45 protein-coding genes and 1 riboswitch (1 of these 46 running past the window's edge) are annotated in these 57,671 nt (G+C 72.2%); of the genes, 23 read left to right on the forward strand and 22 right to left on the reverse strand.

All coding sequences use genetic code 11. From position 1 onward, the window contains the following. Positions 1–40: 40 nt before the first annotated feature. Complete coding sequence (locus KUM03_RS29780; protein ID WP_217253371.1) at positions 41–865, reverse strand: (2Fe-2S)-binding protein; 825 nt, start codon at positions 863–865, stop codon at positions 41–43. Positions 866–1,093: 228 nt separating this feature from the next. Between KUM03_RS29780 and KUM03_RS29785 the strand changes: the two genes are divergently transcribed. Next, positions 1,094–2,242, forward strand: coding sequence for a DMT family transporter (locus KUM03_RS29785; RefSeq protein ID WP_217253373.1), 1,149 nt, complete (start codon positions 1,094–1,096; stop codon positions 2,240–2,242). Here the strand turns inward: KUM03_RS29785 and KUM03_RS29790 are convergent. After that, entirely contained in the window at positions 2,232–3,476 is a 1,245-nt protein-coding gene (locus tag KUM03_RS29790; protein WP_217253375.1) for a transglycosylase family protein, read from the reverse strand. The genes KUM03_RS29785 and KUM03_RS29790 overlap by 11 nt on opposite strands. A gap of 279 nt (positions 3,477–3,755) precedes the next feature. Here KUM03_RS29790 and KUM03_RS29795 point away from each other — a divergent pair, with 279 nt between their 5' ends. Together KUM03_RS29795 and gndA are read left to right on the forward strand one after the other, a co-directional pair. Continuing rightward, positions 3,756–5,876 carry a PQQ-dependent sugar dehydrogenase gene (locus tag KUM03_RS29795; protein WP_217253376.1) on the forward strand — a complete coding sequence of 707 codons (2,121 nt, stop codon included), beginning with the start codon at positions 3,756–3,758 and terminating at the stop codon, positions 5,874–5,876. 186 nt (positions 5,877–6,062) lie between these two features. Next, positions 6,063–7,517, forward strand: a complete 1,455-nt coding sequence (gene gndA / locus KUM03_RS29800; RefSeq protein WP_217253379.1) for an NADP-dependent phosphogluconate dehydrogenase — start codon at positions 6,063–6,065, stop codon at positions 7,515–7,517. 482 nt (positions 7,518–7,999) lie between these two features. Here gndA and KUM03_RS29805 read toward each other — a convergent pair whose 3' ends face one another. The 6 genes from KUM03_RS29805 to KUM03_RS29830 all read right to left on the reverse strand — a co-directional run bounded on the left by KUM03_RS29805 (position 8,000) and on the right by KUM03_RS29830 (position 16,095). Next, positions 8,000–8,638, reverse strand: coding sequence for an aspartate/glutamate racemase family protein (locus KUM03_RS29805; protein ID WP_217253381.1), 639 nt, complete (start codon positions 8,636–8,638; stop codon positions 8,000–8,002). Positions 8,639–8,683: 45 nt separating this feature from the next. Next, on the reverse strand, positions 8,684–9,028 hold the full coding sequence (locus KUM03_RS29810; protein ID WP_217253383.1) for a GNAT family N-acetyltransferase: 345 nt from the start codon (positions 9,026–9,028) through the stop codon (positions 8,684–8,686). A 33-nt stretch (positions 9,029–9,061) separates the two neighbouring features. Further along, positions 9,062–9,481, reverse strand: a complete 420-nt coding sequence (gene panD, locus KUM03_RS29815; RefSeq protein ID WP_217253386.1) for an aspartate 1-decarboxylase — start codon at positions 9,479–9,481, stop codon at positions 9,062–9,064. 134 nt (positions 9,482–9,615) lie between these two features. After that, positions 9,616–10,635 (reverse strand): hypothetical protein, encoded by a 1,020-nt coding sequence (locus tag KUM03_RS29820; RefSeq protein WP_217253388.1) that lies wholly within the window; start codon positions 10,633–10,635, stop codon positions 9,616–9,618. 38 nt (positions 10,636–10,673) lie between these two features. Then, positions 10,674–12,581 (reverse strand): DNA/RNA non-specific endonuclease, encoded by a 1,908-nt coding sequence (locus tag KUM03_RS29825; RefSeq protein ID WP_254400094.1) that lies wholly within the window; start codon positions 12,579–12,581, stop codon positions 10,674–10,676. A gap of 127 nt (positions 12,582–12,708) precedes the next feature. Then, a complete protein-coding gene (locus KUM03_RS29830) occupies positions 12,709–16,095 on the reverse strand; it encodes an ALF repeat-containing protein (protein ID WP_217253393.1) in 3,387 nt (1,128 codons plus the stop codon). Between the two features lie 525 nt (positions 16,096–16,620). On the opposite strand from KUM03_RS29830, the gene KUM03_RS29835 reads away from it, so the two are divergent. Continuing rightward, entirely contained in the window at positions 16,621–17,139 is a 519-nt protein-coding gene (locus KUM03_RS29835; RefSeq protein WP_254400095.1) for a hypothetical protein, read from the forward strand. A gap of 115 nt (positions 17,140–17,254) precedes the next feature. Here KUM03_RS29835 and KUM03_RS29840 read toward each other — a convergent pair whose 3' ends face one another. From KUM03_RS29840 to KUM03_RS29860, 5 genes are all read right to left on the reverse strand, one after another. Continuing rightward, positions 17,255–17,689 (reverse strand): VOC family protein, encoded by a 435-nt coding sequence (locus KUM03_RS29840; RefSeq protein WP_217253397.1) that lies wholly within the window; start codon positions 17,687–17,689, stop codon positions 17,255–17,257. A gap of 29 nt (positions 17,690–17,718) precedes the next feature. Beyond that, positions 17,719–18,747 carry an ABC transporter substrate-binding protein gene (locus KUM03_RS29845; protein WP_217253399.1) on the reverse strand — a complete coding sequence of 343 codons (1,029 nt, stop codon included), beginning with the start codon at positions 18,745–18,747 and terminating at the stop codon, positions 17,719–17,721. A gap of 27 nt (positions 18,748–18,774) precedes the next feature. Then, complete coding sequence (locus KUM03_RS29850; RefSeq protein WP_217253402.1) at positions 18,775–19,548, reverse strand: ABC transporter ATP-binding protein; 774 nt, start codon at positions 19,546–19,548, stop codon at positions 18,775–18,777. Beyond that, complete coding sequence (locus KUM03_RS29855; RefSeq protein ID WP_374225402.1) at positions 19,548–20,663, reverse strand: FecCD family ABC transporter permease; 1,116 nt, start codon at positions 20,661–20,663, stop codon at positions 19,548–19,550. Before KUM03_RS29855 ends, KUM03_RS29850 begins: the two co-directional genes overlap by 1 nt. A 122-nt stretch (positions 20,664–20,785) precedes the next feature. Then, positions 20,786–20,882, reverse strand: a riboswitch (cobalamin riboswitch). Positions 20,883–20,958: 76 nt separating this feature from the next. Further along, a complete protein-coding gene (locus KUM03_RS29860) occupies positions 20,959–21,933 on the reverse strand; it encodes a LysR family transcriptional regulator (RefSeq protein ID WP_217253404.1) in 975 nt (324 codons plus the stop codon). A 211-nt stretch (positions 21,934–22,144) separates the two neighbouring features. Here KUM03_RS29860 and KUM03_RS29865 point away from each other — a divergent pair, with 211 nt between their 5' ends. The 4 genes from KUM03_RS29865 to KUM03_RS29880 all read left to right on the forward strand — a co-directional run bounded on the left by KUM03_RS29865 (position 22,145) and on the right by KUM03_RS29880 (position 27,426). Continuing rightward, positions 22,145–22,660, forward strand: a complete 516-nt coding sequence (locus KUM03_RS29865; protein WP_217253406.1) for an ATP-binding protein — start codon at positions 22,145–22,147, stop codon at positions 22,658–22,660. A 25-nt stretch (positions 22,661–22,685) separates the two neighbouring features. Then, on the forward strand, positions 22,686–24,107 hold the full coding sequence (locus tag KUM03_RS29870) for an aminopeptidase P family protein (protein WP_217253408.1): 1,422 nt from the start codon (positions 22,686–22,688) through the stop codon (positions 24,105–24,107). A 103-nt stretch (positions 24,108–24,210) separates the two neighbouring features. Further along, positions 24,211–24,918: a GntR family transcriptional regulator gene (locus tag KUM03_RS29875; protein ID WP_217253410.1), complete on the forward strand. Its 708-nt coding sequence runs from the start codon at positions 24,211–24,213 to the stop codon at positions 24,916–24,918. A gap of 237 nt (positions 24,919–25,155) precedes the next feature. Beyond that, positions 25,156–27,426 carry a collagenase gene (locus KUM03_RS29880; RefSeq protein ID WP_374225403.1) on the forward strand — a complete coding sequence of 757 codons (2,271 nt, stop codon included), beginning with the start codon at positions 25,156–25,158 and terminating at the stop codon, positions 27,424–27,426. A gap of 51 nt (positions 27,427–27,477) precedes the next feature. On the opposite strand, the gene KUM03_RS29885 is transcribed toward KUM03_RS29880, so the two are convergent. The 5 genes from KUM03_RS29885 to KUM03_RS29905 are packed head-to-tail and all read right to left on the reverse strand — an operon-like array spanning position 27,478 to position 32,280. After that, entirely contained in the window at positions 27,478–28,479 is a 1,002-nt protein-coding gene (locus KUM03_RS29885) for a proline racemase family protein (RefSeq protein WP_217253412.1), read from the reverse strand. Positions 28,480–28,481: 2 nt separating this feature from the next. Next, a complete protein-coding gene (locus KUM03_RS29890; RefSeq protein WP_217253414.1) occupies positions 28,482–29,381 on the reverse strand; it encodes a dihydrodipicolinate synthase family protein in 900 nt (299 codons plus the stop codon). Beyond that, positions 29,374–30,864, reverse strand: coding sequence for an NAD(P)/FAD-dependent oxidoreductase (locus KUM03_RS29895; RefSeq protein WP_217253416.1), 1,491 nt, complete (start codon positions 30,862–30,864; stop codon positions 29,374–29,376). The genes KUM03_RS29890 and KUM03_RS29895 overlap by 8 nt, the downstream gene beginning before the upstream one ends. Continuing rightward, positions 30,857–31,117, reverse strand: coding sequence for a (2Fe-2S)-binding protein (locus tag KUM03_RS29900; RefSeq protein ID WP_217253419.1), 261 nt, complete (start codon positions 31,115–31,117; stop codon positions 30,857–30,859). The genes KUM03_RS29895 and KUM03_RS29900 overlap by 8 nt, the downstream gene beginning before the upstream one ends. Then, positions 31,114–32,280, reverse strand: coding sequence for an FAD-binding oxidoreductase (locus KUM03_RS29905; protein ID WP_217253421.1), 1,167 nt, complete (start codon positions 32,278–32,280; stop codon positions 31,114–31,116). The genes KUM03_RS29900 and KUM03_RS29905 overlap by 4 nt, the downstream gene beginning before the upstream one ends. 174 nt (positions 32,281–32,454) lie before the next feature. Here KUM03_RS29905 and dgoD point away from each other — a divergent pair, with 174 nt between their 5' ends. From dgoD to KUM03_RS29950, 9 genes are all read left to right on the forward strand, one after another. Continuing rightward, on the forward strand, positions 32,455–33,600 hold the full coding sequence (gene dgoD / locus KUM03_RS29910; protein WP_217253423.1) for a galactonate dehydratase: 1,146 nt from the start codon (positions 32,455–32,457) through the stop codon (positions 33,598–33,600). A gap of 71 nt (positions 33,601–33,671) precedes the next feature. After that, positions 33,672–34,313, forward strand: a complete 642-nt coding sequence (locus tag KUM03_RS29915) for a bifunctional 4-hydroxy-2-oxoglutarate aldolase/2-dehydro-3-deoxy-phosphogluconate aldolase (RefSeq protein ID WP_217253425.1) — start codon at positions 33,672–33,674, stop codon at positions 34,311–34,313. Next, complete coding sequence (locus KUM03_RS29920) at positions 34,310–35,263, forward strand: sugar kinase (protein ID WP_217253429.1); 954 nt, start codon at positions 34,310–34,312, stop codon at positions 35,261–35,263. The genes KUM03_RS29915 and KUM03_RS29920 overlap by 4 nt, the downstream gene beginning before the upstream one ends. Positions 35,264–35,330: 67 nt before the next feature. Beyond that, positions 35,331–36,044: a FadR/GntR family transcriptional regulator gene (locus tag KUM03_RS29925; RefSeq protein ID WP_217253431.1), complete on the forward strand. Its 714-nt coding sequence runs from the start codon at positions 35,331–35,333 to the stop codon at positions 36,042–36,044. A 59-nt stretch (positions 36,045–36,103) separates the two neighbouring features. Further along, positions 36,104–37,132, forward strand: coding sequence for an endonuclease/exonuclease/phosphatase family protein (locus KUM03_RS29930; protein ID WP_217253432.1), 1,029 nt, complete (start codon positions 36,104–36,106; stop codon positions 37,130–37,132). A gap of 115 nt (positions 37,133–37,247) precedes the next feature. After that, a complete protein-coding gene (locus KUM03_RS29935) occupies positions 37,248–38,258 on the forward strand; it encodes a LacI family DNA-binding transcriptional regulator (RefSeq protein ID WP_217253435.1) in 1,011 nt (336 codons plus the stop codon). Between the two features lie 241 nt (positions 38,259–38,499). Continuing rightward, positions 38,500–42,786 carry a discoidin domain-containing protein gene (locus tag KUM03_RS29940; RefSeq protein WP_217253437.1) on the forward strand — a complete coding sequence of 1,429 codons (4,287 nt, stop codon included), beginning with the start codon at positions 38,500–38,502 and terminating at the stop codon, positions 42,784–42,786. A 74-nt stretch (positions 42,787–42,860) separates the two neighbouring features. Beyond that, entirely contained in the window at positions 42,861–43,862 is a 1,002-nt protein-coding gene (locus tag KUM03_RS29945) for a LacI family DNA-binding transcriptional regulator (RefSeq protein WP_217253439.1), read from the forward strand. 138 nt (positions 43,863–44,000) lie between these two features. Then, positions 44,001–45,788 carry a SpoIIE family protein phosphatase gene (locus KUM03_RS29950; protein WP_217253442.1) on the forward strand — a complete coding sequence of 596 codons (1,788 nt, stop codon included), beginning with the start codon at positions 44,001–44,003 and terminating at the stop codon, positions 45,786–45,788. A 23-nt stretch (positions 45,789–45,811) separates the two neighbouring features. Here KUM03_RS29950 and KUM03_RS29955 read toward each other — a convergent pair whose 3' ends face one another. Further along, the gene (locus KUM03_RS29955; protein WP_217254066.1) at positions 45,812–47,686 is read right to left on the reverse strand and encodes an ABC transporter ATP-binding protein; all 1,875 of its coding nucleotides are present in this window, start codon (positions 47,684–47,686) and stop codon (positions 45,812–45,814) included. A gap of 237 nt (positions 47,687–47,923) precedes the next feature. On the opposite strand from KUM03_RS29955, the gene KUM03_RS29960 reads away from it, so the two are divergent. From KUM03_RS29960 to KUM03_RS29980, 5 genes are all read left to right on the forward strand, one after another. Then, complete coding sequence (locus tag KUM03_RS29960; RefSeq protein WP_217254067.1) at positions 47,924–48,823, forward strand: lysylphosphatidylglycerol synthase domain-containing protein; 900 nt, start codon at positions 47,924–47,926, stop codon at positions 48,821–48,823. A gap of 161 nt (positions 48,824–48,984) precedes the next feature. After that, positions 48,985–50,046: a mechanosensitive ion channel family protein gene (locus KUM03_RS29965; protein WP_254400125.1), complete on the forward strand. Its 1,062-nt coding sequence runs from the start codon at positions 48,985–48,987 to the stop codon at positions 50,044–50,046. 129 nt (positions 50,047–50,175) lie between these two features. Then, the gene (locus tag KUM03_RS29970; protein WP_217253447.1) at positions 50,176–52,395 is read left to right on the forward strand and encodes an NADP-dependent isocitrate dehydrogenase; all 2,220 of its coding nucleotides are present in this window, start codon (positions 50,176–50,178) and stop codon (positions 52,393–52,395) included. A 102-nt stretch (positions 52,396–52,497) separates the two neighbouring features. Then, complete coding sequence (locus tag KUM03_RS29975; protein ID WP_217253450.1) at positions 52,498–53,295, forward strand: N-formylglutamate amidohydrolase; 798 nt, start codon at positions 52,498–52,500, stop codon at positions 53,293–53,295. Positions 53,296–53,377: 82 nt separating this feature from the next. Beyond that, positions 53,378–54,604: a cytochrome P450 gene (locus KUM03_RS29980; RefSeq protein WP_217253452.1), complete on the forward strand. Its 1,227-nt coding sequence runs from the start codon at positions 53,378–53,380 to the stop codon at positions 54,602–54,604. Between the two features lie 11 nt (positions 54,605–54,615). Here KUM03_RS29980 and KUM03_RS29985 read toward each other — a convergent pair whose 3' ends face one another. Genes KUM03_RS29985 through KUM03_RS29995 form a run of 3 tightly spaced genes read right to left on the reverse strand, consistent with a single transcriptional unit; the run spans position 54,616 to position 57,166 of the window. Next, entirely contained in the window at positions 54,616–55,086 is a 471-nt protein-coding gene (locus KUM03_RS29985) for a hypothetical protein (protein WP_217253455.1), read from the reverse strand. Beyond that, positions 55,083–55,724 (reverse strand): RNA polymerase sigma factor, encoded by a 642-nt coding sequence (locus tag KUM03_RS29990; protein ID WP_198941395.1) that lies wholly within the window; start codon positions 55,722–55,724, stop codon positions 55,083–55,085. The genes KUM03_RS29985 and KUM03_RS29990 overlap by 4 nt, the downstream gene beginning before the upstream one ends. An 8-nt stretch (positions 55,725–55,732) precedes the next feature. Beyond that, the gene (locus KUM03_RS29995; protein ID WP_217253457.1) at positions 55,733–57,166 is read right to left on the reverse strand and encodes a S8/S53 family peptidase; all 1,434 of its coding nucleotides are present in this window, start codon (positions 57,164–57,166) and stop codon (positions 55,733–55,735) included. Between the two features lie 181 nt (positions 57,167–57,347). On the opposite strand from KUM03_RS29995, the gene KUM03_RS30000 reads away from it, so the two are divergent. Further along, positions 57,348–57,671 carry the beginning of a CHAT domain-containing protein gene (locus KUM03_RS30000; protein ID WP_254400127.1) on the forward strand. The gene runs 2,496 nt beyond the window's last position, so the window shows 324 of its 2,820 coding nt (coding positions 1–324); the start codon lies at positions 57,348–57,350; its stop codon lies off the right edge, out of view.

Below are 57,671 nucleotides of genomic sequence, written 5' to 3' on the forward strand. Positions count from 1 at the left end.
ACCCGGAACCTCCCGTGCTCGGCGGCTGGTTCCCTCATGGTCACCCGGACGGGGCGTCCGGGGAAGGGGGCGGGGGCGGCGGGGGCGGCGGCTGGGGCCGGGGAGGCTCGGGCGGCCGGGAGAAGCAGCAGTCGCCGCAAACGCCCGAACCCGGCACGCGGTAGTACAGGCAGCAGCTGCGGCGCCGGAAGGCGGTGCCGGTGAGGGTGCCGGCTTGGGCGAGCAGCGGGTGGGCGAGGAGCTCGGCGGTCAGGGCGCGAGCGCGGCCGGCGGTGTCCGTACGGCCGTTGCGGCGGGCCCAGCGGTCCAGTTCCCGGCCGGCACCCGCGAGCGCGGAGGCGGCGTTGCCCCACAGCAGCCCGGTGGCGACGCGGTACCGGGCGTGCACGGCCGCCGTCAGCGGGGCGAGGTGGGCGCGGAGCACGGTGTCGGCGATCGTGCCGGCGTCGCCCGGCAGGGGGCTCACCCCGGAGAGCCACAGGTCGTCGGGGGCGGCGGCGTCGGGGTCGTAGTGGAGCAGCCGCGGGTCGAGGTCCGGGACGCGGCCGTGGAGCGCGGCGCACCCCAGCGTCACCGACCACAGGCGGGCGGCGAGGCCTTGCTGGGCCACGGAGGCGGCGACCCTGGTCTCCGGGGCGCGGAGTGCGGCGGCGACCTTCCGGACGCGGAAGCCGAGCGGGTCCGTCGCGAGCGGTGGCCCGCTGGGGCCCGGACTCGGCGGTTCGCCACCGGGGGCGTAGGCGTCCGCGAGGGTGGGCAGCGGCCGGGACGGCAGCGGTCGCGACGCGTGGAGGAGGAAGAAGCCGCCGAGCGCGCGGAGCGCGGTCAGGCCGGGGTCGAGGTCGGGGGTCGGGTCCGGGTCCACAGGGAGCAGTAATACCAGGGCCCTTAGGGGGCCGGGTCAGGGGTCGGGGTCCTTCGGTCGCCCACCCAGGGGAGGACGGCGCCGCCCCCGTACTCCATCGGCAGTATGACCCAATGAGTGCTCAGGGACGACGACGGGAAGCTCCCGGCACGGCATCGTGTTGTTCATGGAAGACGACCGTTCGCCGCGCCGGGCCCAGCGCCCCCGCCTCACGCAGAGGAGCAGCCGATGAGCGCCCTCGCGTTGTCCGTGCTGCTGTCGCTCGTCTCCGCCGTGGCGTACGCGGGCGGAGCGATCGTGCAGGAGCAGGTGGCGGCGTCCTCCCCGGGTGCTCAGTACGCTCCGCTGCGCCGGCCCGGCTGGTGGGCGGCGGTCGCGCTCAACGGCCTCGGCGGCCTGCTGCACGTCGTGGCCCTCGCCCTCGGCCCGCTGAGCCTGGTGCAGCCGCTGGGCGCCCTCACCATCGTGTTCGCGCTGCCCATGGCCGCGCTGTTCGTGGGCCGCAAGGCGGGCAGGACGGCCTGGCGGGGCGCTCTCATGGCGACGGTCGGTCTCGCGGGTCTGCTGTCGTTGGTCGGCGCGTCCGACACCCAGTCGCTGGACACGGCACAGCGGGTCTTCACGGCCTCCGTCACCGGCGGGGTGATCGTCGCGCTGATGATCGCCGGTCGCGCGGCGCACCGGCACCCGGCGGTGCGCAGCATCCTGCTGGCCACCGCGTCCGGGATCGCCTTCGGCATGTCCTCGGTCTTCACCAAGACCGTCGCGGTCGACTGGGCGGGCGGCGTGTCGGTGGCCGACCTGCCGTCGCTGGCCGTGATCGGCGTGCTCGCCACGGCCGGCATGCTGCTCTCGCAGGCCTCCTACCGGGGCGCGGGTCTCGCCGCCCCACTGGCCACGCTGACGGTCGTGAACCCGGTGGTGGCGGCGGTGGTCGGCATCACGATGTTCGGCGAGACGTTCCGGTACGGCACGACCGGCACGGTGCTCGCCCTGAGCTGCGGTGTGGTGGCCGCGGGCGGGCTGATCCTGCTGACGACGGAGCGGATCGCGCGGGAGGCCGCGGAGGCGGGAGCCGTGCCGGCCGGGATCGCGCCGATCGGGACGGACGCGACGCCGCTCCCGGCAGCGGACGATCTCGCTGTGGACCGGCCCGGGCCGCGCGTCGCTCCGCTGCCCGAGAAGGTGTTCCTGCCCGCCCCGGTGGCCTCGCAGGGTCCGGAAACGGTCCCCGCCGAGGAGCCGTACGACGTCCCGGGACCGGCCCGGAGCATCCTCCCCGAGCTCGTCCCGCAACTCTCGTACGGCCCCGTCCACGGTGGCGCGTTCGTCCCGCCGCCCGTGCTCGACCGGCACCGGGTGCGGATCAGATCCTGACCCCGCCGGCCCGCAGATACGCCACCGGGTCGACGTCCGAGCCGAAGCCGGGCCCCGTCCGCACCTCGAAGTGCAGATGCGGGCCCGTGCTGTTGCCGGTGGAGCCCGAGCGGCCGATCCGCTGACCGGCGCCCACGGACTGGCCGTCCTTCACGGAGATCGCCGAGAGGTGGGCGTACTGCGAGAAGCGGCCGTCGTCGTGCCGGACGACCACCTGGTAGCCGTAGGACCCGCCCCATCCCGCGCTGACCACGCGGCCCGCCGCGACCGACTTGACCGAGGTGCCGGTGGGCACGGGGAAGTCGACGCCGGTGTGGTAGCCCTTCGACCAGGAGGAGCCCGCCTGCCGGTAGGGCGTGCCGGTGGAGGCGTCGACGGGGGCGACGACGGCTTGGCGGGTGGTGGTCCTGGCGGCCTTGGCGGGCTTGTCGGTGCCGCGGTCGGGGGACGACTTCTCCGGTTGCCGCTTCCGCTCTTGCTTCTGCTCTTGCTTCTGCTTCTGCTCTTGCTTCGGCTGTTGTTTCTGCTTCTGCTTCTGCTCGGGTTCGGCGCGGGGCGCCGTGGTGGTCTGTTCGCCGCGGAGCGCGAGGCGCTGGCCGGGCATGATCAGGTCGGGGTCCGCTCCTATCTCGGCGCGGTTGGCCTCGTACAGTCCGTGCCAGCCACCGCGCACCCGCTGGGCGTCGGCGATGCCGGACAGGGTGTCGCCGGTGACCACCGTGTACATCCGGCCCTTGCCCGCCCGGGACTGTGGCGTGGTCTGGGGCTTGACGTCCTTCACCGGGTCGGACTTCGCGGGCCCGGACTTCGCGGGCCCGGGCTTCCCGGAGGACGGACGGATGTCGGGCGCGGCACCGTCCCGGGTCAGTCCCGCCCGCTGGGAGCACACCGGCCAGGCGCCCGGGCCCTGCCCGTCCAGCACCTTCTCGGCGACGGCGATCTGCTGGTCCTTGGTGGCCAGGTCCGCGCGGGGCGCGTACTCGGTGCCGCCGAACGCCTCCCAGGTGGACTGGGTGAACTGCAACCCGCCGTAGTAGCCGTTGCCGGTGTTGATGTCCCAGTCGTTGGTGGACTCGCAGGCGGCGACCTTGTCCCAGGTCTCCACGTCGGCCGCGTGTGCCGTGCCGGTGCCGACGAGCGGGAGCGCCAGGCCCGCGCCGCCCGCGGTGACGGTCAGGGAGGCGCGGTTGATCCTGTTCGGCTGATACCGGCGGTGCCGGCCGCGTACGGCCATGGAGGTTCCCCCTCGACATTGCGTCAGGAGGGGCAAAAGTAAGCGCCGGTAACAGGCCATGACAAGACGGCAATCAGCCGGTTGGCCACATCAAGTGGCGCGGATGGCGCGGTCGTCGAGACGCCCGAGACCTTCGAGGCGTCGCACTTACACGAGAAACTTTCCTCAAGGAAGTTGAAACTTTGTCCTTGACGGGTCGAAAGTAGACGGCTTAGCGTCCAACCGACTTGTTCCGCACGGGCTTTCACCTGGTTTCATCCCAGACCGAAGGAGTTCTCGGTGCGTATCAGACGGTTCGCCACCTTCGTGGGGGCGGCAACGCTGGCAGGGGCCGTCGGGCTCCTTCCACTGTCCCCGGCCCAAGCCGCGAAATCAGACCCCGCGCCGCCGGACCCGGCGGCCTTCCAGAAGGTCACCCTCAACGACCGTCCGGGCGAGCCCATGGCCCTCGCCGTCCTGCCCGACTCGCGGGTGCTGCACACCGCACGCACGGGTGAGGTCCGGATCCACGATCCGAAGAGCGGCGTGAACTTCCTCGCCGCCGACATGAAGAAGAGCCCCGCAGGTCTCTACCAGCACGACGAGGAGGGCGTCCAGGGGATCGCCGTCGACCCCGACTTCCGCAAGAACCACTGGGTCTACCTCTACTACTCGCCCCGCCTCGACACTCCCATGGACGACCCGGACACCCCCGGCGTCAACGAGGGCGACGCGCCGGAGTACGGCACGGCCGCGGACTTCGCCGAGTACAAGGGCGTCACCCGGCTGTCGCGGTTCAAGCTGGAGGGCAACAAGCTCGCCTTCGACACCGAGCAGAAGATCCTCGACGTGCCGGCCGACCGCGGCATCTGCTGCCACGTGGGCGGCAAGATCGACTTCGACCGCAAGGGCAACCTGTTCCTTTCGACCGGTGACGACTCCAACCCGTTCGCCTCGGACGGCTACGCCCCGCTCGACGACAGCGCCGACCGCAACCCGGCCTTCGACTCGCGGCGCACCTCGGGCAACACCAACGACCTGCGCGGCAAGGTCCTGCGCATCAAGGTGAAGCGGGACGGCAGCTATGTGGTGCCCCGCGGCAACCTCTTCAGGCCGGGCACCCCGAAGACCCGCCCCGAGATCTACGCCATGGGACTGCGCAACCCCTTCCGCTTCGGGGTGGACGACAAGACCGGTGACGTCTACGTCGGCGACTACTCGCCCGACGCCAACGAGGCGAACCCCGACCGCGGCCCGGCCGGCCACGGCCGCTGGATGGTCATCGACCGACCCGCCAACTACGGCTGGCCGTTCTGCGTGACCCGGGACATGCCGTACCAGGACTACGACTTCGCCACCGAGAAGTCGAACGGCGCCTTCGACTGCGCGAAGCCGGTCAACGACTCGCGCCACAACACCGGTCTGAGCAAGCTGCCGCCGGTCACGGACGCGGAGATCGTCTACGGCTACGGCGCGTCCGAGGAGTTCCCGGAGCTCGGCACGGGCGGCATCGGCCCCATGGGCGGCCCCGTGTACGACTACGACAGGCGGAACAGGGCCCAGAACCGCTGGCCCGCCTACTTCGACGGCAAGCCGCTCTTCTACGAGTGGACCCGCGACCAGATGAAGGCCATCACCCTCGGCAAGAGGAACAAGGTCGAGAAGATCGAGGACGCCATCCCGACGATCAAGACGGACGGCCCGATCGACGCCGAGTTCGGCCCGGACGGCGCGCTGTACGTCCTGGAGTACGGCACCGGGTACTTCGCGGAGCTGCCCGAGGCCCAGCTGTCCCGCATCGACTACACGCGCGGCAACCGCACCCCGGAGCCCAAGGTCGCCGCGGACGTCGTCAACGGCACCAGCCCGCTGACGGTCCAGTTCTCCAGCGCCGGCACGAAGGACGCCGACGGTGACGCCCTCAGCTACGCCTGGGACTTCGACGCCGACGGCAAGGTGGACTCCAGGGAGGCGAACCCGGAGCACACGTTCACCGACAACGCCGTCTTCGACGCCACGCTGAAGGTCACCGACAGCACCGGCCGCTCGGCCTCCGCCTCGGTTCCGGTCGTCGTCGGCAACAAGGCGCCGGTCGTCTCGCTCACGACCGACCCGGCCCCGCACGGCGGCACGGAGTTCCACTGGGGTGACACGGTGACCTGGGAGGTCGCCGTCACCGACGACCAGCCGGTGGACTGCTCAAAGGTCAGTGTCTCGTTCATCCTCGGCCACGACACGCACGGACACCCGCTGTCCACGAGCACCGGCTGCTCCGGATCGTTCGAGACGTTCGTGGACGGCGGTCACGCCGGTGCGGACAACCTGCGGGCGGTCTTCAACGCCAGCTACAAGGACACTCCCCCGGACGGCCTGCCGGCCCTCTCGGGCAGCGACGAGGTCGCACTGGTCCCGGCCGACTGACCGGCTGGACGCACAGCCCGCCGGCCGGCGCGGCACGCACGGCGACGGGGCGCCACCCACGGGGGTGGCGCCCCGTCGCCGTTCCGGGGACGAATCACGACACCCCGGCATTCCCCGTCCCGGCCCCCCGTCCGCCGACTAGTCTCAACAGCCACGGTGCCCGACAACCGATCGAAAGAGGTCCGGATGAAGACCAGCCAAGCCGCCAACATCGGTGTCGTGGGGCTGGCGGTGATGGGATCGAACCTGGCGCGCAACCTCGCCTCCCGCGAGGGCAATGTCGTCGCCGTCCACAACCGCACCTACGCCCGCACCGAGAGCCTCGTCACCGAGCACCCGGAGGCGGGCTTCATCGCCGGCAAGTCGATCGACGACTTCGTCGCCTCGCTGGCCAAGCCCCGCACCGCCGTCATCATGGTGCAGGCGGGCGCGGGCACGGACGCCGTCATCGACCAGCTCGCGGAGCGGTTCGAGCCGGGCGACATCATCGTCGACGGCGGCAACGCCAATTTCCAGGACACCATCGCCCGGGAGAAGCGGATCGCCCCCACCGGCATCCACTTCGTCGGTGTCGGGATCTCCGGCGGTGAGGAAGGCGCGCTCAAGGGTCCGTCGATCATGCCGGGCGGCTCGGAGGAGGCCTACCGGACCCTCGGGCCCGTCCTCGCCTCGATCGCGGCGGTCGTCTCGGGCGAGCCCTGCGTCACGCACGTGGGCGCCGACGGCGCCGGTCACTTCGTCAAGATGATCCACAACGGCATCGAGTACGCCGACATGCAGCTGATCGGCGAGGCCTACGATCTGCTGCGCACGGTGGGCGGTCTCCGGCCGGACGCCATCGCCGACGTCTTCGCCGAGTGGAACCGAGGCCCGCTCGAGTCGTACCTCGTCGAGATCACCGCCGAGATCCTGCGCCATGTCGACGGGGCCACGGGTCAGCCGTTCGTGGACGTCGTGCTGGACCAGGCCGGTTCCAAGGGCACCGGCGTGTGGACCGTGCAGAACGCCCTCGACCTGGGCGTGCCGGTGGGCGGGATCGCGGAGGCCGTCTTCGCGCGGGCGGTTTCCGGGAAGGCCGGGCAGCGTGCCGCGGTACGGCGGCTGACCGCCGGCTCCCGGCCGCAGGTCCAGCAGGCCTCCCCCTCGTTCGCCCAGGACGTGGCCGCGGCTCTCTACGCCTCGAAGATCGTCGCGTACGCGCAGGGCTTCGACGCCATCACCGCGGGCGCGGACAAGTACGGCTGGGACATCCACAAGGACCGGATCGCCAAGATCTGGCGCGGCGGGTGCATCATCCGGGCACGGTTCCTCGACCGCATCGCCCAGGCGTACACCGAGCACCCGGACATCACCACGCTGCTCGAAGCGCCGTACTTCGCGCAGGCCGTCGCCGACGGCGAGGCCGCCTGGCGGCGTGTGGTCTCCACCGCCGCCCTGTCCGGCGTCCCCGTACCGGGCTTCGGTTCCGCGCTCAGCTACTACGACTCGCTCGCCGCCGAGCGCCTGCCCGCCGCGCTCGTCCAGGGACAGCGGGACTTCTTCGGCGCGCACACCTACCGGCGCACCGACAGGAGCGGCGTCTTCCACACGCTCTGGTCCCGCGACCGGGCCGAGACCGAGGCCGGCGGGGACGGTCACTAGCCTCCCCTGCGATCTCCCGCACGGTTCTCCCGTGTGACGGCCACCGGGTTCGCCGGTGGCCGTGGATGTGTGGTTCAGGTGAGCGGTGGCCCCGGTTCCGGGTTGGGCACCGGCTCCGGGCCCGGCGGGATCGGTGACGGGGAGGGCTCGGGCGGGCCCGGGTGCGGAGGCGGCGGGGTCGGCTGCGGGCCGGGGCCCGGGGGCTGGGGCGTGGGTTCCGGACCGGGGCCCGGCGGAGGGGGCGGGGTCGGCTCCGGGTTCGGAGCCGGAGGCCGGGCCGGGTCCGGGGGCGGCTGCGGGGGCTCCGGGTCGGGGCCCGGAGTGGGTCCGGGCGGGACGGGATCCGGATACGGGTTCGTCATGGCACTGTCCTCCGGCCAGTCGGTCGACGTCGGCTCTGGACTTGTCCCCCGCCTACCCGGGGCCCGCCTCCCCAGTCACTCCCCCGCGTGACGGGACAGACCCACGTGGCCCGGGCGGGCCTACGCGGTGCCCGCTGCCGCCGCCCCGGCCGCCAGTCCCGGCGCGGGACTGGCCAGCACCGGAACCGCCGTCCGCGTCGACTCCCGGGCCGGTGCCATGGAGGCCTGGGCCAGGACGATCACGTCGGCGCCGATGACGGCGTCGGCCGCCTCGGCCACGAGCCGCAGGTAGCCCACGGTGTCACCGGCCTCGAACCGCGGCCACGCACCATCGACGAGGCGGACCCGTACCTCGACGGAACGCCCGGCGCGCCGGGCCTCCTCCTCGATCAGCGCGGTCGTCGGCGCGAACGTGCTCTCCAGGGCGGCGAGAACGACGACACGCGGACCGGCGGCCACCGCGGCGGCGGCCATCGGCCGGTCGACCCGCAGCACCCGCACCCCGACCTCGGCCGCGGCCGCCTCGGCGACGCCGCCGATGGTCGAGCAGGTGCACACGACGGCCCGCGCCCCCTCCGCGACGGCCCGCCGCAGCACGTCCCGGACGGCGCCGGCCACCGCCTCCGGCCCCTCCTGCCGCGCCCGGTCCAGCAACCCGGCATCGACGTGATGCCGCAGCTCCAGACCCGGGTGCGCCTCGTCCCGCAGGGAGTCGAAGACGGGGACGTGCACGGGCGAGGTGTGCAGCAGCGCCAGCACGCGTGCTCCCCTCCCGTCCCCTGCCCCTCTCCGTATTCGTCCGTGTCAGAACCGCTCCGGATGCGCCACCAGCCACTCCTTCGCCGCGCGCAGCAGCTCGGGGCCGGCAGCGGGAGCCTGGTCCGGGTGCCGCTCGGCCCACTTCACGACGTACGGGCACAGCGGGGCCACGACGACGCCCTCGCGCCCGGCGACGGCGTACAGCTCGCGCGCCAGCGAACCCGCGATGCCCTGCCCCTCGTGGGCCGGCTCGACGACGGTGTGCACGGGGACGAGGGCGCGCTCGGGGGCGTCCAGGAGGAAGTACTCGACGCGGCCGACGACCTCACCGCCACCCATCGCCTCCAGGCGGCCGGCCGCCCGGTCGTCACGGATCTCGATCTCGCTCACGGTCACGCTCCTCGTCCGTGCGGATCGGGCACGTCAGGCCGACACGGCCTGGGGGCTGCGCTCCTGGTCCGACCCCGGTACCGGCTCGGACGCGTCGGCGCCCAGGGCGACGATACGGTTGTCCGCGTCCACGTGCACCACCCGCGGCCGCAAGGACCGCGCCTCGGCGTCGGTGACCTGGGCGTAGCTGATGAGGATCACCAGGTCGCCGGGGTGCACGAGGTGAGCCGCGGCCCCGTTGATCCCGATCACCCCGGACCCCCGCTCGCCCTCGATGACGTAGGTCTCCAGCCGGGCCCCGTTGGTGATGTCCACGATGTGCACGAGCTCGCCGGGCAGCAGGTCGGCGGCGTCCAGCAGGTCGGCGTCGATGGTCACCGAGCCGACGTAGTGCAGGTCGGCCTGGGTGACGGTGGCGCGGTGGATCTTGGACTTGAACATGGTGCGCAGCATGTCGAACTCCTGTAAGACGGCTCCCTGCCTGCTTTTTGCAGGTCAAGGGCGGTCTTCACTGTACACGCGGCACACTTCGGGCTTGCGGGCTGTGAGGAACGTCGCTTCGCTCGGGCAGGAAGGCGGCCTGCCGTTCACTGGACCAGTTCGATGTGGGGGTGGGAGGGGTCGGCCGGGCAGGCATGGAGCTGGAGGGTGGAACCGCCGGCGATCCCGATCAGGGTGAAGTTGGCTGGCGGGGTGCCGGGGACGAGCGGAGTCGGGTTCGTCCTCTCCTCCTCGGGCGCCCAGCTGTCGCTGCCGGCGTCCCATTCGAGGGTGGCGATGGTGAGGAGCGGGAGCGCCTCGGTGCCGCATTCCGGGCAGCAGCGGGCCACGGGGTCGGTCGTTCCCCAGCGCGACCAGCCACCGGTCTTCCAGCCGGGCGAGGTAGACAGGTCACGGTCGTAGAACTCCTGCGGGGCGGCGGGACAGGAGCCGTCCCACCGGCTCGGGTCGCCCAGCTCCTGCCGCAGCTTCTGATCCAGTTCCCCGAAGGCGGGGTACTCCGTGACCCGCTCCGGTGCCAGCACGGACGGCTCCGGGAGGTAGCCCTGAGACTTGATCGCGGGCGGTTCGGGCGGTGCGTCGAGGATGTCGGTGACGGTGCCTGCGGAGCGCCAGAAGACCGCGGTACGGGGGTGGGTGGGGTGGTCGAAGGGGCACCACAGGACCTGGAGGAGGTCGGCCCCGGGCGGGGTGAACGGGAGGGGGACGTCGCGGGTGTACAGCTGGGCGACGGGGAGGAGAGGGACCGGGTCCTCGGGCCAGGGGCGGCCCTGGAGGATCCGCTTCTCGGTTGCCAGTTCCTCGGGCGTGGGACGGGAGGCCGGGGGGCCGAGGTGCCGCCGGCTTGCCACCGCCGCTTGGATGCGGCGCAGGAGTCGGATGTCCTGCGGGGACAGGACTCTGCGCGTCGCACCCCTCGCGTGTGGTTCCGCGCAGTGCGGCCACGGCTCGTCGGCGGGCCACAGCAGCGGCCCGCCGACGGAACTGTCGTGCGCCGTCGGCGACCCCGGCCGCGGATGCAACCGGGTCGCCGTGCGCGCCAGCGGGGCCAGCTGAGGGAAGCGCGCGGTCACGTCGATCGACCGCGGCGGGGTGGTGAAGCTCATGCTGGCTCCCGAGGGCACGAACACGGTGTGGAGAGCGATCAGTTGCCGAGGTTGTGCGCTCCGCCGGTCTGAGTGTTCGCAACATAGATGTTATCGAACAGTGGTTCGACCGAGCCGTCCTCGCGCTGGATCGTGGCGCTCATCGTAACGCCAATCGGAATCGTGCTGTCGGCGGTCATGTAGCGGGGGGTCACCTCGTAGAAGATCGCGTCCTCGTCGCCGAACGAGGCCAACCGCACCTCGTCCCGGACCTGCTCCTCGTACTCCCACATGCTGCCTGCACCGGTGTTCATCCCGACCTGCCAGCACGGCACGAGGTTCTTCGAGATCCGCCCGCCGAGGATGTTGGCGACCAGGTGACAACGGGCCAGCTGCTCGCTGAGGTTGTTCCCGGTGGCGTAGTCGCCCGCGTCCAGCCAACCGGTGATCTCGCCGCCGGCCTCACTGCCGGGGCCGAGCGTCTTGCCCAGACAGGCCGTGGCCTTGGTCGCCCGGTATCCGGCTGCGCTGCTCTGGTCGTTCTTCTGCACGTGCGGGACCTGTTCGGTCGTGTTCAGGATCCAGCCGTTGCCGGCCGGACGCGCGCCCTCCGGCGAGATGCCGAGGCACTCCGCGTACGCGCCGTCGAGCGACGTCGTGATCCTCAGCGTGAACTGGTCGCCGTCGATGACCCGCTGGTCCGTGAAGCCGTCGGCGAGCTGGCTGTCCGCGAACTGCTTGTCGACGGCGGCGGCATGGGCGCGCACACATCGCCGGGTGGGGTCGAGGCTGGAGCCGCCGCCGAGCTCGAGGATGACCCATCCGTTGTTGCCGGGGTAGGGAATGAGCTCGGCGCACTCGGCACCGTCCCTTCCGCCTTCCTTCGTCTCCGCGAACGGGAACTGGGCACAGGTGTCGGTCGGTATGAGGTCGCTCGCGTCCGCGAACGGCTCCGACGACCCGCTTCCACAGGTGCTGCTCGTACGGGCGTCCACGCCGCTCGTCGACCGGGTCAGCGGGGTGTTGAGTCCCCAGCCGTCGTTGAGGTTCTTCTGGGCCCACATGTACGCCGCCACCGCGCCGCCCTGGTCCGAACCCTGCGTACTCATCGACAGCTCGGCCATGACGGACGGGACCGCGCAGCCCGCCACCGAAGTGCCGCCGACCGCGTCGTCGCACCTGATCTGGCTCGGGTTCCTCCACGACGCGTTCGGGTCGGTCGGCGCCGCGCCCGGGGACGTCACGTACATCACGTAGGACGTGTGGAAGGAGGCGGAGGAGCCCGTCGTCTGGGGCGACGAGTAGGCGACGTCGCCGGTGAGGGTCTTGCCGAGGGTGATGTCGCCGTTCCACCACGGGGCGATGTCGGTGGCCGTGCAGCCGGCGTCGCAGGACGCTCGGAACTTGACGTTCAGGGCGGTGACGTCGCCGGAGGCTCCCGTCATCCTGACGGTGACCTGCTCGCTCCAGGTCGTGGCGGTCGGGGACAGGTCGGCGCCGGTGGAGACCTCAAGGACGCCCCGCCCGATCTCCTTGCCCTTGCTGTCGCGCAGGATGTACGTGACGTTGATGCCGGTCACGCAGTACGAGAAGCGCTCGTAGCTGTAGCTTCCGGGGTTGGTGAGGTCGCAGCTGCCGACGGGAGCGGTCGCGGCGGCGGTGGAGGAGGGGGAGGCGGCGGGGCCGCTGCTCCGGGTCTTCGCCTTGGCGGGGGCGGGAGCGACCGTCACACAGGACTCGACGGCACCCGCACGGCGCTCCTTGGAGCCACGCGCGGTGGGGGTGCACTGCTCACCGGAACCGGCCACGATCGCGCTGATCTCCGTGGTGGCCATGGTCTGCGCGCCGGAGGCAGCGGACTCGGTCGTGGACGCGGCGTCGGCCGGCGCGGGCGGCTCGGCCGCCTGGCTCGTCGCGGCTGTGGTGAGGCCGAGGGTCAGGGCGGTGACGACGCCCAGGACGGTCAAGCGGGCGCGTCTCCTTGTGGCGCGCCCGCCACGTATTCCATGCACGAGGGCAGGACCTTTCCGTGAGAGGAGGAGGGGGGGAGGGGCGCCGCCTGCTCGCGGCGCCCCCGGAAGGCGAACGGCGGGATCAGGCCACCAGGTCGTAGAGGTCGCTGAGGCCCTTCGTGGCGCTGGCGACCAGGTCCTCACCGGTGTCGGTGATCTTGCTGACGACGGGCTTGACGATGCCGCCGCCGAGCGCCTTGTCGGCGGCGCCGACCCACTTGTAGGCGCCGAAGGAGACCAGGCTCAGGCCGGTGCCGACGGCGGACTCCCAGAAGGCGCCGCTGGTGAAGCCGTGCTCGATGCCCGTGAAGAGGCTGCTGAGGGCACCCGCGCCCGCGGAGACACCGGCGAAGAAGCCGGCCGCGGCGAGGGCCGGCGGGAAGACGATGGCGGCGAGGGCGCAACCGGCCGAAAGGAACGCGGCGCCGGTGCTGATCACGCCGGCGGCGTCCGCGTAGAACTGGGCGTCGTTCCACCACTCGTCGGCGTCGCCGTCCGCGGTGCCGTTCGGGTTGACCTGGTCGTTCTTTTCGTTGTCGGCCGGGTTCCGGTTGGCTTCGCGCTCCTCGTGGGCCTTGAGCGCGGCCGCCTTGGCCTTCGCGATCTCCTCGGCCCGCTTCTTGTCGGCGGCGATCTGCTTGGCCTCGGCGTACGCGCGGGCGGCGGCCTGCGCGTCGGCCGAGGCGGCGAGTTCGGCGGCGCGGGCCGAGGCGGCGGAGCGCTGGGCCTCGGCGGAGGAGGCGAGGGCAGCGCGCGCCGAGTCGACGGCCTTGTTGGCCGAGTAGTTGGCGGAGCGGGCGGCGCCGCGGGCGGTGGCGGCGGCGTTCTTCGCCGTGGCGGCGGAGGCCCGGGCGTCGGCGGCCGACTTGTCGGCGGCGTTGGCGTTGTCGCGGGCCTGCTGGGCGTAGTCGTCGGCCTTGGCGGCGGCGTCGAGCGCCTTCTGCGCCCACTGCTGGGCCTCGGTGGCGGCGTTGCGGGCGTCGGCGGCGGCCTTCGAGGCGAGTGCCGCGTCCTCCTGCGCCTTCTGCGCGACCTTCGCGGCGGCGGCGATGGCTCCGCGGACCGCGGCGACGTGGGTGGCGGTGTCGAAGTCGAGCTGGGCCGTGCGGTACTGGACCACGGTGATGAAGTTGCGCAGCATCCACTGCGGTCCTTCGAGCGCGACCTCCGCGTAGGACCTGGTGTAGGCGCCCCCGGTCCTGATCAGCTCGTTGGCCCGGACCTGGTCGTCCTCCTTGACGGCCAGCGGGTAGGTGTGGTCGAAGAAGTGGTTGAGGGATTCGGTGGTGTTCTTGTCGAGGGCGTCGTTGGCGGCCGCGGTGACGGCCCTGCCCGCGCCCTCGGCGATGATCCTGTTGATGGCGACGCGCAGGTCCTCGTCCGAGGCCCGCTTCATGCCGCCGGTGAGGAAGTCACCGACGGCCTTGGAGTCGGTGCTCTCCAGCGCGGCGGCGGCGGCCGCGGCCACCTTCGGTCCGCCGATCGTCGCCACGTGCAGGGTGGTCTCGCGGTCGTCCTGCGTCGCGGCGAGCGCCCGGTCGAGGTCGATCCAGGAGTAGACGTCGTCGTCGGAGCCGGCGAGGGCGTGCTGGGCGGCCTGCCGGGTGTGGGCGCCACGTGCGTCCATCAGGGCGACCGCGGCCTTCCGGCCCAGGGTCGCGGCGAGCGGCAGGTCGCCGGAGTAAAGGGCCTCTTCGGCCTTGGCGATGAGGTCCTTGGTCGCCTGGCTGGTGCGCTCCGCCATCAGCCGCTTCTCGCGGACGTCGGAGAGCTCGGCCTGCTCGATGGCGGCGAGCTGCTGGACCTCCTCGATGGCCTGCTGTTTGTCCTGCTCGATGGTCTGCGCCTCGGCGGCGCGGGCGTTCTTCTCCACCTCGATGGCGTCACTGACGGCCTTGGTGGCGACGTTGGCGGCCTTCACGGCCTCCGCGGCGTGGGCGGTCGACTTGTTGGCGTAGTCGACGGCCTGGCCCGCGTACTTCACGGCCTCCTCGGCGGCGTCGGCGGCCTTGTCGGCGTGGTTGGCGGCGGAGTTGGCGGCGTCGCGCGCGGTGCGGGCCGCCTTGGCGGCGGCGGTCGCCAGTGCCTGGGCGGCGGAGGCGGCGTTCGTGGCGCGGTTGGCGGCGCTGGTGGCGATGGCGGCCTGACGCTTGGCCTCGTTGGCCTCCGCCTGGGCGGCACCGGCGGACGCGGCGGCCTGGGCGGCGGCGCTCGCGGCGGCGGCCGAGTTGCGGGCGGCGGAGGCGGCGGCCAGGCCGGCGGCCGAGGAGGCGTCGCCGGCGAGGGCGGCCTTCTCGGCGGCCGCGGCGGCGCTGCGGGCCTTGTCGGCGGCGTTGCGGGCGGCGACCGCGGCGTTCTTGGCGCTCTCCGCCTTGCCGGCGTCCTTGGACGCGGCGATCGCGGCGTTGTAGGCGCGGGCGGCGGCGTTGCCCGCCTTCGCGGCGGCCTGGGCGGCACCGGCGGCCGCCCAGGAGGCGCGACGGGAGGCCGTCACGGCGGCGTTGGAAGCGTTGACGGCGTTTCGGGCGGCGTCGGCCGCGCCCTTCGCCGCGCTGGCCGCCTTGCGGGCGGCGGCCGCCGACTTCTGCACGTCGCTCTGCGCGGCGGCTGCTTCGGCGGCGGCCTTCTGGGCGGCCTCCTTGGCCTTGGTGGCGGCGGTCTCGGCGCGGGCCCCGGCCTCGATGGCCAGGTTCGTCTGGCGCTCGGCGCGCCTGCCCTCGCGCTGGACGACGGCCACCAGTTCCTCGATGGTCGCCGACTCCTGGTCGCGGGCGCGCGCGATGTGCTGGCCGGTCTCGATGAACCACTCGACGTCCTTCGCGGAGCCGTTGAGCGCGCGGTCCGCGTACTTCTGCACCTCCGGGCCGCCGTTCATCAGCATGGCGCTGACCTGGACCCGCGTGTCCTCCAGCCGCGCGTCGTACTGTGCGTCGCTGAGGAAGGTGACGAGGGACGACTCGGTGCCGGCGTCCAGCGCGGCGTTGGCCTCACGCACCACGGCCCTGTCGCCGCTGGACGCGACGATGCTGGTGGCGACCCGGAAGTCCTCCAGCATGGCGGGGGCGAAGCCCGACGAGAGGAAGCCGGCTATCGCCTCGTCGCCGTTGTCCAGGGCGGCGACGGCCTCGCGGCGCAGGCCCTTGCCCGCGCGGTCCAGGCTGCTGACGATCGCGACCCGGTTGTCCTGCACGGTCTGCTGCGGCAGCGTCTCGGCGAGGAAGGTCTGGATCTCGGTGTCGGTCCCGTAGAGGGCCGTGGTGGCGGCGGCCTTGACGCCCCTGCCGCCGGACAGCCACGCGCGGACAGCCGTGGCGCGATCGGTGTCCGGCAGCGGCACCGGGTCGGCGGCCCCTGCCGTCTCGGCGGCCGCCGCGGTGGCCGGCCGCAGGACCGAGGGGGTTGCGGCGACAGCGGTCGCGGCCGCGAGTGCGCCGAGGACGCGGCGTCTGCTCCAGAATGCCGTCTGCATAGGGGACTTGCCCTTCTACGAAAGATGCGGTGACGTGTCGGATTTCGCGCCGTACCGGACAGCGGATCCGTGGATCGAAGCCCGCCACAATTCCCGAACAGTAGCAACGACCTAATCATTCAGTGCGAGTTGTGGCTGCCAGTGAACCAACATTGCATGTTCTACGGAAGTTTGATGGCTCGTCACTTTTCTCCCGAAATCGTGACGTCGACCCGTGCCACCTGACCTCGGCGTGACGCAGGTCACGGAACACTTGCTTCCAATGTCCGGATACGGGCGGTTCAGGGCGCTGGACGTGGGTGCGTCACCATGCTGGGATGCCAGGGCCGACGACGATCATCGGCGTTCGACCAGTGCGTCGCGAAGGCGTGCCAGTGGCACGCAAGGGGGGTTTCCATTCCGCATGTGCGGGCTTCCTCTGTTCGCGACCGGTTTCACGACCGGTGGTTTTCAAATCCGGGCGGTGGCTTCGAGATTAGGGATACGATGAAGGAAACCAGCACCAACGTCGGAAAGTCGCGGAGAATGCGGCTCACGGTACGGGTACTCGGCACCGCCGCTGTCGGCGGCGCGCTGGCCTGGATCGCGGTGGCCGGCGGCGTGCCGGGCGGAGGCACCGGCGCCGACGAGACGGCCGACGCCCCCGCGCTGGTCGCGGAGGAGGCCCCCGGCTACGCCGTGGAGGACTTCAACTACCCCGGGGCCGACAAGATCCTGGCCGAGCAGAACATCGTTCTGAAGCGGGGCGACGGCCACATCACGCTCGCCGAATGCGCGCCGGGGACCGGGCAGTTGGAGCTCCTGGCCCGTGACAGGGGCGGCAAGATCTGCTTCAACACCGTCGGCAACGAGGGCTGGCTGACCCTGGAGATCCCCGCCGTCTTCTCGATCAAGGGAAATGACTACTCCACCACGGTCGACATGACCGTCGGCACCGAGGAGAAGTCCTACGAGATCGACAAGAACACCTGGACGCCGGTGGGCGAAAGCGCGGACCCGGAAGGCCGCGACCACATGCTCGTGGAGATCCGGGTCACCAAGTAACCACTTCGACGGGGACGGCACCTCCCGGGGCCGTGCGTGACGTCGTCGGCCTTCGAGACCCGGTCGTGGTCTTGAAGGCCGACGCGTCGTCCCGCGTGCCGAAGCGCCGGCGGGCTCAGTCGAGACAGAACTCGTTGCCCTCGATGTCCTGCATCACGATGCACGACTCGTTTTCCTCATCGGCGACCATCGTTCGCACGTGTACCGCGCCGAGCGCGACCAGTCGTGCGCATTCGGCCTCCAGTGTGGCGAGGCGCTCCTCCCCCACGAGTCCGATGCCGGCGCGCACGTCGAGATGCACCCGGTTCTTGACCACCTTGCCTTCGGGGACACGCTGGAAGAGCAGGCGCGGGCCCGCCCCGGAGGGGTCACTGCACGCGAAGTACTCGTCCTGGTCCTCGGGCGGCAGCGAGTGATGGTAGTCCTCCCAGGTGGCGAACCCCTCTGGCGGCGGCGGTACGACGTAGCCCAGCACCTGGCACCAGAAACCGGCGAGTCGCGCAGGTTCCGCGCAGTCGAAGGTGACTTGGATCTGCTTGATCGAAGACATCGGCGCACCATAGCAGGGTGCCCCGCGGTTCAGGAGGCGAGGCTCCTCAGGTCCGCCGCGAGTGAGGCGATGGCCGCGGGGTTGCGCGGGCTCTCGACGAGGTCGACGTAGTCGAGGACGACGATCCGGTCGTTCTTGACGGCGGAGACGTTCGCGAGGGGCTGGTAGGACTTGAGGAACCTCCGCTTCTGTTCGGCGGTGGTGTCCCCGTAGTCGTTGATCACGATGACCTCGGGGTCGCGGGCGACGACCGTCTCCCAGCCCACGGTGGTCCAGCTGTCCTGAAGGTCCTTCATGACGTGGTCGCCGCCGGCCTTGGTGATGATGTCGTGCGGCCCGGCGTAGGCACCCGACGTGAGCGGCTTGTCCTCGCCGCTGTCGTAGAGGAACACCCGCGGCCGGTCGGCGCCCTTCGGGGCCTTCGCCTGTGCTTCGGCCACCTGCGCGCGGAACGAGGTGATGAGCGTTTCGGCCCGGTCCTCGACGTCGAACACCTTCCCGAGGTTCCGCAGGTCCGTGTAGAGCGCGTCGAGCGGCGCCATCACGCCGCGCGCCTTGCCCTGTCCGTTGCGGCACGACTCGCTGAGCAGGTAGGAGTCGATGCCCACCTTGCGCAGCGCGTCGGGCGTGAAACCCTCGCCCTCGCTGAAGCCGTAGTTCCAGCCGGCGAAGACCAGGTCGGCGCGGGCGTCGAGGACGAGTTCCTTGTTGATCCGCTCCTTCGACAGCCACTTGGTCTTCCGGTAACCGTCCTTCCACGGCACGGCCGTGAGGTCGCCCTTGTCGTCGGGCATGACGTATCCGGCCATGTGGTCCGCCAGACCGAGGGCGAACATGATCTCGGTGATGCCCACGTCGTTGGTGACCACGCGCTGCGGAGCCCTGTCGAACGTTCGCTTTTCGCCGCAGTTCTCGACCGTGACCGGGTAGTGGCCGCCGGACGGCCTGGCATCGTCCTCCTTCCCCTGCTGCGACGAGATGTCCGCCCCGCAGCCGGTGACGGCGAAGGCCAGGACCAGGGCGAGGGCGAGGGCGGTGGGGCGTGCGGGATTCGGCATGAGCGTGGCGACTCCATGGAGGGCGGACTACGGGGTGGGGAGGCGGTCGAAGAGGAGTTGGACCGCGCCGGTTTCCGGATGGGGGACGCGGTGCGCCCGGACCCCGAAGACGTCGGCCAGCAGGGCGGGCGTGAGGACGTCGTGGGGGGCGCCGGAAGCGACGATCCGCCCGTCGTCGACGACGTGGATCCGGTCGCAGTGGCGCGCGGCGAGGTTGAGGTCGTGCAGTGCGGTGAGCACGGTCGGTCCGGCGGCCCGCACCAGGGACAGAACCTCCAACTGCTGGGCGATGTCCAGGTGGTTGGTGGGTTCGTCGAGCACCAGGACCTGCGGTTGCTGGGCGAGCGCGCGGGCGATCAGGACCCGTTGCTTCTCGCCGCCGGAGAGGGTGAGGAAGCCGCGGTCGGCCAGGTGTCCGGCGCCCACCCCGGCCAGTGCGGCGGCACAGGTGCGCCGGTCCTCGTCGGTCTCCCGGGTCATCGCCCCCTGGTGCGGGAGTCTGCCCATGGCCACGACCTCGGCCACGGTGAAGTCGAACTCCGCGGCCGATTCCTGCGGGAGGGCGGCGAGCCGGCGGGCGCTTTCGCGCGTGGTCATGGCCAGCAGGTCGTCGCCGCCGAGACGTACCGCACCGGCCGTGGGGCGCAGGGCCCGGTAGACGCATCGCAACAGGGTGGACTTGCCGCTGCCGTTGGGCCCGACGAGCCCCACGAACTGGCCGCCGCCCGCCCGCAGCGAGACGTCCTCGACCAGCCTCGCGCCGGCGATCTCCACGGTGACCGCGTCGATGTCGACCCGCATCACGCGCCTCCGAAGGTGTAGGTGCGGCGGCGCATGAGCAGGACGAAGCACGGCACGCCGATCGCCGCCGTCAGTACGCCCAGCGGCAGTTCGGCGGGGGCGAGCAGCACCCGCGACAGGATGTCGACCCAGATCAGCAGCACGGCACCGGCCAGGGGCGCGACGGCCAGCAGCCGGCGGTGGTCGGCGCCGACCAGCATCCGGGCGGCGTGCGGCACCATCAGGCCCACGAAGCCGATCGCCCCGCTGACCGCGACGACCGCTCCGGTGACGGCGGCGGTCGTCAGGAAGAGCTCCTTGCGCAGCCGTCCGGCGTCCACGCCCAGCGCCGCGGCGGTCTCGTCGCCCATCGCCAGGGCGTTCAGGCGCCGCGCCGACCAGCCGAGGTGGCCGAGGCCGGCGAGCACCGCGCCCGCGGCGATCGGTACGGAGGACCAGCTCGCGCCGCCCAGACTGCCGAGCAGCCACAACATCGCGGACCGGGCCGCATCACCGTGTTCGGCGGCGAACACCATGAACGTCGTCACGGCCGAGAAGCCGTAGTACATCGCGGTACCGGTCAGCACGAGCCGGAGCGGGGTCAGCCCGCGTGGGGTCCGGGCGACCAGGTAAACCAGTGTCATGGCCCCGAGCGCGGAGACGAAGGCCGCCGTGGACAGCGCCCAGATACCGAGTGCGCCGAAGGCGCCGAAGATGAGCACCGCGTTGGCTCCGATGCCCGCGCCGGAGGAGATCCCGAGGACGAAGGGGTCCGCGAGCGCGTTGCGGACCATGGCCTGGACGGCGACGCCCACGGCGGCCAGTCCCGCGCCGACGACCGCGGCCAGCACGGCGCGCGGGAAGCGCAGTTCCCACACGATGACGTACGAGGGGACCTCGTCCGGGGCTATGGAGGCACCGGTCAGACCCGCCCAGAGGAAGTGCAGCGTCTCGCTCCACGAGAGCCCCGACGCCCCGAAGCCCGCCCCGCAGGCCAGGGAGACGGGGAGCGCGACGCACAGGGCGGTCACGAGCAGGGGCAGGGAGACCCGGTGGGGTGGCGGGGGCCCGGTGCGCGTACCGCGGCGCGGTCGTGTTCGTGGTGGGGCGGATTCGGGGTCACGGAGCTTGGCCACCGGCGGATCACCTTCGCCTCGGGCCGTGCACCTACGTCGGCGAAGGAGCGGCTCCGGGCGCGGGGCGCCGTAGGCAGCACCCTCTCGCAGTCCACGGCGATTGACAGGAGCGTCACCACCGCGGGTGATCGGGCTTACGGGGTTCCGTACAGAACTCGGTTCTGCACAGGGCTCCGCCTACCGTTGCGGGTCAGCGCCGGACTTCGACCGGACTTCCCCCGCGGGGCGCTTGCAGCTTAGCGCCTGTGCCACGCCTCCCGTCGCGGCCGCCCCGTCCTGTCGCCCCCGGCCAGTCCTACCGCCGCTTGTCCGGCAGGCGTGCGGCCGTGTAGGCGCGGGCCACCCAGCTCTGCAGGTGCGGGGCGCGGGCCAGCAGGTTCCGGTAGACCCGGACGGCGTGGTGGTGCAGTGCCTCGGCCTCCGCCGGTTCGACGGCCTCCCGGCGCCAGACGAGGAGGTGGCGCTGCCAGAGCGGGTCGCCGACCAGCGGCTTGACCAGGACGCCGTCGACGGGGCGGATGGTGGGCTGCACGACCGCCACTCCCAGACCCATGGCGATCATCGCCTGCAGCTGTTCGAGGATGTGGAGCTCGTGCGTGCTCGCGGGGGTGAAGCCCGCGGCCTGGCACGCGTCGTAGAAGGCGCCGGGCCAGCCCACCCCGTCGTCGGAGGAGACGAACCAGGTGTCCTCGGACAGCTCCTGCAACGGCACCTCGACGCGGTGTGCGAGCGGATGGCCGGAGTGCATGGCGACGAAGACGGGGACGGTGTTGATGGCGCGGTGCGCCAGGTCGGCGGAGTGGCGCAGGGGCAGGCCGGGGTAGTCCATGCCGAGTGCCGCGTCGAGCTCGCCGGCCTCCAGGAGCCTGAGCAGTTCACCGGTGGCGTAGACGCTGCTGACGGAGACCGCGAGGTGGGGGCAGCCCTCACGCAGGTTGCTCAGCAGCTCCGGCAGCACGGGGGTGTTGGTGACTCCGAGCCGGAGGGTGCGGGTCGCCGCCGCGGGCGTGCCGTTGCCGTGGCGTCGGCCGAGGGCGTCGGCGCGGGCCAGTATGTCCCGGGCCTGGCTCACGACCTCCACACCGTACGCGGTCAGCTCCACGCCGGTGCTGCGGCGCACGAACAGCCCTTCGCCGAGCAGCCGCTCGATGCGGCGCAGCTGCGTACTGAGGGCGGGCTGGGTGAAGCCGAGCGCGGTGGCGGCCCGTCCCACGCTGCCGGAGTCCGCGATCGCGCACAGCACCCGCAGGTGACGCAGCTCAAGTTCCACAGCACACACCTCGCCGCTCGGGAAGCCGGACCATTGTGCGACAGCCCGGCGCGTGCGGGTCCGGTCGGGGCTCAGACGTTATGCCTCGTGCGCCGGTTCTCCTATGGCCGGGTCGGTTGTCGCCGTCGTCGCGGTCGTGGAAGCCTCCACCTGCGCGCCCCGTCCGGCGGGAGTGACCGCGCGCCCCCACCGCCTTGCGAGGAGACACAGCATGTCCGCCACCAGGGTCCGCTTCACCGTTGAGGCGACCGCGGCCGCGGTACGCGGCGCCCGCCGCCGTGTTTCGGCGACCGTGCGTTCGTGGGGCGTGTCCATGGCCGACGAGTCACTCCTTCCCGTGGAAGTGGTGGCGTCGGAACTCCTCACCAACGCGCTGGTGCACGCGGGCGGCGGTGCCATGACCGTCGAGGTGTCGCTCGATCAGGGGCTGGTGGTCATCACCGTCCTCGACGGCAGCACGGAGGTGCCGCGGGCCCGCGCGACGGACCCGGACCAGGAAGGAGGGCGGGGCCTCGTCCTGATCGACGGCCTCTGCCTCCTGCACGGCGTGGAGCGCACCGCGCACGGCAAGCGCTGCTGGGCGGTCGTTCCGGTGCCGGCGGTGGCCGGGCCGGCTCCCGGAGCGGACCGCGCGGGCGTCGAGGGCGGCGCCGGTCCGGAGTACGAGGGGGTCTGGTCGATCACCGACGGTGGCGCGGAACTGCTGAGCAGGTTGCTGACGACGTGAACCGACGCATGGAGGTCTACCGCTGATGGACCAGCACGACGGCGGGGGTACGGCCCCGCACCCCGATCCGTTCCGGGGAGGATGGGCGGACACGGAGCGGAGACTGCCGGCGCTGACCGGGGCGGCGTGGGCGGCCAAGCGGCGCTCGGCCCTGTCCGAGCGGTTCCCCGGTGAACGGATCGTCGTCCCGTCGGGCGGGCTGAAGGTCAGGAGCAACGACTTCGACCACACCTTCCGCCCGCACTCCGCGTTCGTCCACCTCACCGGTGAGCAGGGAACACACGCGGTCCCGGACAGTGTCCTGGTCCTCGAACCCACGGGGAGCGGGCACTCGGTGACGCTCTTCACCCGGCCGCGGTCGCCGCGTGACGGCGGGCCGGACGGCGCGGAGTTCCACAGCGACCGGCGGTACGGGGAGTTCTGGGTCGGGCGGCGCCGGACCTTGTCCGAGACCTCGGACGCCCTCGGCGTCGAGGCCGCCGCCCGTGACGGACTGCGGCGTGCCCTCGCACGCGAGGTCCCGACCCGCGTCGTACGCGGCGTGGACGCGCTCGTCGACACCCTGGTGCCGCCCGCTCACCGGGCCGAGGCGGAACTGGAGGGCTTCCTGGCCGAGTCACGGCTGGTCAAGGACGAATGGGAGCTGGACCAGCTCCGTGCGGCCGTGGGCAGCACGGTCGCCGGATTCCACGACGTCGTGGGCGAGCTGGACCGGGCCACCCGGTCGGCACGGGGTGAGCGCTGGATCGAGGGCACCTTCAACCGGCGGGCCCGGCTGGACGGTTACGGCCTGGGCTTCGAGACGATCGCGGCGGCGGGGGCGCACGCCTGCGTCCTGCACTGGATGAGCAACGACGGTCCGGTGCGCGACGGCGACCTGCTGCTGCTCGACGCCGGCGTCGAGGCCGACACCTTCTACACGGGGGACGTCACCCGGACCCTGCCGGTCGGCGGGCGGTTCACCGACGTCCAGCGGCGGGTCTACGACCTCGTGTTCGCCGCCCAGTCGGCCGGCATCGCCGCGCTGCGGCCCGGCGCGCGGTACGGCGACTTCCACGAGGCCGCGATGCGCGTCATCGCCGAAGGCCTCGACGGCTGGGGTCTGCGGCCGCCCGGCGCGACGGCGTCGACCCCGGTGTCCGGCCTGTACCGCCGGTACACGGTGTGCGGTTCGGGCCACATGCTCGGGCTGGACTGCCACGACTGCGCCGGAGCCCGCGACAAGACCTATCTGGGCGGGACGCTCGAGCCCGGCCATGTGCTCACCGTCGAGCCCGGCCTGTACTTCCAGCCCGACGACCTGACGGTTCCCGAGGAACTGCGCGGCATCGGCGTGCGGATCGAGGACGACTTCGTCATCACGGCCGACGGGGCGCTGTGCCTGTCGTCCGGGCTGCCGCGCGGCGCGGACGAGGTGGAGGGGTGGGTGGTGTCCCGGTCCCGGTGAGCCTGGTCGCGCGCCCGGTCCGCCGCCCTGTTCGTCCCCATTTCAGAGCAACGTGACATTGTATAGTGGGAGGTGATCGGACCGAGGGCTCGGAGGAGCGCACATGCCTCATCTCACATCGCAGGTGATCTCGGTCCAGACGCATCTGCGCGATCAGGTGGCCGACGCTCTCCGGGCCGCGCTCATCGCCGGTGAACTGCGCCCCGGCGTCGTCTACTCCGCCCCGACGCTCGCGGCGGAACTGGGCGTCTCCGCCACCCCGGTCCGCGAGGCGATGCTGGACCTGGCCCGGGAGGGCCTGGTGGAAGCGGTCCGCAACAAGGGGTTCCGCATCACCGAGATGACCGACCGGGACCTCGACGAGTTCACGGACATCCGTACCCTCATCGAGGTTCCCACCGTGGGCCGGGTCGCCCGGACGGTGCCGGCCGAGCGGTTGGAGGAGCTGCGCCCGCTCGCGCGGCAGATCGTGACGTCTGCTCAGGAGCACGACGTCCTCAAGTACCTGGAAGCCGACCACCGCTTCCACCTCGAACTGCTGTCGCTCGCCGGGAACCAGCGTCTGGTCGAGGTGGTGGCCGACCTGCGCAAGCGCTCGCGCCTGTACGGGCTGGGCGACCTCAACGAGTCGGGGCGCCTGGTGGCCTCGGCACGGGAGCACATCGAACTCCTCGACCTGATCGTGGCCGGCCGCGCGCAGGAGGCGGAGGAGTGCATGCGTCGCCACCTCTCGCACATCCGCACCCTGTGGGCCGACGGCGCGGACGGTGCGGAGGGCGGCGAGCAGACGCTTCGGGCCGGCGACCGGTAGCTCCGCCCACGGGTCACTCCCCCGGCCCACCAGGGAAACCCTGAGTTCCGTCCGATGCCTTCCCCAAGTCATGTCACCTGTGCAATGGTACATGTCACAGGTTAAGTCGTGGTCATGCCAAGCGATCCGCCGGCTCTTCTCTCAGCCGAGGCGCATGACCCGTTCCCTGACTCCCCGACCTGTTCCATCCCATCGGCCACGCCCGTCGCGTGGCCCCATCCCCTCATGGGAGGCTCAGTGAGAACCACGTTCGTGCGCCGAGGTCTGGGCGCGGTGCTGCCTCTGGCCCTGGCGTGGACCATGGGCGCCGGCCTGCTCGCACAACCGGCCGCCGCCCTGCCCGGTACGTCCGCACCGGCCGCGCGCACCGCGGCGCCCGGCGGGCAGGACACCGGTCCGGCGCCCACGCCACAGACCGCCACCGCCGACAGCGCACACGTCGGCAAGGGGCGGCAGGAGCCGTCCCGCATACCGCCGTTGGCGGCGAGCAAGGACGCGCTCCGGCAGGACGGCGGGACGCAGAGCTCGAAGAAGCCCGCCGATGTCGCCGCCGCCTGCGACGCCTCCGACTTCACCGGCCGCACCGGCAGCGCGCTGGTCCGGCAGATCAAGGCCTCCACGACCGACTGCGTCAACACCCTGTTCGAGCTGACCGGGAGCGACGCCCACGGCGCCTTCCGGGAAGCCCAGATGGCCTCCGTCGCGTACGCGGTCCGCGACGGTTCGGCCTCCTATCCCGGCGACTCCACCACCGGAATGCCGCAGCTCGTGCTCTATTTGCGGGCCGGCTACTACGTCCAGTACTACAACCCGGACGCCGTGGGCGCGTACGGCGACGCGCTGCGGACCGCGATCCGCTCGGGCCTGGACGCCTTCTTCGCCAGTCCTCGCTCCCGGGACGTCACCGACGCCAACGGCGAGACCCTCGCCGAGGCCGTCACCCTCATCGACAGCGCCGAGGAGAACGCCCGCTACATCCCTGTGCTGCGGCGGCTGCTGGCGGACTACGACGCGTCGTGGAACACGTCCCGGCCGATGCTCAACGCCGTCAACAACGTGTACACCGTGACGTTCCGCGGCCACCAGGTGCCCGAGTTCGTGACGGCCGTGCGGGCGGACCCCGGCCTGCTCGACTCGCTGTACCGCTTCGCCTCCGACCACCTCGCGCTCCTCGGGACCGGCCAGTCCTACCTCACGTCGAACGCCGGGCGTGAACTCGGCAGGTTCCTGCAGCACTCCGCGCTGCGCGCCGAGGTCCGCCCGCTGGCGTCCGGCCTGCTCGACGCGAGCTCGATCACGGGCGCCACGGCGCCGCTGTGGGTCGGCGTCGCCGAGATGACGGACTACTACGACAAGTCCAACTGCTCGTACTACGGCACGTGCGACCTCCAGGCGCGACTGGCGCGGGCCGTACTGCCGGTCACCCACGTCTGCGGCCCGACCATCACCATCAGGGCGCAGCAGATGACCTCGGGCGAGCTGTCCGCGAGCTGCACGAGCCTGCGCGAGCAGGACGCCCACTTCCACGAGGCCGTCAAGGACGACGGTCCCGTCGCCGGCGACCGCAACGACACCATCGAGGTCGTGGTCTTCGACTCCAGCACCGACTACCAGACCTACGCCGGTGCCATGTACGGCATCGACACCAACAACGGCGGCATGTACCTGGAGGGCGATCCGGGTGCCGTCGGCAACCAGGCCCGCTTCATCGCCTACGAGGCCGAGTGGCTGCGCCCGGACTTCCGGATCTGGAACCTCAACCACGAGTACACCCACTACCTCGACGGCCGGTTCGACATGTACGGCGACTTCGACGCCAACGTCGCCACCCCGACCATCTGGTGGATCGAGGGCTTCGCGGAGTACCTCTCCTACTCCTACCGCGGCGTCGTCTACGACGAGGCGATGGCGGAGGCCGGCAAAGGCACCTACGCCCTGAGCACCCTGTTCGACACCACCTACGGCCACGACACGACGCGCGTCTACCGCTGGGGCTACCTCGCCGTCCGGTACATGCTGGAGAGGCACCCCGCCGACATGGCGACGGTGCTCGGCCACTACCGCTCCGGCGACTGGAACGCGGCGCGCGACCACCTCACCCGCACCATCGGGACGCGGTACGACGCCGACTGGTACACCTGGCTCGCCGGCTGCGCCGCGGGCGACTGCGGCTCCGTGACCGAGTGCGCCGCGCCGGACACCCGGGCCCTCGACCGCGACTGCCGGCGCGGCAACCGGTCCGGCGCCGCGGGGGCCGACGACTACCTGTACCTGTACCTCCCGTCCGGCGTGCACCAGCTGGAGATCACCGTCTCCGGCGGCACGGGTGACGCCGACCTGTACTACAGCGACAGCGGCTGGGCCACCAGCACCAGCCACACCAGCAGCTCGACCGGTGCGGGCAACAGCCACACCCTGACCGTCACCGATCCCCCGGCCGGCTACCACTACGTCACCCTGCACGGGGCGGAGAGCTTCTCCGGCGTCACCGTGGCCACCCGGTACTGACCGCGGCTCCGCCTCCCGCGCACCGGTGCGCGGGAGGCGGAGCGAGGTCGCTCAAAGGGTGAAGCCCGCCGGGTAGGGGTCCGACGGGTCGAGCAGGTACTGGGCGGTTCCGGTGATCCAGGCGCGTCCGGTGACCGACGGGAGGACGGCCGGGCGGTCCCCGACCGTCGTCTCGCCGAGGACGCGGCCGACGAAGCGGGAGCCGATGAACGACTCGTTGACGAAGTCCCGGCCGGCCGGCAGCAGACCGCGGGCGTGTAGTTGCGCCATGCGCGCGCTGGTGCCCGTGCCGCAGGGCGAACGGTCGAACCACCCGGGATGGATCGCCATGGCGTGCCGGGAGTGCTCCGCGGTCGATCCGGGCGCTTCCAGGTAGACGTGGTGGCACACGTCGATCCCGGGGTTCTCCGGGTGGGCCACCGGGTTCTGCGTGTTGATCGCGTCCATGATGGCCAGCCCGGCGTCGAGCATGCGCTGTTTCTCCGCCCGTTCGAACGGGATCTTGAGGTCCTCCAGCCGGACGAAGGCGTAGAAGTTGCCGCCGTAGGCGATGTCGTAGCGCACCGGCCCGTACCCGTCGACGTCGACGACCTGGTCGAGGGCGTGGCAGTACGAGGCGACGTTCTCCAGGGTCACCGATTCGGCGTGGCCGTCGCGCACCCGGACCCGGGCCGTGACCAGTCCGGCGGGTGTGTCGAGTCGTACGACTGTCTCCGGTTCGACGGCCTCGACCATGCCCGTCTCGACGAGGACGGTGGCGACGCCGATCGTGCCGTGTCCGCACATCGGCAGGCAGCCGGAGACCTCGATGTAGAGGACGCCGAAGTCGGCGTCCGGGCGGGTCGGGGGCTGGAGGATCGCGCCGGACATCGAGGCGTGGCCGCGCGGTTCGCACATGAGCAGGGTGCGCAGGTGGTCGCGTTCCGCGACGAAACGCTGCCGTCGCTCGAACATCGTCGCCCCGGGGAGTACACCGACACCGCCCGTGATCACGCGGGTCGGCATGCCCTCGGTGTGGGAGTCGACGGCGTGGTAGCAGACCTTCGAACGCATCGTCAGTTGACCCCGGCGTCGATGAGGGCCTGGGTGGTGGCGCGCACGGCGGCCTCCGTCTGCGGGGTGAGCGGCTGCCTCGGCGGCCGGCACGTGCCGCCGCGCCGGCCGGTCATGTCCTGGCCGAGCTTGATGGCCTGGACGAACTCCGTCCTGCTGTCCCAGCGCAGGACCGGGTGCAGTTGCCGGTAGAGCGGCAGGGCGGTGTCCAGGTCACCGGCGAGCGAGGCCTCGTACAGTGCGAGGCAGGCGCGGGGGAAGACCTGCGGGTATCCGGCGACCCAGCCCTTGGCGCCGGCGATGCCGACCTCCAGGACCGTGTCGTCGGTGCCGATCATGAGGTCGAGGCCGGGGGCCAGTTCGGAGATCTCGTAGCAGCGCCGGACGTCGCCGGAGAACTCCTTGACGCCGACGATGAACCCCTCGGCGTGCAGTTTGGCGAGCAGTTCGGGGCGCAGGTCGACCTTGGTGTCGATGGGGTTGTTGTACGCGGTGACGGGGAGGCCGGCCGAGGCGACCAGCTCGAAGTGTTCGAGGACCGCGCGGTCGTCGGCGCGGTAGGAGTTGGGCGGCAGGCACATGACCGCCTGGCAGCCCGCGTCCTTGGCGAACTCGGCGTGCCGCCTGGCCTCCGCACCGCCGTAGGCGCCGACGCCCGGCATGACGGTGAATCCTTCGGGGGCGGCGGCGAGGGCCGTCTCGACGACGCGGTCGCGCTCGTCGTACGTCAGTGTCTGGTACTCGCCGAGCGAGCCGTTCGGCGCGACTCCGTGCAGTCCCTCCTCGGCGAGCCGGGCGACACTCTGCGCGTAGGCGCCGTAGTCGACCGTGAGATCGGCGTTGAAGGGCAGGCTCGTGGCGACGATGACGCCGTGCCAGGGCTTGCGGTGCTGCTCACTCATGTGCTGCTCCTTCTGTTCCGTCTGTTGCTTCTGTGTTCTCACCGGCGTGGTCCAGGTCGGCGAGGGCGCCGAGGGTGACGGGGGTCGCGATGAGCCGTTCGGTGGGTGTGTAGGCCTGGTGCGGCGCCACGAGGCAGTGCACCGCGGGCCCGCAGATCCGGCCCTGGCACCACCCCATGCCGGCCCGGGTCAGTTGTTTGACCTGCCGGTGGTCGTGGGCCCCGCCGTCGGCGCGGGCGGCGCGGACCGCGCCCGCGGTCACCTCCTCGCACCGGCACACGACGGTGTCGTCGGTCAGCCACCGGGACCAGGCCGGCGGGATCGGGTGGGCCCGGCCCATGGCCCGGGCGAAGGCTCGCTGCCCGGTCACCGTGGCGCGCACCGCGGCCAGGCGCTTCCTCCCCAGGACGGGGGCGGCTCCCCCGTCGGTGAGGACCGACTCGGCGGCGAGGCGGCCCTCGGCGAGCGACAGGCGCGCTCCGCCCACCCCGCACACCTCGCCCGCCGCGTAGAGCCCGGGCACGGTGGTGCGCTGCCCGGCGTCGACGGCGACGACCGCGTTGCCGTCGCCGGAGTCGGTGAGGTCGCAGCCGAGCGGGACGAGCGGGACGAGCAGGTCGAGCTGGGGTGCGAAGCCCCACCCGACGCCCACGGCGTCGACCTCGACGCGTCGTTCCGTGCCCGGGCGGGGGCTGCCGTCCGGTGCCAGGGAGGCGATCCGGACCGAGGAGACGCGGTCGGTGCCCTCGGCGGCGACGATCGCCGTGCGCGGGCGGATCCGGACGCGGTGGCGGGCGAGCGCGGCGCCGTACCGTGCCCCTTCGGCCCACTTGGCGGGGTTGCGCAGCAGCGGACCGGGCGACCGCAGCCAGGCCCGCGGGTCGGCGGCCTCGCACACGGCGACCACTTCGGCGCCGCGGGCCGCGAGTGCGGCGGCCACCGGCAGCAGGAACGGGCCGGTGCCGCCCAGGGCCACGCGGCTGCCCGCCACCACTCCGCCGCCCTTGAGCAGCGCCTGCAGGCCGCCGACGGTGAGCACACCGGGCAGGTCCCAGCCGGGGAAGGGCAGTTGACGGTCGTAGGCCCCGGTCGCCACCAGCAGGCGTGGCGCGCGCAGGACCACGGCGGTCTCCTGGGGCGCTCGGCGCCGGTCGACGGCGTGCACCGTGAAGCCGTCGCCGTCGCCGTCGCCGTCGCGGGTCACGGACCAGACGTGGTGGGCCAGGCGCAGGTCGAGCCGGCCTCGCGCACCGGCCGCCGACAACGCCCGGCGCAGGGCGCGGTACTCGCGCAGCCCGTGGTGGAGGCCGGCGGTCGGGATCGCCTGTCGTGCGTGATCCGGCGGGTGCCGCCAGTACTGGCCGCCCACGGCGCCGCCCGAGTCGACGAGGGTGACGTGCAGGCCCCCGGTCAGGGCAGTGGCCGCCGCGGCCAGGCCGGCCGGCCCCGCTCCCACCACGACGAGGTCCGCCGTCTCACTCATCGCCGTTCTCCTGTGTCTGTGTCGTGACGGTCATGCCCGCGCGGGCCGGTATCAGGCAGGCCCGCTGCCCGCCCACTCCGTCGACGGTCACCAGGCAGTCGAAGCAGACGCCGATCCCGCAGAAGACGCCGCGGGGACGGCGTCCGACGCGGGTGGTGCGCCAGGCGAGGCGGCCCGCGGCCACGAGGGCCGCGGCGACGGTCTGTCCCTCGACGAACCCCAGCGGTTCGCCGTCGACGCTGATCCGGCTCACTGGGCAGCACCTTTCGGGGTGAGGAAGCGGTCGGGCAGCAGTCCGGTGTGCGCTGCCGGGTCGGCTCCCCGCCAGGGGCGGCCGAGCAGATGGGCCGTCACCAGGGCACCGGTCGCGGGTGCCAGTCCGATGCCGGCGCCCTCGTGACCGCAGGCGTGGACGACGCCCGGGACGCGCGGGTCCGGGCCGACGACCGGCAGGTGGTCCGGGCAGTACGGCCTGAATCCCCGGTAGGTCCGGATCAGGTGGGTGTCCCGCAGGAAGGGGAAGAGCGCGCACGCCTGTGCGGCGAGGCGGGTGACGACGGCGGGGTTCAGCGTCGTGTCGAAGCCGACGCGTTCGCGACTGGCGCCGATGAGGACGGTGCCGCCGCGGGTTCCCTCGACGACGCACGAGGTCTCCAGGCCGGCGTCCGAGGAGGCGACGTTCGCGACGTAGTCGGCGGAGTACACCTTGTGCCGGACCATCGGCGGCAGCGGTTCGGTCACGAGGACGAAGCCCCGGCGCGGCAGCACCTCCACGGGCGCGCCGAGCCGGCGGCCGACCTCGCCGCCCCAGGTGCCGGCGGCGTTGACGACGGCGTCGGCGGGCAGCAGGTCACCGGCCGCCGTCCGGACACCGGTGACCTCGCCGTCGCGGCCGGTGACCGCGGTGGCGACCTCGGCCGTCCGGGTGCGGGCTCCGCGCTCCACGGCCGCGCGCAGCAGGGCCGCCGCCGCCAGCACGGGCTGCACCTGGGCGTCCTGCGGGTAGTGGACGCCGCCGGGGATGCCCGGGGCGAGGTGGGGTTCGAGTTCGCGGACGCGGTCGACCGGCTCGACGCGCACCCCTGCCGCCGCCTGCCGGGCGGCGAACTCGCCGAGCGCCGCGAGCCCTTCGGCCGTACTCGCGACGACCAGGCCTCCCTTGGGCTCCAGTTCGAAGGAGTCCGCCCCGAGTTCGTTCCCGGCCTCGTCCCACAGCGTGCGGCTCAGGCGGGCCAGGTCGAGTTCGGGTCCCGGTTCCTTGTCGGAGAGCAGGACGTTGCCCTCGCCGCGGCTCGTGGTCCCGGCACCGACGGGCCCGCGGTCGACGACCGTGACGTCCAGGCCCGCCGAAGCGGCGTGGAAGGCGCATGCGGCACCGATCACGCCCCCGCCCACGACGACGACCTTCAGGGCCATCGACCCCTCCTCAGTAAAATGTCACATGCCATCGCTCGTCGCTCAGGCTATACATCCGGCCTCCTGGAACACAACGGCTCGTCAGCGTCCGGGAGTGACCGGAGAGCCTTGCATGATTCATAAATTCATATTTAATTTGGACGCTGGTCCGTGAGCCGAGCCGGGAGGCCCCCCTTGAAGATCACCCGCATCGAGACCTTCGCCGTGCCGCCCCGATGGCTGCTGTGCCGGGTGGAGACCGACGAGGGCGTCGTCGGCTGGGGCGAGCCCGTCGTCGAGGGGCGGGCGGCGACCGTACGCACCGCGGTGCACGAACTGGCCGAACTGCTCATCGGCCAGGACCCGTCGCGCATCGAGGACCACTGGCAGGTGATGACGAAGGGCTCCTTCTACCGGGGCGGCCCGGTGCTCTCCAGCGCCGTCGCGGGACTCGACCAGGCCTTGTGGGACATCGCGGGCAAGAGGTTCGGCGTCCCCGTCCACGTACTGCTCGGCGGCCCGGTGCGCGACCGCGTGCGCGCCTACAGCTGGGTGGGCGGCGACGAGCCCGCCGAGGTGGCGGACGCCGTCGCCGCACAGGTGGAGGCCGGCTTCACGGCGGTCAAGATGAACGCGTGCGGCAGGATGAACCGGCTGGCGACGACCCGCGACATCGACGACCTGGTGGGGCGCGCCGCCGCGGCACGGGAAGTACTGGGACCCGACCGGGACTTCGCGGTCGACTTCCACGGGCGTTTCACGGTGGCCAACGCACGCAAGGTGCTGCCGCGGCTGGCGCCCTTCAACCCGCTCTTCGCCGAGGAGACGACGCTGCCGGAGTACACCCACCTGCTGGGTGACCTGGTGACCGCCTCACCGGTGCCCCTCGCCACGGGCGAGCGCCTGTACTCCCGCACCGACGTGCTGCCCGCCCTCCAGGCCGGGATCGCCGTCCTGCAACCCGATCTCTCCCACGCGGGCGGGATCTCCGAGGTGCGCCGCATCGCCGCGCTCGCGGAGACCTTCGACGTCCCGGTCGCACCGCACTGCCCCCTCGGCCCGGTCTCCCTGGCGTCCAGCCTGCAGATCGCCTTCAGCACCCCCAACTTCCTCATCCAGGAGCAGAGCATCGGCATCCACTACAACCGGGGTGCCGAGGTCCTCGACTACGTCGTCGACCCGGAGGTGTTCCGCTTCCACGACGGGTGCTTCCTGCGGCCCACCGCGCCGGGCCTCGGCATCGAGGTCGACGAGCGTGCCGTACGGGCGGCCGACGGCAGCGTCCCGGCCTGGCGGGGGCCCGTGTGGCGGCATCCGGACGGCTCGTTCGCCGAGTGGTGAGCAACCCCGCCGGACGTCGTACCGCCCCAGTGACCGTGCCCGCAGCCGACAACTCGCACCGGAGCCCCTCCATGGAACTCACCGACTTCACCACCCGGCTGGGCCGCGACCGGCTCGCCGCCATCGTGCGCGGACGCTCGGCGGACGCCGCCCTGCGCACCGTGCTCGCACTCGTCGAGGAAGGCGTCGGCCTCGTCGAGGTCTCCCTCAACACCGAGGACGCCTGCGGCGTGATCGCCAGGGCCGTCCGCGAGGTCGGCGCGGACGCGTTCGTCGGCGCCGGCACGGTCGTCACGCCCGGCGATCTGCGACGGGCCCTGGACGCCGGCGCCACGTGGGTGGTCACCCCGTCCGGCGGTGACGTGGTCGCCGCCGCGGCGCGGCAGGGCGTGCCCGTGGTGGCGGGCGCCCTGACCCCCACGGAGGCGGTCGCCGTCATGGCCGCGGGCGCCACCGCGGTCAAGCTCTTCCCCGCCTCGCTGGGCGGACCGGCCTATCTCCGGGCCCTCAAGGACCCGTTCCCCGACATGCCGTTGGTGCCGGTCGGCGGGGTGGACGCGGACCTCGTGCCGGAGTACTTCGCGGCGGGTGCCCTCGCGGTCGGTGTCGGGTCGCCCCTGGTCGGCGACGCCGCGCACGGTGGTGACCTGGACGGGCTGCGCGAGCGGGCCCGCCGGTTCCGTTCGGTGTGCCGGGCGGAGGGCGCCGCATGACGGCCGACGTCCTGACCTTCGGCGAGACGATGCTGTCCCTGCAGACCGAAGGCCCGCTGAGCACCGGGGCACCGGCCCGCACCACGGTGGCCGGCGCCGAGTCGAACGTCGCCGTCGGACTGGCCCGCCTCGGCCACCGCGTCGCCTGGGCGGGCCGCCTGGGCGCGGACGAACCGGCCCGTCTGGCCCTGCGGACCCTGCGCGGCGAGGGCGTCGACGTACGGCACGCCACCACCGACCCCGAGGCACCGACAGGTGCCCTGATGCGGGAACGCCTCGTCGGCGACGTGGCCCGCGTGCACTACTGGCGCACCGGGTCCGCCGCCTCCCGGCAGCGGCCCGAGCACCTGACCCCCGCCCTGGCCGAGGGCGCCCGCGTCCTGCACGTCACCGGCATCACCTGTGCGCTGGGACCCGGCCCGCTCGCGACGGTGACCGAGGCGGTCGCCCACGCACGCGCGCACGGCTGGACGGTGGTGCTGGACGTCAATCACCGGGCCCGGCTGTGGAGCGCCGAGGAAGCGGCGGCCGTCCTGCGCCGGCTGCGCGGCGGCATCGACGTCGTGATCGCCTCCGACGACGAACTGCCCCTGATCGCCGGGGACGACGACACCGACGAAGCCGGGCGGGTGGCCCAGGCACTGGCCGCCGGAGTGCGCGAAGTGGTCGTCAAACGGGGCGGCGACGGTGCCGGACTGTACCGCGCCGACGGGCACCGTCTGGAGCAGCCCGCGCCGCGCGTGCCGGTGGTGGACACGGTCGGCGCCGGGGACGCCTTCTGCGCCGGTTACCTCTCGGGTCTGCTGGACGGGCTCGCACCGGCCGACCGCCTGGGTCGTGCGGTCACCACCGGCGCCTTCGCGGTCGCCGCCCGGGGCGACTGGGAGGGCCTGCCGCACCGCGACGAACTGGCCGTGCTCAACGCCCCGCCGGGCGGCGCCATACGCTGAGCGCACCGAGTCCCGGCGAGCGACCCCGTGAGCCGCTCCACCGACGAGTCACCCTCAGGAGAACCACATGGCGTCCTACTCGGGCCGCGGCGTGCACGGACAGGTGGTGCACCGGCTGGGCGCACGCATCGTGGGCGGCGAGATCGCCGAGGGCGAGATCCTCGACATCGGCGCGCTCGGGGCGGAGCTGGACGTGAGTCTGACGGTGATGCGGGAGGCGCTGAAAGTGCTCGCGGGCAAGGGACTGACCGACGCCCGGCAGAAGCGCGGCACCTTCGTCCGGGAGCGCGCCCACTGGAACCTCCTCGACGCCGACGTGATCCGCTGGCGGATGGAGACCGGCGACGCCGGTCCGCTGCTGCGCGACCTCGCCGACGTACGATCCGTCGTCGAGCCCGCCGCCGCGCGCCGGGCCGCCCTGCACCGTACGGACGCCGACCTGGCGGCCCTGGAGAGCGCCCTCGACGCCATGGGGCGGACCGGCCTGGGCCCCGCCGCCGCCGCCGAGGCGGACGCCGCCTTCCACCGGGCCCTGCTCGCCGCCACCGGCAACGAGCTGCTGCGCAGGATGGACCTGCTCCTGGAACCGGGGCTCAGGGAACGCGACCGGCTGGTCCACGCCCACGAGGACGCCGACGACCCGGTCCCGAGCCACCGCGCGGTCCTGGACGCCGTGCGGGACCGGGACCCGGCGCGGGCCGAGTCCGCGATGCTGGCCCTGCTCGCCAAGGCCGCGGCGGACCACGACCACCTCACGCGCGGCCCGCGGCACGACACCTGACGGGAACTGATCCACTGGGTGACTCGTCCTGACGGGCAGAGGACGACTGGACGGAAGACATGGTGGAGCAGGCGGAGGCACGGCCGCGACCGGGACCGGTGGCGCGGGCACGGGCCCTGACGGCACGGGTGCGGAGACGGGCGTCCCGGGTAGGGGGCCGGCCGGCCCGGTCGCGGGGCCGGGTGATCGCGGCGGCCGCCGCGCTGACGGCGGTCCTGCTCGTGTTCCACGGCGCGGTCCCCAACGCGGCGCTCGGGCTGGGCAGTCTGCTGGAGACGTTCCTGCCGTGGCTCGGTGCGGTGGTCGTGGTGCTGCTCGTCCTGGCGCTGATACGCCGGTCGGTGCTCGCGCTGGTGGCCCTCCTGCTGCCGGTCGCGGCCTGGACGTACCTCTTCGGGCCACTGCTGCTGCCCGCGCCGGAGCCCGGCGCCGACGACCTGGTCGTGGTCCAGCACAACGTCAGCGACGAGAACGACGACCCCGCGGGCACCGCCCGTGCCCTGGCCGGCGCGGAACCCGACCTCATCGCCCTCCAGGAGCTGGTGCCCCCGACCCTCGACGTGTACGCGCGGACCCTGGCCCCCGACTACCCGTACCGGACGGTCCAGGGCACGGTCGGACTCTGGTCGAAGCACCCGCTCACCGATGCCCGGCCACTCGACATCAAACCGCCCGGCATCACGGAGGAGTGGAACCGGGGTCTGCGGACGGTGGCCCGCACACCGCACGGCGAGATCGCGGTGTACGTCGCGCACCTGCCCTCGGTCCGCGTCGGCGCGGGCGGCCTGGCATCGGCCTGGCGGGACGAGAGCGCCGGGCTGCTGGGCGATGCCGTCGCGGCCGAGGAGCTGCGCCGGGTGGTGCTGCTGGGCGACCTCAACGGCACGGTCGACGACCGCGCCCTCGACCCGCTGACCACGCGACTGGACGTCGCCGAGCGGGGCGTCGCGTTCAGCTTCCCCGCCGCTTTCCCGGTGGCCCGGATCGACCAGGTCATGGCCCGCTCCGCGACCGTCGGCCACATCCGCACCCTGCCCGCCACCGGCAGCGACCACCTCCCGGTCGCCGCGCGGATCACGCTGGACTGAAGCGCATCACGCTGAACTGAAGGCACATACGCCCACACGTTTCACCTGCCGGGCGCAACGGCCGCAATCCGGCACGAGGGCAAGCCGCTTGCGGGGCTTGCGTTAGCCTTTCGTTGTGACGCGACGACTTGCTCAGGTGGCGAAGAAGGTTGGGGTCAGCGAGGCCACGGTCAGCCGGGTCCTCAACGGCAAGCCCGGGGTTTCCGAGGCGACCCGGCAGTCCGTGCTGAGCGCGTTGGACGTGCTCGGATACGAGCGGCCGACCCAGCTGCGGGGCGAGCGGGCGCGTCTGGTGGGGCTGGTCCTGCCCGAGCTGCAGAACCCGATCTTCCCGGCGTTCGCCGAGGTCATCGGCGGCGCGCTGGCCCAGCAGGGACTGACGCCGGTGCTCTGCACCCAGACCAAGGGCGGCGTCTCCGAGGCGGACTACGTCGAGTTGCTGCTCCAGCAGCAGGTGTCCGGCGTCGTCTTCGCCGGCGGGCTGTTCGCACAGGCCGACGCCCCGCACGACCACTACCGGCTGCTCGCCGAGCGCAACATCCCGGTGGTGTTGATCAACGCGTCGATCGACAACCTCGACTTCCCCTGCATCGCCTGCGACGACGCCGTGGCCGTCGAGCAGTCCTGGCGGCACCTGGTCTCCCTCGGGCACGAACGCATCGGCCTGGTCCTCGGCCCCTCGGACCACATCCCCTCGCGCCGGAAGCTGGCCGCCGCTCAGGAGGCGGCCGACGCCATGAACGCCGAGCTGCCCGAGGAGTTCGTGGAGCGGTCGATGTTCTCGCTGGAGGGCGGCCAGGCAGCCGCCTCCCGCCTCATCGACCGCGGCGTCACCGGCATCATCTGCGCCAGCGACCCCCTCGCCCTCGGCGCCGTACGCGCCGCCCGCCGCCGCGGACTGGCCGTCCCCCACGACATCTCCGTCGTCGGCTACGACGACTCCGCCTTCATGACCTGCACCGAACCCCCGCTCACCACCGTCCGCCAGCCCATCGAGGCCATGGGACGCGCCGCCGTCGACCTCCTCTGCGCCCAGATCCAGGGCACCGAGGTGCCGCACGGAGAGCTGCTCTTCGAACCGGAACTCGTCGTCCGCGGCTCCACCGCACAGGCCTCCGCCGAGTAGCGGCACAACTATCTCCGCAAGTTCTTGCGGTAGCTGACAGCGGCTTGCGGCTGTCCGACGTAGCCCGTGAAAACCCCTGATCCGGGGCTTGCTCCGGCTTCCTCTGCTGCCCCGCGGGGCTCACCACGGTTACACGCGTGCCAATTTCCACTGCTCCAGCCGTGGACGACTCAACAATTCTCTGCAACTCTCTGAGCGCTCAACGTAAATGACAGAGAACCGAGGCGGAGATCGGGGACAGATGAGAATCCGGAACTGGAGATCACGTGCCCTGTGCACGGTGGTCGCGACCAGTCTCCTGGCGTTGGGAGGTCCGCTGCTGTCGGCCACGGCAGCCGGTGGCCCCAACATCGCCGTGGGGGACCCCACGGCGGCGAGCAGCTCGCACGGCGAGTACGGCGCCGCCAACATCACCGACGGGAACCAGGGTTCGTACTGGCAGAGCGGCGGCGGCAGCCTGCCCCAGTGGGTGCAGACCGACCTCGGTGCCACCGAGCGGATCGACGAGGTCGTCCTGCGGCTGCCCGCCGGCTGGGAGAGCCGCGACCAGACGCTCTCCGTGCAGGGCAGCGCGGACGGCACCAGCTTCAGCACGCTGAAGAGCTCGGCCAAGTACACCTTCAGCCCGGGGTCGGGCAACACGGTCGCCGTGAGCTTCCCCGCCACCCGGACGCGCTACGTGCGGATCGACGTCACCGCGAACAGCGGGTGGCAGGCGGCCCAGCTCTCCGAGCTGGAGGTGCACGCGGCCGGGGAGTCGTCCGCGAACCTCGCCGCCGGACGCACGCTGACGGCGAGCAGCTCCACCGGGCAGTACACCCCCGGCAACGGCAACGACGCCAACAAGGCCACCTACTGGGAGAGCGCCAACAACGCCCTGCCGCAGTGGCTCCAGGCCGACCTCGGCTCCTCCCGCCGCGTCGACCGCGTCGTGCTGCGGCTGCCGGACGGCTGGCCGAACCGCAGCCAGACCCTGAAGGTCCAGGCGAGCGACAACGGCAAGGACTTCACCGACCTGACCGCCGCCGAGGCCCACGCCTTCGACGCGGCGGGCGGTCAGTCCGCCACCATCACCTTCGACGCCGCCACCACGCGCTACGTGCGCGTCCTGGTGACGGCCAACACCGGCCACCCGGCGGCCCAGGTCTCCGAGCTGGAGGTCTACGGCCCGGCGACCGGTGACACCCGGGCCCCGAGCGCACCGGCGAACCTCGCCCTCACCGAGCCAGCCACCGGTCAGATCAGGCTGACCTGGGACGCGGCCACCGACGACACGGCCGTCACCGGCTACGACATCTACGCCGACGGCGACCTGCTGACATCGGTCGCGGGCGACGTCACCACGTACACCGACACCCGGCCGGCCGGCACGACCGTCACCTACTTCGTGCGGGCCAAGGACGCGGCCGGCAACCAGTCGGCCGACAGCAACTCCGTGACCCGCCGCGCGGACACCGGCGACACCCAGGCGCCCACCGCGCCCGCGAACCTCGCCCTCACCGAGCCGTCCGCCGGACAGATCAAGCTGACCTGGGACGCCTCGACCGACAACGAGGGCGTCACCGGCTACGACGTCTACGCCAACAACCAACTTCGCAAGAGCGTCGCCGGTGATGTGACCACCTACACCGACACCCAGCCCGCGTCCGCGAACGTGACCTACTTCGTGCGGGCGAAGGACGCGGCCGGCAACCAGTCGGGCGACAGCAACTCCGTGACCCGCACCGGCAGCGGGGACGGCTCCAACATGGCCGTCGGTAAGCCGATCAGCGCCTCCTCCGTCATCCACACCTACGTCGCCGAGAACGCCAACGACAACAACACGTCCACCTACTGGGAGGGCGCCGCGGGCAGCTACCCGAACACGCTCACCCTGAAGCTGGGCGCCAACGCGGACGTCGACCGCGTCGTCCTCAAGCTCAACCCCGACACCAGCTGGTCGAAGCGCACCCAGCGGATCGAGGTACTCGGACGCGAGCAGGACGCGACCGGGTTCAGCAGCCTGGTGGCCGCGAAGGACTACGTCTTCGACCCGGCGAGCGGCGGCAACAGCGTGTCCGTGCCGGTCGGTGAGCGGGTCGCCGACGTGCGGCTCAGCTTCACGGCCAACAGCGGGGCGACGGCCGGGCAGATCGCCGAGTTCCAGGTGATCGGCACGCCCGCGCCCAACCCCGACCTGGAGGTGACGAAGCTGACCACCTCACCCGCCTCGCCCGTGGAGTCGGACGAGATCACCGTGTCCGCCACCGTCCGCAACAGCGGTGCGGCCGACGCCCCGGCGGGCGAGGTCGCCGTGCGCCTGGGCGACACCGAGGTCGCCACGGCCGAGGTGGGCGCGCTGAAGGCGGGTGCGCAGACCACGGTCGACGCCTCCGTCGGAGCCCGCGACGCCGGGTCGTACGAGCTGAGCGCGGTCGCCGACTCGGCGGACGAGATCACCGAGCAGAACGAGACCAACAACACCTATACGCGGCCCGAGCCCCTGGTGGTGAAGCCGGTCCAGAGCTCCGACCTGGTGGCCGCCGCGGTCACCACGTCCCCCTCCAGCCCGGCCGCCGGTGACGACGTGACCTTCAAGGTCGCGCTGAGGAACCAGGGCACCCAGGACTCGGCGGGCGGCGGCCACGAGGTGAAGATCGACCTCCTCGACTCCAAGGGCGCCACCGTCAAGACGCTGACCGGCGCGCACGACGGTGTCATCGCCGCCGGTTCGACCAGCCCCGCGGTGAGCCTCGGCACCTGGAAGGCGGCCAACGGCTCGTACACCCTGAAGGTCGAGGTCGCAGCCGACGCGAACGAGCTGCCGGTCAAGCGGGAGAACAACACCGCCACGCAGCCGCTGTTCGTCGGGCGCGGCGCCGACATGCCGTACGACATGTACGAGGCGGAGGACGGCACGGCCGGCGGCGGTGCGGAGGTGGTCGGTCCCAACCGGACCATCGGCGACATCGCGGGAGAGGCGTCCGGCCGCAAGGCCGTGCACCTCGACGAGACCGGTGAGTACGTCGAGTTCACCACCCGGGCCGAGACCAACACCCTGGTGACCCGCTTCTCGATCCCGGACGCCCCGGGCGGCGGGGGCATGAACTCCACCCTCAACGTCTACGTCGACGGCGTCATGAAGAAGGCGCTGCCGCTCACGTCGAAGTACGCCTGGCTGTACGGCGCCGAGGCGTCCCCCGGCAACTCGCCGAGCGGCGCGCCGCGGCACATCTACGACGAGGCGCACATCATGCTGGGCGAGACCGTCCCGGCGGGAAGCAAGATCCGGTTGCAGAAGGACGCCGCGAACAACACCGACTACGCGATCGACTTCGTCAACCTGGAGCAGGTCGCACCGGTGGCCAACCCGGACCCGGCGGCGTACGCGGTGCCCGCCGGATTCTCGCACCAGGACGTGCAGAACGCCCTCGACCGGGTCCGCATGGACTCCACGGGCAAGCTCGTCGGCGTGTACCTGCCGCCCGGCGACTACCAGACGTCGAGCAAGTTCCAGGTGTACGGCAAGGCGGTCCAGGTGGTCGGCGCGGGGCCGTGGTTCACGCAGTTCCACGCACCCTCGACGCAGGACAACACCGACGTCGGCTTCCGGGCCGACGCGAGCGCGAAGGGTTCGTCGTTCGCCAACTTCGCCTACTTCGGCAACTACACGACCCGCATCGACGGGCCGGGCAAGGTGTTCGACTTCTCCAACGTGTCGGACATCGTGATCGACAACATCTGGAACGAGCACATGGTGTGCCTGTACTGGGGCGCCAACACGGACCGGGTCACGATCAAGAACTCCCGGATCCGCAACACGTTCGCCGACGCCGTCAACATGACCAACGGCTCGACCGACAACCTCGTCTCCAACAACGACGCCCGGGCCACCGGTGACGACAGCTTCGCGCTCTTCTCGGCGATCGACGCGGGCGGCGCGGACATGAAGAACAACCTCTACGAGAACCTGACGTCGACACTGACCTGGCGCGCGGCGGGGCTCGCCGTCTACGGCGGCTACAACAACACCTTCCGCAACATCCACATCGCCGACACCCTGGTCTACTCCGGCATCACCATCAGCTCGCTGGACTTCGGCTACCCGATGAACGGCTTCGGCACCGATCCGACGACCTTCGAGAACATCTCGATCGTCCGGGCCGGCGGGCACTTCTGGGGCAACCAGACCTTCCCGGGCATCTGGGTGTTCTCGGCGTCCGAGGTGTTCCAGGGCATCCGGGTCAACAACGTGGACATAGTCGACCCGACCTACAGCGGCATCATGTTCCAGACGGACTACGTGGGAGGTCAGCAGCAGTACCCGATCAAGGACACGATCTTCACCGACGTCACCATCTCCGGCGCGCGCAAGAGCGGTGACGCGTTCGACGCCAAGTCCGGCTTCGGGCTGTGGGCCAATGAGATGCCGGAGGCCGGGGAGGGCCCGGCGGTCGGCGAGGTCGTCTTCAACAACCTGACGCTCGAGGACAACGCCGTGGACATCAGGAACACGACGTCCACCTTCAAGATCATCCGCAACCCATAGACCTGACCTGACCTTGTCGGACAGGTAGACGACTGGCGCAAGTCTCTTGCGAGACTTGCGCTAGTCTTGCGTATGTGACGCGACGACTTGCTCAAGTAGCGAAGAAGGTTGGGGTCAGCGAGGCCACGGTCAGCCGGGTCCTCAACGACAAACCGGGGGTTTCCGAGGCGACCCGGCAGTCCGTGCTGAGCGCGTTGGACGTGCTGGGCTACGAGCGGCCGACCCAGCTGCGGGGCGAGCGGGCGCGTCTGGTGGGGCTGGTCCTGCCCGAGCTGCAGAACCCGATCTTCCCGGCGTTCGCCGAGGTCATCGGCGGCGCGCTGGCCCAGCAGGGACTGACGCCGGTGCTGTGCACGCAGACGAAGGGCGGCGTCTCCGAGGCGGACTACGTCGAGTTGCTGCTCCAGCAGCAGGTGTCCGGGGTCGTCTTCGCCGGCGGGCTGTTCGCACAGGCCGACGCCCCGCACGACCACTACCGGCTGCTCGCGGAGCGCAACATCCCGGTCGTCCTTATCAACGCCTCCATCCCGGACCTCGACTTCCCCTGCATCGCCTGCGACGACGCCGTGGCCGTCGAGCAGTCCTGGCGGCACCTGGTCTCCCTCGGGCACGAACGCATCGGCCTGGTGCTGGGTCCGGGCGACCACATCCCCTCCCTGCGCCGGCTCCAGGCCGCCGTACAGGCCGCGGGCGGCTCGGTGGCCGAGGAGTTCGTGGAGCGGTCGATGTTCTCGCTGGAGGGCGGCCAGGCAGCCGCCTCCCGCCTCGTCGACCGCGGCGTCACCGGCATCATCTGCGCCAGCGACCCCCTCGCCCTCGGCGCCGTACGCGCCGCCCGCCGCCGCGGACTGGCCGTCCCCCACGACATCTCCGTCGTCGGCTACGACGACTCCGCCTTCATGACCTGCACCGAACCCCCGCTCACCACCGTCCGCCAGCCCATCGAGGCCATGGGACGCGCCGCCGTCGACCTCCTCTGCGCCCAGATCCAGGGCACCGAAGTCCCCCACCGGGAGCTGCTCTTCGAACCGGAACTCGTCGTCCGCGGCTCCACCGCACAGGCCTCCGCCAAGTAGCGACTGTCGAACAATTTCGAGATCAGCGCGAGATATTGCGTTCACCTGTCCGCGGTGGTTGAGATGTGCGGCGCCGCCGTCGCCGCCCGTCCGCAGGCGAGGCAGAATCGGGGCAGGAGGCGTGGGAGGAGGCGACGCGTGCGGGAGCGACCGTGGCGGCGCGAGGTGCGCCGCCCTGCGAAACCCCTCGTCAGCGGGCGCCGGGCGCTGCGAGGAGCTCTGCGGCCGATGACGGAGGCACTGGGCGCGCGACGCCGACTGGCCTGGCTGAACGAGGCCGGTACGTGGATCGGCACCACGCTGGACCTGCGGCGCACGGCGGAGGAGCTGGCCGCGTTCACCGTCCCGGAGCTGGCCGACGGCTCCGCGGTGGACCTGCTGGACACCGTGCTGCGGTTCCAGGACGGCGACCGCGTCCGAGGCAGCGAACCCCCGCGGCTCAGGGCCATGGCGGTGGCGGAGATCGACGGCCTGGACCTCGCGCCGGACCCGGTCGGCGAGCTGTCCGTGCACAGCGCCGACCGGCTGGGCCTCAAGTGCCTGACCACGCGCGAACCGGTGCTGATCGCCCGGATGACACGGGCGGACTACGCCGTCGTCGCGCCGACCGCCGAGTCCGCCGACGTCATGCGGCGCGCGGGAGTCCACTCGTACCTGGTGGTTCCGCTCGTCGCCCGCGGGGTGCTGCTGGGGCTGGCGGACTTCGTCCGGGCCGGCAGCCGGGCGCCGTTCACCGAGGGCGACGTGGCGCTGGCCATGGAGCTGGCGTCCAAGGCGGCCGTGTCCATCGACAACGCCCGGCTCTACGGGAGGGAGCGCGAGCACGTGGTCACGCTCCAGCGCGCGCTGCTCCCCCGGTCCAGTCCGAGCACTCCGGGGCTCGCGGTCTCCTCGTGCTACGACCCGGCCGCCGATCCGGCCGCCGTGGGCGGTGACTGGTTCGACGTGGTCGCGCTGCCCAGCGGGCGCACCGCGCTGATGGTGGGCGACGTGATGGGGCGCGGGCTCGCGGCCGCCGCGACCATGGGACGGCTGCGCACGGTGGCCCGCACTCTGATGGCGCTGGACATCGCGCCCGAGCGGCTGCTGGCCCGGCTCGACCTGGCCGCCCGTGACCTGGAGGAGGACCAGTACGCCACCTGTCTGTGCGCGGTCTACGACCCGTACGGCTCCGCCTTCCGCATCGCCAGCGCCGGTCATCCGCCGCCGCTGCTCACCGGCGCCGACGGAACCGCCGCGTATCTGGACGTGCCCGCCGGGGCGCCGCTGGGCGCCGGGGTGATCCCGTACGACCCGGTGGACGTTCCCGCGCCCGGGGGGAGCCGCCTGACGCTGTACACGGACGGCTTGATCAGGTCGCGGACCGCCGGGCTCGCCGACCGGATGGAGCGGCTGCGCGAGGCGGCCGGTGGCGCCGTGCCCGAGGGCGGCGCGGTGTGCCGGGCGGTCACCGAGCGGGTGGGGAGCGACCGGTCCGACGACGCGATCGTCCTGGTCGCGGGCGCCCGTCCGCTGGGTCCGGACGGTGACGTGTTCGTACGGACGCTGCCGCCGGACGGCAAGGCTGCCGGACAGGCGCGGACGACGGTGCGCGAGCAGTTGGTGAAGTGGGGACTGGAGGAACTGGTCGACACCACCGAGCTGGTCGTCAGCGAGCTGGTGGGCAACGCCCTGCGGTACGGGAACGCCCCGGGCGAGCTGCGGCTGCTGCGGGACGAGCGGCTGTCGGTGGAGGTCTCCGACTCCGGGCCGGACCTGCCGCAGATCCAGCACGCGGACGTGAGCGACGAGAGCGGGCGCGGTCTGCAGCTGATCAACATGCTGTGCCGGCGCTGGGGCTCGTGCCGTACGCCGTCGGGGAAGGTGGTCTGGGCCGAGCAGGACCTGCCCGTGCGGGCCGGTGCCGCCCGGCCGCACGGGCAGTAGCCCCCTTGCCCCTCGCCCGTCCGTTATGCCGCCTTCTCCATCGTCCGCCGCCCGAACTGGGTGCGGTGGAGCTGGGCGTAGCGGCCGCCGGCCGTGAGGAGTTCGTCGTGCGTGCCGCGCTCCACGATGCGGCCGGCCTCGACCACCAGGATCTGGTCGGCCGCCCGGACGGTGGACAGCCGGTGCGCGATGACCACGGCGGTCCTGCCCTCCAGGGCCTCGGTCAGGGCCTCCTGGACGGCCGCCTCGGAGGTGTTGTCGAGGTGGGCGGTGGCCTCGTCGAGGATGACGACGCGCTGGCGGGCCAGCAGCAGCCGGGCGATGGTCATGCGCTGGCGCTCCCCGCCGGAGAGCCGGTAGCCGCGCTCGCCGACCACGGTGTCGAGGCCGTCGGGCAGGGACCGTACGAGGTCGGTCAGGCGGGCGCGGCGCAGCGCGTCCCACAGTTCGGTGTCCAAGGCCTCGGGCCGGGCCAGGAGCAGGTTGGCGCGGACGGTGTCGTGGAAGAGGTGGCCGTCCTGGGTGACCATGCCGACGGTGTCGCGCAGGGAGCGGGCGCTGAGGTCGCGGACGTCGACGCCGCCGATGCGCACGGTGCCGCCGTCGGTGTCGTACAGGCGCGGCAGGAGCTGGGCGATGGTGGACTTGCCGGCGCCGGAGGAGCCGACGAGGGCGATGGTCTGGCCGGGTTCGGCGCGGAAGGAGAGGCCGTGCAGGACCTCGTCGCCGCCCCGGGTGTCCAGTGAGGCGACCTCTTCGAGGGAGGCCAGGGAGACCTTGTCGGCGGAGGGGTAGCCGAAGCGGACGTCGTCGAACTCGACGGCGACCGGGCCGTCGGGGACCGGGTCGGCGTCGGGCTTCTCGTCGATGAGCGGGGTCAGGTCCAGGACCTCGAAGACCCGCTCGAAGCTGACGAGGGCGCTCATGACCTCGACGCGGGCCCCGGCGAGCGCGGTGAGCGGCGCGTACATGCGGGTGAGCAGCAGCGCCAGCGCGACGACGGCGCCCGCGTCCAGGGTGCCGCGCAGGGCGAAGAAGCCGCCGAGGCCGTAGACGAGGGCCAGGGCGAGGGCGGAGACCAGGGTGAGGGCGGTGATGAAGGCCGCCTGTGCGGTGGCGGTACGCACGCCGATGTCGGCGACGCGGCGGGCGCGGTCGGCGAACTCGGCCGACTCCTCCTCGGGACGGCCGAACAGCTTGATCAGCGTGGCGCCGGGTGCGGAGAAGCGCTCGGTCATGCGGGTGCCCATGGCGGCGTTCAGGGTGGCGGCCTCGCGCTGCATGCGGGCCATGCGGCGGCCCATGCGCCGGGCGGGGAGTACGAAGACGGGGAGCAGGACCAGGGCGAGCAGGGTGATCTGCCAGGAGAGGGTGAGCATCACGGCGAGGGTGAGGACCAGTGTGACCAGGTTGGTCACCACGCCGGAGAGGGTGTTGCTGAAGGCGCGCTGGGCGCCGATGACGTCGTTGTTGAGACGGGAGACCAGTGCGCCCGTACGAGTGCGTGTGAAGAACGCGACCGGCATGCGCTGCACATGATCGAACACAGCCGTGCGCAGATCGAGGATGAGTCCCTCCCCGAGCATGGCCGACAGCCTCCGGGAGAGGATGCCGAGGCCCGCCTCGGCGACCGCGATCAGCGCGATCAGCAGGGCGAGCCGGACGACCGTGCCCTCGTCGCCGCCCGACACGATCGTGTCCACGACGCGCCCGGCCAGCACGGGAGTGGCGACGGCGAGGAGTGCGGTGACCACCCCGAGCAGGACGAACCGGGCGATACGGCGGCGGTGCGGGCGGGCGAAGGCGCCGATGCGGCGCAGCGTCGCGCGGGCGAGGGGGCGGCGGTCCTGCTCGGCGTTCATGACGCTGTGCAGCTGGGTCCAGGCTGTGGTCTCCATGCTCATGCGAGTGACGGTAGAACCTCGAGTTTCCTTGAGGTCAAGCGCCGGGGAGCGGGCCGGCCGCCCGCGGTCCGTAAACCGTCGTCCGCGCGTCGGTCATCCGTAGTTGGCGCGGCTCGGGGAATCTCTTGTGGTGTGACAGCGGTGGAGATCCCCCAGGAGTCCGTTCCCGTGCCCGTGCCCGCCCCCGTCCGCCGGGACGGCCGTGCCCGGCTGGTCCGGCGGGTGTGCTGCGTGCTTCCGCTGCTGCTGGTCGCCGTGGTCGCGGTGCGGCACCGGTCGGTGCTGGCGGAGGGCTTCGGTCATCTCGGCACGGCCCGGTGGCCCTGGCTGCTGGCGGCGGCCTGCGCCACCTGTCTGACCTGGGTGGCGGCGGCCTGCACCCGGCAGGGTGCGGTGGTCCGGCGGCTGCCCCGGCGGCGGCTGCTGGCCACGCAGTTCGCGGCGGGCGCGGCCAACCACCTGCTGCCGACGGGGCTGGGGGCGAGCGCGGTCAACCTGCGGTTCATGGCGGTGTGCGGGCTGCCGCTCGCCCGCTCCTCGGCCGCCCTCGCCCTGTACCTGCTGGCGGAGAGCGTCGGCCGGGTCGCGCTGCTGGGCGCCCTGCTGCTCGCGTTCCCCGGCGCGCTGCGGCTCGGCACGCTCGTCCCCGACGGCGCCGTGGGGCCGCTGCTGATCGCGGCGGGGGCGGTGCCGGTCGTCGCGGCAGGCGTACTGGCGCTGGTGCCGCGGCTGCGCGGGGCGGTGGAGTCGTTCCTGCGGACGGCGCTCGGGGAGGCTCGTTCGGTGCACGCCCGCCCGGCGCGGGCGCTGGCGCTGTGGGGCGGGGCGCTCGCCTTCCCGGCACTCCAGACGGCGGCGCTGGTCCTGGTGGGGAAGTCGCTGGCGCTCGACGTGCCCGTCGGGCACATGGCGGTGGCGTACCTGGCGGCGACGGTCGCGGTCGCGCTGGTGCCGACGCCGGGCGGCATCGGTTCGGTCGAGGCGGCGCTGGTCGTGGCGCTGGTGGCGGCGGGCGGGCCAGCGGCCGTGGCCACGGCGGTGGTGCTGGCCTTCCGGCTGCTGACGGTCTGGCTGCCGTTGCTGCCGGGGGCGCTGACGCTGGCGGCGCTGGTACGGATGCGGGTGATCTGAACCCGGCCACCGTGGCGCCCCACGCTCCCGCCCCTCGGCGCGGTACGGAGCACCGCCCGGAATGCGGCAGGATGAACGCTCGCCCTGGTCGAACTGCCTTGCGGACCGGGGCAGTCATGCCAACCGACATCCCGAGGTGACCGGTGACCGAAGACCTGACCATGGACCACCTGGTGCCCGCCGGCATCTGGCTGGCGGCCGGCCTGGTGGCGGCGTTCCTGCTGCGCGTGCTGCTGCGCTGGCTGGCGGGGCACGCCGGGCGCACCCGCTGGAGCGGCGACGACGTGATCGTGGCCGCACTGCGCACGGTGGCGCCCTGGGCGGCGGTCGCGGGCGGCGTGGCGGTGGCCGCGGCGGCGCTGCCGCTGACGCGGACCGTGCAGCACAACGTCAACCAGGTACTGACGGTCCTGCTGATCTTCGTGACGACCGTCTCGGCGGCCCGGGTGATCGCCGGTCTGGTGCGGACGCTGACCACGTCCCGGTCCGGGGTCGCCGGATCGGCCACGATCTTCGTCAACATCACCCGCATCCTGGTGCTGGCCATCGGCTTCCTGGTGATGCTCCAGACGCTGGGCGTGTCCATAGCGCCGCTGCTCACCGCCCTCGGTGTCGGCGGTCTCGCGGTCGCGCTGGCCCTCCAGGACACGCTGGCCAACCTCTTCGCGGGCATCCACATCCTGGCCTCGAAGACCGTGCAGCCGGGCGACTACATCCAGCTCGACAGCGGCGAGGACGGCTACGTCGAGGACATCAACTGGCGGCAGACCACCGTCCGCGAGCTGTCCAACAACCTGGTCGTGATCCCGAACAGCCAGCTCGCGAAGTCGAACATGACCAACTTCATGCGGCCCGAGCAGAAGCTCACCATCCTGGTGCAGGCCGGCGTCGCCTACGACAGCGACCTGGACCATGTGGAGCGGGTCACGACGGAGGTCGTGGCCGAGGTGATGACGGAGATCGCCGGGGCCGTCCCGGACCACGAGCCCGCCGTCCGCTTCCACACCTTCGGCGACTCCCGGATCGGCTTCACGATCATCCTGGGCGTCGGCGAGTTCAGCGACCAGTACCGGATCAAGCACGAGTTCATCAAGCGCCTGCACAAGCGGTACCGCGCGGAGGGCATCCGCATCCCCGCGCCCGCCCGCACGGTCGCCCTCCAGCAGGGCGGCGCCGCGTTCCCGCAGCAGCGCACGGGTGAGGACACTCCCGCGCACCTGTGATCGTCCAGGTGTTCGGCGGGGGTCGCGCGGCCGGTTGTCCGGAATCTCCGTACGGCCCCTGTCGAGCCCGGGTCGATCAGGAGATATCTTGATGTCGAGCAATGTTGCAGACGTGGAGCGGAGCACCCGGTGACTGACTCGACCATCATCTACACACACACTGACGAGGCCCCGGCCCTGGCGACGTATTCGTTCCTGCCGGTGATCCGGGCGTACGCCTCGCCGGCGGGTGTCGCCGTCGAGACCCGCGACATCTCGCTGGCCGGCCGGATCATCGCCGTGTTCCCGGAGTACCTGACCGAGGACCAGCGCATCCCGGACGCCCTCGCGGAGCTCGGCGAGCTGGCCAAGACCCCGGCCGCCAACATCATCAAGCTGCCGAACATCTCGGCCTCCATCCCGCAGCTCAAGGCCGCCGTCGCCGAGCTGCAGGGCCAGGGCTACGCCCTGCCGGACTACCCGGACGACCCGAAGACCGACGAGGAGCGCGACATCCGCGCCCGCTACGACAAGGTCAAGGGCTCCGCCGTCAACCCGGTCCTGCGCGAGGGCAACTCCGACCGCCGCGCCCCGGCCTCGGTGAAGAACTACGCCAAGAACCACCCGCACCGCATGGGCGCCTGGACCGGCGACTCCAAGACCGACGTCGCCACCATGGGTGAGAACGACTTCCGCTCCACCGAGAAGTCCGTGGTGATCGCCGAGGACGGCGCGCTGCGGATCGAGCTGGTCGGCGACGACGGCACCACCACGGTGCTGCGCGAGTCCGTCCCGGTGAAGAAGGACGAGGTCGTCGACGCCTCCGTGCTGCGCGTCGCCGCGCTGCGCGAGTTCCTGACCGCGCAGGTCGCCCGCGCCAAGGCAGAGGGCATCCTGTACTCGGTGCACCTGAAGGCCACGATGATGAAGGTCTCCGACCCGATCATCTTCGGCCACGTGGTACGCGCCTTCTTCCCGAAGACCTTCGCGAAGTACGGCGAGGCGCTCGCCGCGGCCGGCCTGACCCCGAACGACGGTCTGGGCGGCATCTACAAGGGCCTGGAGTCGCTGCCCGAGGGCGCCGAGATCAAGGCCTCCTTCGACGCAGAGCTCGCCGAGGGCCCGGAGCTGGCGATGGTCGACTCCGACAAGGGCATCAGCAACCTGCACGTGCCCTCGGACGTCATCATCGACGCCTCCATGCCGGCCATGATCCGCACCTCCGGCCACATGTGGGGCCCGGACGGCCAGGAGCACGACGCCCTCGCGGTCATCCCGGACTCCTCCTACGCCGGCGTGTACCAGGCCGTCATCGACGACTGCCGCGCCAACGGCGCCTACGACCCGTCCACGATGGGCTCGGTCCCGAACGTCGGCCTCATGGCGCAGAAGGCCGAGGAGTACGGCAGCCACGACAAGACCTTCGAGATCCCCACCACGGGCACGGTCCGCCTGGTCGACGCGGCCGGCAACGCCGTCCTGGAGCAGACGGTCTCCGCGGGTGACATCTTCCGCGCCTGCCAGACCAAGGACGACCCGATCCGCGACTGGGTCAAGCTGGCCGTCACCCGCGCCCGCGCCACCGGCGACCCGGCGGTCTTCTGGCTGGACGAGGGCCGCGCCCACGACGCCAACCTGATCGCCAAGGTCAAGGCGTACCTGCCGGAGCACGACACCGAGGGCCTGGACATCCGTATCCTGTCCCCCGTCGAGGCGACCAAGCTGTCGGTCGAGCGCATCCGCCGCGGCGAGAACACCATCTCCGTCACCGGCAACGTGCTGCGCGACTACCTGACCGACCTCTTCCCGATCCTGGAGCTGGGCACCAGCGCCAAGATGCTGTCGGTCGTCCCGCTGATGGCGGGCGGCGGCCTGTTCGAGACCGGCGCCGGCGGCTCCGCGCCCAAGCACGTGCAGCAGCTGGTCAAGGAGGACTACCTGCGCTGGGACTCCCTCGGCGAGTTCTTCGCCCTGGTGCCGTCCCTGGAGCAGTACGCGGCGGCCACCGGCAACACCAAGGCCAAGGTCCTCGCCGACACCCTCGACCGCGCCACGGCGACCTTCCTCAACGAGGACAAGTCCCCGACCCGTCGCGTCGGCGGCATCGACAACCGCGGCAGCCACTTCTACCTGTCCCTGTACTGGGCGCAGGAGCTGGCCAAGCAGACCGACGACGCGGACCTGGCCAAGGCCTTCGCCCCGCTCGCCGAGAAGCTGACCGCCGACGAGCAGCGAATCGTCGACGAGCTGAACGCCGTCCAGGGCAAGCCCGCCGAGATCGGCGGCTACTACCAGCCCGACCCGGCCAAGGCCGCCGAGGTCATGCGCCCGTCGGCCACCTGGAACGAGGCGCTGGCGTCCCTCGCCTGATCCTCACCGGGCCCGCGAAGGTCCGTTTGTGACACCCCGTCTCCGTCCGTCGGAGGCGGGGTGTCCGTCTGTCCCACCCCTACGACCGTACGGAGCAACCCCGTGACCGACGCCCCGGCGTCCTTCGAGCTCGTCCCCGGCGCCCCCGCCTCCCCCGTGATCCTCCACGTGCCGCACTCCTCCCGGCACGTCCCCGCCGACGTCCGCCCCGGCATCGTGCTGGACGACGCGGCCCTGGAACGGGAGCTGGACCACATCACCGACTCGCACACCGCTCAGATCGCCGAGGCGGCGGCCGACCTGGCCGGCCTCACTCCCTGGCGGTTCGTCAACCGGGCCTCGCGGCTGGTCGTCGACCCGGAGCGGTTCCCGGACGAGCGGGAGGAGATGACGGCCGTCGGGATGGGCGCGGTCTACACCCGGACCAGCCACCGCGAGGTCCTGCGGCCCGACGGCACCGCCCCCGAGCCGCTGATCGAACGGTACTTCCGGCCGTACGCGCGGGCGATGACCGAGGCGGTCGCGGACCGGCTCGCCGCCACCGGCCGGGCGGTGATCATCGACGTGCACTCCTACCCCACCGAGCCGCTGCCCTACGAGCTGCACGGCGAGGGCCCGCGCCCGCCGGTCTGCCTGGGCACGGACGGCTTCCACACGTCGCCTCAGCTGCTGGCCGCGGCCCGGGAGGCGTTCGCGCCGTGCGGGGAGACCGGGCTGGACAGCCCGTTCAGCGGGACGTACGTGCCGCTGGACTTCTACGGGAAGCGGGCCGAGGTCGGCGCGCTGATGGTGGAGATCCGCCGGGACACCTACATGACCGAGCCGGGCGGACCGGCCGGCCCCGGGCTGACCCGCCTCGCCGCGTCGCTGGCGGAGCTCGTCGACGCCGTGTCCGCCTGACCGGTCACCTCCGGGGCCCGCACGCCCACCGGCTGGAGCACTCCCGCGCGACAGCCGCCGGGCGCGCGGCGAGGGTGGGTGCATGACGCAGGAGACCACCACGCTGACCGGCCAGTCCCCGCCCCCGGTACGGGACTGGCCCGCCCTCGACCTGGACGGACCGGAGTTCGACCCCGTCCTCGCCGATCTGATGCGCGAGGGGCCGCTGACCCGCGTACGGCTGCCGCACGGTGAGGGCTGGGCGTGGCTGGCCACCCGCTACGAGGACGTGAAGGCCATCACCAACGATCCGCGCTTCTCACGCGCGGAGGTGACGAAGCGCCAGATCACGCGGCTCGCCCCGCACTTCAAGCCGCGCCCCGGCTCGCTCGCCTTCGCCGACCAGCCCGACCACAACCGGCTGCGGCGCGCGGTCGCCGGGGCGTTCACCGTGGGCCGGGCGAAGGCGCTGCGGCCGCGGGCGCAGGAGATCCTCGACGGCCTCGTGGACGGGGTCGTACGGGACGGGCCGCCCGCGGACCTGGTCGAGCGGGTCCTGGAGCCCTTCCCGATCGCCGTCGTCAGCGAGGTGATGGGCGTACCGGACGCCGACCGGGAGCGGGTGCACTCCTGGACCCGGCAGATCATCTCCACCTCCGGCGGCGCCGAGGCCGCCGAGCGGGCCAAGCAGGGCCTGTACGGGTGGATCACCGAGACCGTGCGCGCCCGCGCGGGCAGCACCGGCGACGACGTGTACTCGATGCTGGGTGCCGCGGTGGGCCGGGGCGAGGTCGGTGAGGCGGAGGCGGTCGGCCTGGCCGGACCGCTGCAGATCGGCGGCGAGGCCGTCACGCACAACGTCGGGCAGATGCTGTACGTGCTGCTGACCAGGCCGGAGCTGCTGGCCCGGATGCGCGACGACCGCCCCGAAGTGCGGGGCGCCCTCCTGGACGAGCTGCTGCGCTGGATTCCGCACCGCACCTCGGTGGGGCTCGCCCGCATCGCCCTGGAGGACGTGGACGTGCACGGGGTGCGCATCGGCGCCGGTGACCCCGTGTACGTGTCCTACCTGGCCGCCAACCGGGACCCGGAGGTCTTCCCCGACCCGGACCGGATCGACCCCGACCGCGCCCCCAACCCGCACCTGTCCTTCGGCAACGGGCACCACTACTGCACGGGTGCCGTGCTCGCCCGGATGCAGACCGAGTTGCTGGTCGACACGTTGCTGGCGCGGCTGCCCGGGCTGCGGCTCGCGGTCCATGCCGAGCAGGTGGAGTGGCGCCGCAAGACCATGATCCGCGGGCCGCGCACCCTGCCCTGCGCCTGGTGAGCAGGACGGTCTCAGGCGCGCAGCCACTCCGTGACGACCACGTCCGAGCCGGTCCGCAGCCGCAGCGCGAACGGGCCGGTGGGCGGGGCCTCGCCGGTGAAGCGGCCCAGGTCGTCCGCCGTCAGCAGGGCGTGGGCCCGCGGACCGCTCAGTACCTCGACGTCGGCCGGCCCCGGCGGCAGCAGCTGGCCGATCAGGCCGTCCTCCGTCACCTCGACGTCGACGGTCACGTCGTCCGCGCGAAAGGTGAGCATCCGGGGCGGGTCCGTCGCTCCCCTGACCGGGAGGGCGTCGACCAGTGAGTCGAAGGTCAGCTCGGCCACGCGGGCGTCCAGGTCGTGCAGCGCGAACGCGTCGACGGCGATCCGCCGCAGCTCGGCCGGGACCGGGTCAAGGATCGCGGCGGCCTGCCGCAGCTCCTCCTCCAGGAGACCCGTGCCGAGTTCGTCGTCCCCGAAGACCTCGTCGTGCGTGTCGCTCATGTCGTAGTCCCCCGTGCCTCTAGCCGGGCCCGCAGCCGGCGCAGACAGCGCTGGCGCATCGGCCCGATGCTGCCCACCGCGATTCCCAGCGCGGCGGACACCTCCTGGTAACTGGGCGGTGGCGAGGAGATCAGTACCCGCAGCAACTGGCGGCACCGCTCGCCCAGTTCCTCGAACTCCTGCCACAGCCGACGCACGCGCTCGGTCTGCGCGGCGGCCTCCTCGGAGTCGAGCACCGACTCCTCGGGCGTACGGTCCTCGCTCGGCCGGTCGAGCAGCTGCGGGTCGTCGGTCGGTGTCCACCGCTTCGACGCCTTCAGCAGTTTCAGGCACTCGTGCCGTGCCGTGCTCGCCAGCCAGGAACCGGTCTTCTCCGGTTCGCGGATCCGCCCGAGGTGCTGGGCGAACCGGAACCAGGCGGTCTGGTACACCTCGTGCGCGTCGGCGTCGGACAGCCCGTGCGAGCGCGCGACGGACCACACCAGCGGGCCCAGCCCGTCCACCAACGACTTCCAGGCGGCCGCGTCCCCGTCGGCGGCCAACTGGACGAGCACCCCGACATCTGCACGGTCCACGGTCCCACCCCTCGTGTACGACAGGCCATCGTACGCCGTGGAGTGGGTGGTTCCGACGGGCATCGGGCCGCTCACGCCCCGCCGGCCGGCACCTCGACGGTGACCGGATGCCAGGTGGGCGGCAGCAGCGCCGGCACGTGCGCCCCGCGCACCTCCGCGTACTCGGTGTTGGCGGCGAGCAGCTGCTTGCGCGCCTCACGCGGGTCCCGTTCCTTGGTCGCCGTCATGTGCGAGGCGACCAGGCCCGCGACGACGGGGGTGGCGAAGGAGGTGCCGCTCCACTGCGCGTGCCCCTCGAACATCACCTGGTCCGGCTTGGCGGGTGCCTCGCCGGGCTCGCTGAGGACGCCGTTGTGCCGGGGGTACTGGCAGGTGCAGGCGTAGCCGAAGCCGTACCGGCAGGTGTCGTAGGTGGAGTGCTGGTAGACGTACGGCACGGGCGACCCGAACCCGGTGAGGGCGCTGGTGAGGCGCTCGCCGGGGGCGTAGGCCTTGACCCAGCCGCCGTGGTTGCTGAAGCAGGCGCCGAACTCGCCGTCGCCGCGCAGCGCGCCGACCGACAGCACCGAGCTCTCCCAGCCGGGGAGTTCGGCGTAGGCGGCGGGCCAGAAGGGGGTGGCGCTGCCGTTGTTGCCGGCGGCGGCGACCAGCAGGGTGCGCTGGTCGCGCAGCTCCTCCATGAAGGCGTGCACGCCGAGCAGGCCGTCGGTGCGGCCGTTGGAGGTGCCGGCGGAGAGGCTGAGGATCTCGGGCCAGCCGCTGCGGTCCACGGCCTCGAAGAGCTTCTCGCCGAGTTCGGACTCCAGGATGGCGCCCGCGTCGTTGAGGGTGTTGCGGACGGTCACGTGGGTGTTGGGGGCGACGGCGGCGACGAGTCCGGCGATGAAGGTGCCGTGGCCGACGTACTGCTGGAGGACGCCGTCCTCGTCGCACTCCTTGATCTGGGCGTCGCCGTCGGTGCGGGCGAGCAGCGGGTAGGCGCGGTAGTCGTGCATGAGCCCGGTGTCGATGACGAGGACGCCGACGGCGGTCCCCGCGTCGTACGGCGTGCCGGCGGCGGCCGGGTTCGGCGGCTCGCTGATCGGGACGGGCACGGGTTCGTCGCCGGGGCAGGCGTTGACGGCGATGGAGACGACGTGGTTGCGGCTGATCAGTCGGCGGCCCGCGCGGCCCTCCACGGTCCGCAGGGAGCGCAGGGCGTGGGCGACGTCGGGGTCGCCGCCGCCGTCGCCCGCGCCCGGGTCGCCGACCTGGATGCGGGTGATGCCGGTGCGGTTGGCCTCGGGGCTCGCCCGGCGCACGTGGTCCGGGGTCAGGCCCGCCATCGTGGTGAAGTGGTCGCGCACGGTGTCCTCGACGAGGCGGGCCTCCTCGCCGTCCCGGGCGAGGACGACGCCCTTCTCGTAGAGGAACTCGGCGGAGTCGTCCGGCCCCATCACCAGCGGGACGTCCGGCATCGAGCGCTGGATCTGGTCGAACTGCTCACGGAATCGCTGTGGTGCCATGGCATGTCCTCCACTGGGGCGGCGGTGTGACGGCGTTCGTGGCCACTGTGGTGGCGACAGTCGTCAATCAGAGTCCGAGGGTGGCCGATTGATACAGACTCGAACCTGTGGGGTGTGGTTCCGGACCACTACCATCCGTGGGGTGACGGCGGGAAACGACTCGGTCCTCCAACTGCTGCCGATGGTGTTCGCGGCCCCGGGCGAGGCGCTGGCCCGTGCGGAGGAGCTGCTCGGGGCCGATCCCTCACCGCTGCACGCCTCGGTCGCCCATCAGGTGATCGGCATCTGGCAGCGGGACTTCGGCGACACCCGGCGGGCGCTGGCCCATCTGCGACGCGCCCGCGAGCTCGCGGCCCGCGCGGACTCGGCGGAGCGGGAGGCGGACGTACTGGCCACGCTCGGGGTGGCCCTGGTGCACGCCGGCCGCACGCGGGACGGCCTGGCGGCGTTCGAGCGGGGCGTGGCGCGCGGCACCGGGCACACCAGGGCGCGGGTGCTGTACCGG

Origin of the sequence: Streptomyces sp. AC602_WCS936, assembly GCF_019049125.1 — a bacterium.
GTDB lineage: Bacteria > Actinomycetota > Actinomycetes > Streptomycetales > Streptomycetaceae > Streptomyces.

Bases quoted from the DNA above. Each gene is read 5' to 3' on its own strand.
- KUM03_RS29840 (WP_217253397.1), bottom strand. From the start codon at position 17,689: ATGTCTTCGATCAAGCAGATCCAAGTCACCTTCGACTGCGCGGAACCT.
- panD (WP_217253386.1), bottom strand. From the start codon at position 9,481: ATGCTGCGCACCATGTTCAAGTCCAAGATCCACCGCGCCACCGTCACC.
- KUM03_RS29905 (WP_217253421.1), bottom strand. From the start codon at position 32,280: ATGGCCCTGAAGGTCGTCGTCGTGGGCGGGGGCGTGATCGGTGCCGCA.
- KUM03_RS29980 (WP_217253452.1), top strand. From the start codon at position 53,378: ATGACGCAGGAGACCACCACGCTGACCGGCCAGTCCCCGCCCCCGGTA.
- KUM03_RS29990 (WP_198941395.1), bottom strand. From the start codon at position 55,724: ATGCCCGTCGGAACCACCCACTCCACGGCGTACGATGGCCTGTCGTAC.
- KUM03_RS29985 (WP_217253455.1), bottom strand. From the start codon at position 55,086: ATGAGCGACACGCACGACGAGGTCTTCGGGGACGACGAACTCGGCACG.
- KUM03_RS29820 (WP_217253388.1), bottom strand. From the start codon at position 10,635: ATGAGCTTCACCACCCCGCCGCGGTCGATCGACGTGACCGCGCGCTTC.
- gndA (WP_217253379.1), top strand. From the start codon at position 6,063: ATGAAGACCAGCCAAGCCGCCAACATCGGTGTCGTGGGGCTGGCGGTG.
- KUM03_RS29895 (WP_217253416.1), bottom strand. From the start codon at position 30,864: ATGAGTGAGACGGCGGACCTCGTCGTGGTGGGAGCGGGGCCGGCCGGC.
- KUM03_RS29955 (WP_217254066.1), bottom strand. From the start codon at position 47,686: ATGGAGACCACAGCCTGGACCCAGCTGCACAGCGTCATGAACGCCGAG.
- KUM03_RS29965 (WP_254400125.1), top strand. From the start codon at position 48,985: ATGGACCACCTGGTGCCCGCCGGCATCTGGCTGGCGGCCGGCCTGGTG.
- KUM03_RS29875 (WP_217253410.1), top strand. From the start codon at position 24,211: ATGCCTCATCTCACATCGCAGGTGATCTCGGTCCAGACGCATCTGCGC.
- KUM03_RS29845 (WP_217253399.1), bottom strand. From the start codon at position 18,747: ATGCCGAATCCCGCACGCCCCACCGCCCTCGCCCTCGCCCTGGTCCTG.
- KUM03_RS29930 (WP_217253432.1), top strand. From the start codon at position 36,104: ATGGTGGAGCAGGCGGAGGCACGGCCGCGACCGGGACCGGTGGCGCGG.
- KUM03_RS29920 (WP_217253429.1), top strand. From the start codon at position 34,310: ATGACGGCCGACGTCCTGACCTTCGGCGAGACGATGCTGTCCCTGCAG.
- KUM03_RS29830 (WP_217253393.1), bottom strand. From the start codon at position 16,095: ATGCAGACGGCATTCTGGAGCAGACGCCGCGTCCTCGGCGCACTCGCG.
- KUM03_RS29835 (WP_254400095.1), top strand. From the start codon at position 16,621: ATGCGGCTCACGGTACGGGTACTCGGCACCGCCGCTGTCGGCGGCGCG.
- KUM03_RS29885 (WP_217253412.1), bottom strand. From the start codon at position 28,479: ATGCGTTCGAAGGTCTGCTACCACGCCGTCGACTCCCACACCGAGGGC.
- KUM03_RS29915 (WP_217253425.1), top strand. From the start codon at position 33,672: ATGGAACTCACCGACTTCACCACCCGGCTGGGCCGCGACCGGCTCGCC.
- KUM03_RS29785 (WP_217253373.1), top strand. From the start codon at position 1,094: ATGAGCGCCCTCGCGTTGTCCGTGCTGCTGTCGCTCGTCTCCGCCGTG.
- KUM03_RS29790 (WP_217253375.1), bottom strand. From the start codon at position 3,476: ATGGCCGTACGCGGCCGGCACCGCCGGTATCAGCCGAACAGGATCAAC.
- KUM03_RS29995 (WP_217253457.1), bottom strand. From the start codon at position 57,166: ATGGCACCACAGCGATTCCGTGAGCAGTTCGACCAGATCCAGCGCTCG.
- KUM03_RS29890 (WP_217253414.1), bottom strand. From the start codon at position 29,381: ATGAGTGAGCAGCACCGCAAGCCCTGGCACGGCGTCATCGTCGCCACG.
- KUM03_RS29865 (WP_217253406.1), top strand. From the start codon at position 22,145: ATGTCCGCCACCAGGGTCCGCTTCACCGTTGAGGCGACCGCGGCCGCG.
- KUM03_RS29925 (WP_217253431.1), top strand. From the start codon at position 35,331: ATGGCGTCCTACTCGGGCCGCGGCGTGCACGGACAGGTGGTGCACCGG.
- KUM03_RS29940 (WP_217253437.1), top strand. From the start codon at position 38,500: ATGAGAATCCGGAACTGGAGATCACGTGCCCTGTGCACGGTGGTCGCG.
- KUM03_RS29870 (WP_217253408.1), top strand. From the start codon at position 22,686: ATGGACCAGCACGACGGCGGGGGTACGGCCCCGCACCCCGATCCGTTC.
- KUM03_RS29850 (WP_217253402.1), bottom strand. From the start codon at position 19,548: ATGCGGGTCGACATCGACGCGGTCACCGTGGAGATCGCCGGCGCGAGG.